The 57,671-nt window shown below is 35.0% G+C and carries 52 protein-coding genes, 1 pseudogene, 1 CRISPR repeat array and 1 riboswitch (2 of these 55 running past the window's edge); of the genes and pseudogenes, 38 read left to right on the top strand and 15 right to left on the bottom strand.

All coding sequences use genetic code 11. The annotated features are described in order from the left end of the window. The 18 genes from dnaX to csn2-St all read left to right on the top strand — a co-directional run. Positions 1 to 450, top strand: partial view of a DNA polymerase III subunit gamma/tau gene (gene dnaX, locus G6534_RS07825; RefSeq protein ID WP_059073762.1) — the 3' portion only. It extends 1,257 nt beyond the left edge of the window; only the last 450 of its 1,707 coding nucleotides appear in the window; its start codon lies beyond the left edge, outside the window; the stop codon is at positions 448 to 450. Between the two features lie 11 nt (positions 451 to 461). Beyond that, positions 462 to 791: a YbaB/EbfC family nucleoid-associated protein gene (locus G6534_RS07820; protein WP_010018682.1), complete on the top strand. Its 330-nt coding sequence runs from the start codon at positions 462 to 464 to the stop codon at positions 789 to 791. Beyond that, entirely contained in the window at positions 791 to 1,390 is a 600-nt protein-coding gene (gene recR, locus G6534_RS07815) for a recombination mediator RecR (RefSeq protein WP_010018683.1), read from the top strand. Before G6534_RS07820 ends, recR begins: the two co-directional genes overlap by 1 nt. Before the next feature lies 1 nt (position 1,391). Further along, complete coding sequence (locus G6534_RS07810) at positions 1,392 to 1,679, top strand: YaaL family protein (RefSeq protein WP_059073763.1); 288 nt, start codon at positions 1,392 to 1,394, stop codon at positions 1,677 to 1,679. Positions 1,680 to 2,065: 386 nt separating this feature from the next. Next, positions 2,066 to 2,716 carry a dTMP kinase gene (tmk, locus tag G6534_RS07805; RefSeq protein ID WP_059075148.1) on the top strand — a complete coding sequence of 217 codons (651 nt, stop codon included), beginning with the start codon at positions 2,066 to 2,068 and terminating at the stop codon, positions 2,714 to 2,716. A gap of 3 nt (positions 2,717 to 2,719) precedes the next feature. Continuing rightward, positions 2,720 to 3,046: a cyclic-di-AMP receptor gene (locus G6534_RS07800; protein WP_059075147.1), complete on the top strand. Its 327-nt coding sequence runs from the start codon at positions 2,720 to 2,722 to the stop codon at positions 3,044 to 3,046. 2 nt (positions 3,047 to 3,048) lie between these two features. Continuing rightward, positions 3,049 to 4,002 (top strand): DNA polymerase III subunit delta', encoded by a 954-nt coding sequence (locus G6534_RS07795; RefSeq protein ID WP_059075146.1) that lies wholly within the window; start codon positions 3,049 to 3,051, stop codon positions 4,000 to 4,002. An 11-nt stretch (positions 4,003 to 4,013) separates the two neighbouring features. Then, entirely contained in the window at positions 4,014 to 4,379 is a 366-nt protein-coding gene (locus G6534_RS07790; RefSeq protein ID WP_059075145.1) for an initiation control protein YabA, read from the top strand. Between the two features lie 14 nt (positions 4,380 to 4,393). Next, entirely contained in the window at positions 4,394 to 5,263 is an 870-nt protein-coding gene (gene rsmI / locus G6534_RS07785; protein ID WP_059075144.1) for a 16S rRNA (cytidine(1402)-2'-O)-methyltransferase, read from the top strand. A 2-nt stretch (positions 5,264 to 5,265) separates the two neighbouring features. Further along, positions 5,266 to 6,009 carry an acyl-[acyl-carrier-protein] thioesterase gene (locus G6534_RS07780; RefSeq protein WP_059075143.1) on the top strand — a complete coding sequence of 248 codons (744 nt, stop codon included), beginning with the start codon at positions 5,266 to 5,268 and terminating at the stop codon, positions 6,007 to 6,009. A gap of 61 nt (positions 6,010 to 6,070) precedes the next feature. Beyond that, positions 6,071 to 6,165: riboswitch (THF riboswitch) on the top strand. A gap of 55 nt (positions 6,166 to 6,220) precedes the next feature. Further along, the gene (locus G6534_RS07775; protein ID WP_059075142.1) at positions 6,221 to 6,745 is read left to right on the top strand and encodes a folate family ECF transporter S component; all 525 of its coding nucleotides are present in this window, start codon (positions 6,221 to 6,223) and stop codon (positions 6,743 to 6,745) included. 66 nt (positions 6,746 to 6,811) lie between these two features. After that, a complete protein-coding gene (gene tsaB / locus G6534_RS07770) occupies positions 6,812 to 7,534 on the top strand; it encodes a tRNA (adenosine(37)-N6)-threonylcarbamoyltransferase complex dimerization subunit type 1 TsaB (protein WP_059075141.1) in 723 nt (240 codons plus the stop codon). Beyond that, the gene (gene rimI / locus G6534_RS07765; protein WP_059075140.1) at positions 7,509 to 8,051 is read left to right on the top strand and encodes a ribosomal protein S18-alanine N-acetyltransferase; all 543 of its coding nucleotides are present in this window, start codon (positions 7,509 to 7,511) and stop codon (positions 8,049 to 8,051) included. The genes tsaB and rimI overlap by 26 nt, the downstream gene beginning before the upstream one ends. 32 nt (positions 8,052 to 8,083) lie before the next feature. Beyond that, positions 8,084 to 9,085 (top strand): tRNA (adenosine(37)-N6)-threonylcarbamoyltransferase complex transferase subunit TsaD, encoded by a 1,002-nt coding sequence (gene tsaD, locus G6534_RS07760; RefSeq protein WP_059075150.1) that lies wholly within the window; start codon positions 8,084 to 8,086, stop codon positions 9,083 to 9,085. Between the two features lie 125 nt (positions 9,086 to 9,210). Next, positions 9,211 to 12,588 carry a type II CRISPR RNA-guided endonuclease Cas9 gene (cas9, locus tag G6534_RS07755; protein WP_182082571.1) on the top strand — a complete coding sequence of 1,126 codons (3,378 nt, stop codon included), beginning with the start codon at positions 9,211 to 9,213 and terminating at the stop codon, positions 12,586 to 12,588. 182 nt (positions 12,589 to 12,770) lie between these two features. Next, the gene (gene cas1 / locus G6534_RS07750; RefSeq protein WP_059075139.1) at positions 12,771 to 13,679 is read left to right on the top strand and encodes a type II CRISPR-associated endonuclease Cas1; all 909 of its coding nucleotides are present in this window, start codon (positions 12,771 to 12,773) and stop codon (positions 13,677 to 13,679) included. A gap of 26 nt (positions 13,680 to 13,705) precedes the next feature. Further along, positions 13,706 to 13,999, top strand: a complete 294-nt coding sequence (gene cas2, locus G6534_RS07745) for a CRISPR-associated endonuclease Cas2 (RefSeq protein WP_182083289.1) — start codon at positions 13,706 to 13,708, stop codon at positions 13,997 to 13,999. Next, the gene (gene csn2-St, locus G6534_RS07740) at positions 13,996 to 15,018 is read left to right on the top strand and encodes a CRISPR-associated protein Csn2-St (protein ID WP_182082570.1); all 1,023 of its coding nucleotides are present in this window, start codon (positions 13,996 to 13,998) and stop codon (positions 15,016 to 15,018) included. Before cas2 ends, csn2-St begins: the two co-directional genes overlap by 4 nt. Before the next feature lie 27 nt (positions 15,019 to 15,045). After that, a CRISPR array of direct repeats spans positions 15,046 to 15,763; the repeat unit is 36 nt; unit sequence GTTTTTGTACCTTAAAGAATTTAAAAACAGTAAAAC. A gap of 76 nt (positions 15,764 to 15,839) precedes the next feature. Here csn2-St and G6534_RS07735 read toward each other — a convergent pair. Further along, positions 15,840 to 17,093, bottom strand: a complete 1,254-nt coding sequence (locus tag G6534_RS07735) for an ISL3 family transposase (protein WP_182082569.1) — start codon at positions 17,091 to 17,093, stop codon at positions 15,840 to 15,842. Positions 17,094 to 17,401: 308 nt separating this feature from the next. Between G6534_RS07735 and G6534_RS07730 the strand changes: the two genes are divergently transcribed. The 3 genes from G6534_RS07730 (at position 17,402) to G6534_RS07720 (ending at position 19,874) form a co-directional block, all read left to right on the top strand. Next, complete coding sequence (locus tag G6534_RS07730) at positions 17,402 to 17,668, top strand: ACT domain-containing protein (RefSeq protein WP_059074249.1); 267 nt, start codon at positions 17,402 to 17,404, stop codon at positions 17,666 to 17,668. A gap of 10 nt (positions 17,669 to 17,678) precedes the next feature. After that, a complete protein-coding gene (locus G6534_RS07725; RefSeq protein WP_059074248.1) occupies positions 17,679 to 19,022 on the top strand; it encodes a PFL family protein in 1,344 nt (447 codons plus the stop codon). Between the two features lie 144 nt (positions 19,023 to 19,166). Then, on the top strand, positions 19,167 to 19,874 hold the full coding sequence (locus tag G6534_RS07720) for a hypothetical protein (RefSeq protein WP_059074247.1): 708 nt from the start codon (positions 19,167 to 19,169) through the stop codon (positions 19,872 to 19,874). Positions 19,875 to 19,904: 30 nt separating this feature from the next. Here the strand turns inward: G6534_RS07720 and G6534_RS07715 are convergent, their stop codons facing one another. From G6534_RS07715 to G6534_RS07705, 3 genes are all read right to left on the bottom strand, one after another. Next, positions 19,905 to 20,750, bottom strand: a complete 846-nt coding sequence (locus tag G6534_RS07715; protein ID WP_059074246.1) for a DUF368 domain-containing protein — start codon at positions 20,748 to 20,750, stop codon at positions 19,905 to 19,907. 49 nt (positions 20,751 to 20,799) lie between these two features. Next, the gene (locus tag G6534_RS07710; protein ID WP_182082568.1) at positions 20,800 to 20,973 is read right to left on the bottom strand and encodes a hypothetical protein; all 174 of its coding nucleotides are present in this window, start codon (positions 20,971 to 20,973) and stop codon (positions 20,800 to 20,802) included. Positions 20,974 to 21,225: 252 nt separating this feature from the next. Continuing rightward, positions 21,226 to 23,139, bottom strand: coding sequence for an ABC-F family ATP-binding cassette domain-containing protein (locus tag G6534_RS07705; RefSeq protein ID WP_182082567.1), 1,914 nt, complete (start codon positions 23,137 to 23,139; stop codon positions 21,226 to 21,228). Between the two features lie 138 nt (positions 23,140 to 23,277). Here G6534_RS07705 and G6534_RS07700 point away from each other — a divergent pair, with 138 nt between their 5' ends. The 3 genes from G6534_RS07700 (at position 23,278) to G6534_RS07690 (ending at position 26,944) form a co-directional block, all read left to right on the top strand. Then, positions 23,278 to 23,928 carry a redox-sensing transcriptional repressor Rex gene (locus G6534_RS07700; RefSeq protein WP_059074245.1) on the top strand — a complete coding sequence of 217 codons (651 nt, stop codon included), beginning with the start codon at positions 23,278 to 23,280 and terminating at the stop codon, positions 23,926 to 23,928. A gap of 20 nt (positions 23,929 to 23,948) precedes the next feature. Next, the gene (manA, locus tag G6534_RS07695; RefSeq protein ID WP_182082566.1) at positions 23,949 to 24,917 is read left to right on the top strand and encodes a mannose-6-phosphate isomerase, class I; all 969 of its coding nucleotides are present in this window, start codon (positions 23,949 to 23,951) and stop codon (positions 24,915 to 24,917) included. A gap of 746 nt (positions 24,918 to 25,663) precedes the next feature. Continuing rightward, on the top strand, positions 25,664 to 26,944 hold the full coding sequence (locus G6534_RS07690; RefSeq protein ID WP_059074243.1) for a cation:dicarboxylate symporter family transporter: 1,281 nt from the start codon (positions 25,664 to 25,666) through the stop codon (positions 26,942 to 26,944). Between the two features lie 85 nt (positions 26,945 to 27,029). Here G6534_RS07690 and G6534_RS07685 read toward each other — a convergent pair whose 3' ends face one another. Further along, a complete protein-coding gene (locus G6534_RS07685; protein WP_238788885.1) occupies positions 27,030 to 27,656 on the bottom strand; it encodes a CPBP family intramembrane glutamic endopeptidase in 627 nt (208 codons plus the stop codon). Positions 27,657 to 27,797: 141 nt separating this feature from the next. On the opposite strand from G6534_RS07685, the gene groES reads away from it, so the two are divergent. Beyond that, positions 27,798 to 28,082 carry a co-chaperone GroES gene (gene groES, locus G6534_RS07680; protein WP_010018718.1) on the top strand — a complete coding sequence of 95 codons (285 nt, stop codon included), beginning with the start codon at positions 27,798 to 27,800 and terminating at the stop codon, positions 28,080 to 28,082. 49 nt (positions 28,083 to 28,131) lie between these two features. After that, positions 28,132 to 29,769 (top strand): chaperonin GroEL, encoded by a 1,638-nt coding sequence (gene groL / locus G6534_RS07675; protein ID WP_059074241.1) that lies wholly within the window; start codon positions 28,132 to 28,134, stop codon positions 29,767 to 29,769. A 69-nt stretch (positions 29,770 to 29,838) separates the two neighbouring features. Here groL and G6534_RS07670 read toward each other — a convergent pair whose 3' ends face one another. Next, complete coding sequence (locus G6534_RS07670; protein ID WP_059074240.1) at positions 29,839 to 32,358, bottom strand: isopeptide-forming domain-containing fimbrial protein; 2,520 nt, start codon at positions 32,356 to 32,358, stop codon at positions 29,839 to 29,841. 184 nt (positions 32,359 to 32,542) lie between these two features. Then, positions 32,543 to 35,020, bottom strand: a complete 2,478-nt coding sequence (locus G6534_RS07665) for a DUF11 domain-containing protein (RefSeq protein ID WP_059074239.1) — start codon at positions 35,018 to 35,020, stop codon at positions 32,543 to 32,545. 166 nt (positions 35,021 to 35,186) lie between these two features. Between G6534_RS07665 and G6534_RS07660 the strand changes: the two genes are divergently transcribed. The 7 genes from G6534_RS07660 to G6534_RS07635 all read left to right on the top strand — a co-directional run bounded on the left by G6534_RS07660 (position 35,187) and on the right by G6534_RS07635 (position 43,827). Then, positions 35,187 to 36,002, top strand: coding sequence for a MerR family transcriptional regulator (locus G6534_RS07660; RefSeq protein WP_059074238.1), 816 nt, complete (start codon positions 35,187 to 35,189; stop codon positions 36,000 to 36,002). A 58-nt stretch (positions 36,003 to 36,060) separates the two neighbouring features. Next, positions 36,061 to 36,756, top strand: coding sequence for a DUF554 domain-containing protein (locus G6534_RS07655; protein WP_059074237.1), 696 nt, complete (start codon positions 36,061 to 36,063; stop codon positions 36,754 to 36,756). 99 nt (positions 36,757 to 36,855) lie between these two features. Continuing rightward, the gene (locus G6534_RS07650; protein ID WP_238788884.1) at positions 36,856 to 37,500 is read left to right on the top strand and encodes a restriction endonuclease; all 645 of its coding nucleotides are present in this window, start codon (positions 36,856 to 36,858) and stop codon (positions 37,498 to 37,500) included. Continuing rightward, the gene (locus G6534_RS12205) at positions 37,490 to 37,816 is read left to right on the top strand and encodes a restriction endonuclease (RefSeq protein WP_238788883.1); all 327 of its coding nucleotides are present in this window, start codon (positions 37,490 to 37,492) and stop codon (positions 37,814 to 37,816) included. The genes G6534_RS07650 and G6534_RS12205 overlap by 11 nt, the downstream gene beginning before the upstream one ends. A gap of 163 nt (positions 37,817 to 37,979) precedes the next feature. Then, the gene (locus tag G6534_RS07645) at positions 37,980 to 40,955 is read left to right on the top strand and encodes a type I restriction endonuclease subunit R (RefSeq protein ID WP_182082565.1); all 2,976 of its coding nucleotides are present in this window, start codon (positions 37,980 to 37,982) and stop codon (positions 40,953 to 40,955) included. Positions 40,956 to 40,958: 3 nt separating this feature from the next. After that, positions 40,959 to 42,566: a type I restriction-modification system subunit M gene (locus G6534_RS07640; RefSeq protein WP_059074234.1), complete on the top strand. Its 1,608-nt coding sequence runs from the start codon at positions 40,959 to 40,961 to the stop codon at positions 42,564 to 42,566. Then, the gene (locus tag G6534_RS07635; protein ID WP_182082564.1) at positions 42,559 to 43,827 is read left to right on the top strand and encodes a restriction endonuclease subunit S; all 1,269 of its coding nucleotides are present in this window, start codon (positions 42,559 to 42,561) and stop codon (positions 43,825 to 43,827) included. Before G6534_RS07640 ends, G6534_RS07635 begins: the two co-directional genes overlap by 8 nt. A 45-nt stretch (positions 43,828 to 43,872) precedes the next feature. On the opposite strand, the gene G6534_RS07630 is transcribed toward G6534_RS07635, so the two are convergent. The 8 genes and pseudogenes from G6534_RS07630 to G6534_RS07600 all read right to left on the bottom strand — a co-directional run bounded on the left by G6534_RS07630 (position 43,873) and on the right by G6534_RS07600 (position 50,593). Beyond that, positions 43,873 to 44,799 (bottom strand): site-specific integrase, encoded by a 927-nt coding sequence (locus G6534_RS07630; RefSeq protein ID WP_059074232.1) that lies wholly within the window; start codon positions 44,797 to 44,799, stop codon positions 43,873 to 43,875. A gap of 89 nt (positions 44,800 to 44,888) precedes the next feature. Further along, the gene (locus G6534_RS07625; protein WP_082666935.1) at positions 44,889 to 46,052 is read right to left on the bottom strand and encodes a restriction endonuclease subunit S; all 1,164 of its coding nucleotides are present in this window, start codon (positions 46,050 to 46,052) and stop codon (positions 44,889 to 44,891) included. Positions 46,053 to 46,331: 279 nt separating this feature from the next. Further along, entirely contained in the window at positions 46,332 to 46,901 is a 570-nt protein-coding gene (locus G6534_RS07620; protein ID WP_059074231.1) for an SLAP domain-containing protein, read from the bottom strand. Between the two features lie 169 nt (positions 46,902 to 47,070). Next, positions 47,071 to 47,865 carry a 3'-5' exonuclease gene (locus G6534_RS07615; RefSeq protein ID WP_476695922.1) on the bottom strand — a complete coding sequence of 265 codons (795 nt, stop codon included), beginning with the start codon at positions 47,863 to 47,865 and terminating at the stop codon, positions 47,071 to 47,073. 91 nt (positions 47,866 to 47,956) lie between these two features. Further along, positions 47,957 to 48,616, bottom strand: a complete 660-nt coding sequence (locus G6534_RS07610; protein ID WP_182082562.1) for a UvrD-helicase domain-containing protein — start codon at positions 48,614 to 48,616, stop codon at positions 47,957 to 47,959. Beyond that, positions 48,609 to 49,454, bottom strand: a complete 846-nt coding sequence (locus G6534_RS07605) for an ATP-dependent endonuclease (protein WP_238788882.1) — start codon at positions 49,452 to 49,454, stop codon at positions 48,609 to 48,611. Before G6534_RS07605 ends, G6534_RS07610 begins: the two co-directional genes overlap by 8 nt. Before the next feature lie 75 nt (positions 49,455 to 49,529). Further along, a pseudogene (locus G6534_RS12370) lies at positions 49,530 to 49,610 on the bottom strand (hypothetical protein); the annotation flags it as partial. 2 nt (positions 49,611 to 49,612) lie between these two features. Continuing rightward, positions 49,613 to 50,593, bottom strand: coding sequence for an AAA family ATPase (locus tag G6534_RS07600; protein WP_182082561.1), 981 nt, complete (start codon positions 50,591 to 50,593; stop codon positions 49,613 to 49,615). 206 nt (positions 50,594 to 50,799) lie between these two features. Between G6534_RS07600 and G6534_RS07595 the strand changes: the two genes are divergently transcribed. The 5 genes in view from G6534_RS07595 to ruvB are tightly spaced (at most 24 nt apart) and all read left to right on the top strand, a layout consistent with a single transcriptional unit that may run on beyond the window. Further along, positions 50,800 to 51,603, top strand: coding sequence for a TIGR00282 family metallophosphoesterase (locus tag G6534_RS07595; protein ID WP_059074227.1), 804 nt, complete (start codon positions 50,800 to 50,802; stop codon positions 51,601 to 51,603). Between the two features lie 17 nt (positions 51,604 to 51,620). After that, a complete protein-coding gene (mutS, locus tag G6534_RS07590) occupies positions 51,621 to 54,257 on the top strand; it encodes a DNA mismatch repair protein MutS (RefSeq protein ID WP_059074226.1) in 2,637 nt (878 codons plus the stop codon). A gap of 24 nt (positions 54,258 to 54,281) precedes the next feature. After that, the gene (mutL, locus tag G6534_RS07585; protein WP_059074225.1) at positions 54,282 to 56,216 is read left to right on the top strand and encodes a DNA mismatch repair endonuclease MutL; all 1,935 of its coding nucleotides are present in this window, start codon (positions 54,282 to 54,284) and stop codon (positions 56,214 to 56,216) included. Positions 56,217 to 56,219: 3 nt separating this feature from the next. Next, positions 56,220 to 56,807 (top strand): Holliday junction branch migration protein RuvA, encoded by a 588-nt coding sequence (ruvA, locus tag G6534_RS07580; protein ID WP_059074224.1) that lies wholly within the window; start codon positions 56,220 to 56,222, stop codon positions 56,805 to 56,807. Positions 56,808 to 56,820: 13 nt separating this feature from the next. Then, a protein-coding gene (gene ruvB, locus G6534_RS07575) for a Holliday junction branch migration DNA helicase RuvB (RefSeq protein WP_059074253.1) crosses the window boundary here: on the top strand, positions 56,821 to 57,671 show its 5' portion. Its footprint extends 169 nt past the window's final position; 851 of the gene's 1,020 nt are visible here — the first part of the coding sequence; the start codon lies at positions 56,821 to 56,823; the stop codon falls past the right edge of the window.

The raw sequence follows: 57,671 nt of genomic DNA, 5'->3' as shown, positions 1-57,671 counted from the left end.
CGTTTGAACAAGACAGCAATTTATAAAGTTCTCGGCAGTGCTACTAAGAATGATTTGGCAGCGGCTAGAGATATGTGGCCCGAACTAATGAGTATGCTTTCAATTTCACAACGTGCTATGATGAGAGTCGCACAACCAGTTGCTGCATCTTCAGAAGGTATCGTAGTCGCTTTTGATTACGCTATGTGGTTCGAACAAGTTCAAGATGATAGTGACTTTTTGCAGTCTTTGACCGACAATGCTAGTAGGTTGTTGAAAAAAGATTGTCAAATAGTTCTCGTGCCTAAGGTCGACTGGCCTAAAATAAGAAAAGAATATATTGATAATAATATTGATTCAACCAAGAAAAACACGGTAAAATCTAATAAAGAAACTAAAAAAACTGATCCCACCGTTGATGAAGCATTAAAATTATTTGGTGACGATATAGTTGATGTAAAAAATGACTAGGAGGAATTATTATGAGTAAAGGAATGCCAAATATGGGTGGAATGGGTGGCAACATGGCCAATATCATGCGCCAAGCCCAAAAGATGCAAAAAGAAGTTCAAGCTACAACTGAAGAACTTAATAAGACAGAATACACTGGTAAATCAGTCGATGATTTTGTTGTAGTTAAAGTTACTGGTGACAAGAAGATTGCTGATATGACAATCAGCGACAAGATTATCGATCCAGATGATCCAGATACATTGCAAGATATGTTGATCGATGCTTTGAACAATGCTTTCAAGGCTGTTGATGATGACAAGCAAGCAAAATTAGGTAAATACACAAACGGGTTGATGTAATGAAATATCCAGAACCAATTTCGAAATTAATCGATAGCTATATGATGTTACCGGGTATTGGTCGCAAGACTGCTACTCGAATGGCATTTTTCACACTTGGTATGGACAAAGACCAAGTTAAAGAATTTGCTGATAATTTAATTTCCGCTAAAACAGATTTAAAGAAATGTAAGATTTGTGGAAATATTACCACTGAGGATATTTGTCCAATTTGTAGTGATAAGAGTCGTGATCAATCAACTATTTTAGTCGTCGAACAAGCTAAAGACATCATGTCCTTAGATGATATGAACGGCTATAACGGGTTGTATCACGTCCTAGGAGGGGTCTTATCGCCAGTTGATGGAGTTGGCCCAGAAGATTTGAATATTAAGATGTTGCTTAATCGTTTGAAGCAAAATCAAAGCGTTAAAGAATTGATTATTGCTACAAATGCAACCCCAGAAGGGGAAGCAACCGCTCAATATTTAGCCAAATTAGTTAAGCCAGCTGGAATAAAAGTAACTAGACTGGCACATGGTTTAGCAGTCGGATCAGACATTGAATATGCCGATGAAATGACGTTAAAGAGTGCTGTTCTAGGTCGCAGGGAGATTTAACATGTTTGGTAGAAAGAAAATGTCTGTCCAAAAAATGGAAGACGATCGCCTCTTAGATAATATTCACCAGATTCAAAGACGAATCGGGAATACCCAAAGAATGATTAATAATTCAGTGGATGTAGACGATACGACAAGAATTCATTTGAAATTAGATCAATTGAAGTATCAATTTTTGTATTTAGAAGCTAGAAGAAGAAAGGCCCAAGCTAAGGCTACGACCAATATTATTTTTGGTGAAGAAGATACTTTCTTGAAGCAACCTAGTCGAGCTGAAAAGCACTGGTAGTAGTGTTTTTAACTGCCGTCCTCCATAGCAAAGAAAATTTGGCTGGAACGTAGTGGGCACGATTTTGAACTTTTGCATAAATCAAGTGCGCAAAATCTCAAAACTCGGCCTTATTCTAAGCAACAAGTTGCTAAGAATAATTTCACTACTGAGCCAATTTTCTTTGCTATTCCGGACTAGATAGTAGCTTTATAATTTAATAGAAAAAATAAATAGCATTCATATTATTAGAATGTAGTTCTTCTGAATAGAACTACATTCTATATATGAATGCTATTTTTGACTTCGATTTATTTTTAATCAAAACCAAATAACAACTTGCCATGAGTTTCATTTATTTCGTTTTTCAAGTAAAATAGTAGTAATCATTTAAAAGGGGTTATATAATGTCAGGAATATTTATATCATTTGAAGGACCAGATGGAGCGGGCAAAACGACTGCACTTGAGAAGCTATTGCCACTTTTGAAGGAAAGAACTGATAAAGAAGTCGTTCTTTCTCGAGAACCCGGCGGCAGTATCATTGCTGAAAAAATCCGAAAAATTATTTTGGATATTCATGATGAAGAAATGGACCCTAGAACTGAAGCTCTATTGTACGCAGCGGCTAGACGTCAGCATTTAGTTGATGCTGTTTTGCCAGCTTTAGACGAAGGCAAGGTTATGTTGAGTGATCGTTTCGTTGATAGTTCAATTGCTTACCAAGGTGGCGGTCGTCAAATTGGTACCAAAGAAGTTACTGAGATCAATGATTTTGCTATCGATGGCCATTTGCCTGATTTGACAATTTACTTTGACGTGACGCCAGATGTTGGTCTTAGTCGAATTAGAAAAGACCACGAAGGTGCAATGGATCGTTTGGAGAAGGAAGCTTTGTCATTCCATCAACGTGTTTATGATTCATACATGGAGATCGTTAAGAATAATCCAGATCGAATCAAAACTATCGACGCTGCCCAACCTGTGGAAAAAGTCGTTGCTGATGCTTTAGATGTTATAATCAAGAGATTTCCCGATGTTTTTAATGGAGGAAAATAAATTATGAAATTAATTGTTGCAATTGTCCAAGATAAAGATAGCCAACACTTAGAAGCTAACTTAGTGAAAAACAATTTTCGTGCTACTAAATTGCCATCAACTGGTGGTTTTTTGAAAGCCGGAAACTGTACCTTCTTAATCGGTGTTGAAGAGGAAAAAGTTGACGATGTATTAGCTGTTATCAAGAAAACTAGTCATACTCGCTCACAATACGTTACACCAACATTCTTGATGCCAGAGGCTGCTTCAAGCATGGCTGATCCAGTTGAAGTTCAAGTCGGTGGTGCAACTTGCTTCATTTTACCGGTGGATAAATTCGTGAGATTTTAATAATGGAAAGTTTAGTAAAAGAACAACCGCGCGTAGTTCATGAGTTTCAAAAAATTATTTCTTCCAATATGTTGTCGCACGCGTATTTGATCGATAGTGCTTCATCAAAAGTCAGACAACAAATGGCAATTTGGTTAGCGCAAAGCCAATTTTGTGATAACTTAGTAGATGGAGCACCTGACCAAACGTGTCAAAAATGTCAGACGATTGCTTTAGGCGATAATCCTGACGTTTTAGAAATCAAGACTGATAAAAGAAGTATCGGTGTTGATGACGTTAAGTTTTTCAAAAAAGAAGCTAATATGGCCGCTACTCAAGGGAAACGTCGAATCCTGATTATTGATGAAGCAGAGAAGATGACCGTCCAGGCTGCTAATAACTTGTTGAAAACAATTGAAGAACCAGAAGGTAATTTGATGATTATTTTGTTGGCTGAATCTGCTAAACAGTTGTTGCCAACGATTCAATCACGTGTGCAAATTTTTCATCTTTCTAATCAAAGTAATGAAGATGAAATTGCAGCGTTAGTTAACTTAGGATTTAAAGAAGAACAAGCCAAACGTGCTTTAAGAGTCACTGATATTAAATACTTAGAGACTATTGACGGTGAAAAATTTCAAGCATATACCACAGTTATAACGAGTTGGTTGAAAGAAATTAATAAACAAAAAATAAATTCATTTGTGGATATACAGACTGACGTTATGCCGTTAGTAGAGAATAAGGATCAACAACATTTGTTTTTCGACATGTTGAATCAAATTTTTAGTGATATATTATCAATAAGGTACAATTTAGAAAAATCGACATTAACATCTGTGGATATCTTGTCAAATAAGAGTATTAAACGAGTTATCCAAATGTCAGATGATTTATTCACAGCACAACAAATGTGGAAAAGTAATGTTTCGTTTCAAGCTATTTTAGAAGATTTGTCATTAAAATTTGTGGATTAGTAGGTGAAATCATGGCAGAGAAAGATTTATATGATGAATTTGAGACAATCACAGATCAACTAAATGATATAAGTAAAAAAGTTTCTTTGCTTAAAGAAGAATTGTCAAAGACTCTAGAAGAAAAAGAAGAGTTAAAGATTGAAAACAAAAATCTTCGCAAGCATTTAGAAAAGATGGGTTATGAAGATAAGGATTTTAATGGTAATAAATTATCCTATTCACGATTAAATTTGGAAAGTTTATATCGCAAAGGATTTCATGTTTGCCAACAATTTTATGGAACTCATCGTAAGGACAAAGAAGAATGTATCTTCTGTACTAATGTCCTTTATGGAAGTAATAAGAAGAGTAAGAAAAAAGCAATTAAGAACAGATAAGGGGAGCTATTTGAATGAAGGAACAAAGAAGTTTTGTTGATAATTCGAAGGGCTGCCTTTTTTTAGTGCCAACACCAATTGGTAATTTAGAAGACATGACTTTTCGAGCTGTTAACACGTTAAAAGACGTCGATTTAGTTGCTGCTGAAGATACGCGTAATACCAAAAATTTATTAAATCATTTTGAAATACCAACAGAATTAATAAGTTTTCATGAACATAATACTGCTCAACGTATTCCAGAATTAATAGAAAAAATGAATCAAGGACTAAAAATAGCTCAAGTAAGTGATGCTGGGGCACCATCAATTAGTGATCCCGGTAAGGAATTAGTTAAAGCTGCTATCAAAGAAGAGATTCCTGTCGTACCATTGCCAGGAGCGACTGCTTCAGTTACAGCTTTAATTGCTTCAGGAATCAACCCACAACCATTTTATTTCTACGGATTCTTACCCCGAAAAGGTAAAGAAAGAACTCAAGCTTTAAATAATTTGGCTAATCGTGAAGAGACAACGATTGTTTACGAGTCACCTTATCGAGTAAAAAAAACCATTCAAGATTTGATTGACAATTTTGGTGGTGACAGACAAATCACTTTAGCTCGTGAATTAACGAAGATTCATGAAGCCTTTCTGCGTGGCAGTTTGGATCAAGTAGCTGCTTATTATGAGGAAAATGACCCTAAAGGCGAATACGTCTTGATTATTGCAGGTAAGCCTGAAGAGGTCGCTCAAGTTGAGTCTGACGACGATTTAGTAAGCTCAGTCGATAAATTGATAGCACAGGGATTAAAACCTAACAAAGCTATCAAAGAAGTGGCTTCACAAAATGGTTTAAAGAAACAAGAAGTTTATAATTTGTATCATGGAATTGGAGAAGAATAATCGTGACTGAAAAAAGAACCTTTTCAATCGAGATGGAAGTACCTTATTATTTCGTCAACTTTACCGGCGACATGCGTTTGTCAGCTCTAGTCGATGTGATGTTGTTGACGTCAGAAAAGCAGTTGCATCAAGCAGATATCGATAGTAGTGAAATGGTAAAGAATAACGGCTTAGGTTGGGTCGTGGTTCAATATCACATGGATATTGATAAGATGCCAAGACTTGGTCAAAAAATTAAAGTCACGACTCAAGCAACAAGTTTCAATAAGTATTTCTTCTATCGTGATTTTTGGATCGATGACGAAGAAGGCAACCGCATGGTCAGTGCAACGAGTGCCTTTGTCTTGATTGATATCAAACAACGTAAGATTGTCAGTGCAGCTGATAGATTGGATGATTTGTTTGGAGCAGTTGAAACTACCAAACTTAAACGTTTCAATCGGGTCAAAGTACCGGATGACTTTGATTTCCAACAAGCCCAACATATCGGTTACTACAATATCGATGTTAATAAACATGTTAATAATTCATATTATTTTGATTGGATGGTTGATACCTTAGATATCGATTTTATCGGTAGTCATCAATTGACTAGCATGGATATTAAGTACGACAAAGAACTCAATACGGAAAGCCAACCAGTCGCATATGCTAAACTAGATAATACGAACAATAAATCTATTCATTGGATAAAGAACGGTGACGTGCTGAACGTTATTGCTCAGTTTGAATGGAGAAATAAGTAAAATGCAAACAAAATACTTGTTTACAGAAAAAATAGTGCTATGATAGACGAGTACTAAAAAATTTGGAGTAGGATTCAAGGCGTTAAGTGCTGGTGGAACGGAATGTGAACACCGGACAAAGAGTTATCTCGCGATCTTGTTTCCGCATTCGCCACTTTATATACGTCTTAAGCCTATATCTGGTGGCAGCTCCGTCTAGGAGATGTCGATTATGAACAGTAGAAGTACAGTAATAAGCGTGCAAGAAGTCACTTGGATGGCATTGTTGATCGCAATGCAGATGGTGTTATCAAAGCTTTCCGTCGGGAGCAACACCTTGAAAGTCGGCTTTAGTTTCATTGCAATAGGATTATTAGGTTATTATTTTGGACCAGTGAAAGCTGCCATGGCAAACGTTTTAGCTGATGTTATCAGTAACGTTGTAATGCCATCGAGTGGTGGATTCTTCCTAGGATTCACTTTCTCAGCTTTAGTCGCTGGCGCAATTTATGGTTACATGCTTTACAACCATAAAGTAACAGTTTGGAGAAGTTTAGTAACAGTGCTTTTGATTACAGTAGTTGTCAATACTGGATTGAACACGATATGGATTCACATGATGACAAACGTTCCATATTCAGCATTGTTGATTACCAGACTACCAAAGGAAGCATTCAGTTTGGTTTACCAGACAGGGCTTTTGTATATCGTCCTTAAGTGGATTGATAATTCGAAATTTAATAAAATCGGCCAATAAGCGGTCGGTTTTTTTTTATCCCAAATTCTGTGTTAAAATAAATTCTATTAAGAATGAGGGATTAACATGAAAATATTAGCATTTGATACATCTAATAAACCACTTTCTGTCGCTGTAGTTAGTGATGGCAAGGTTTTAGCACAGATGGAATCCACTGAAAAAAAGACACACAGTGTAACACTTTTACCAGATATCCAAGCTTGTCTAAAAAAGGCTGGTTTGACTGCACAAGATTTAGATTTGATTGCAGTGGCTAAAGGTCCAGGCTCATATACAGGGGTAAGAATTGCCGTGACAGTAGCCAAAGTTTTGGCTGATACCTTGAATAAGAAATTAGTTGGAGTTTCCAGCTTGAAATTATTGGCAGCTAACGGGGATAAAGCACACATCCTAGTGCCATTGATGGATGCTAGAAATGACAATGCTTTTGCTGGAGTTTACCAAGTTAATCGGGATGATTTGAGAAATATTATTGAAGATCACCATACTTCAATGGCTAAGTTGTTTGAGTCATTACAAGATTACAATCAAGATCAACTTGAATTTATCAACGCAACGCCAAGATTACAGGAATTAATTCAAAATCAATTTCCCAAAGCAAAAATTATTATGAGTGAAAATTCATTGCCAGATGCATCCAAGTTAGCTCAGTTAGCTGAAAATACAAAACCTGTTGAAAATATCGACGATTTTGTACCAACTTACTTACGTTTAACTCAAGCTGAACACGATTGGTATGCTAAGGGACATAAGGACGACGGCAATGTTTCCTATGTTGAAGAAGTTTAAGAGTTTTTTTACTAGTAATAAAACTCCGAAATTTGATTTTGAAGAGAAGGTAGTGACGGTTGAAGATCAGAAGTTTGTTTTGAGAAAAGCAGTTCAAACTGACGATATTCAATATATGCAAATTCAAGAGACCATCTATCCCATTCCGGTTCCATGGCCTATCGATATTGTAAAAATGGAGATCGACAACAAAAATGCCTTATATTTGTCACTTGTTCATCGAGAAAAAGTTGTGGCATTTATTGGTATTTCTTTGAGTGACAAGAGTGAATCGCACATTACTAATTTGGCAGTTCACGTTGATTATCAAAATATGGGTATTGGACATTTGTTGTTGAATCAAGCCTTTAGTTATTGTCGCCAGCGTAATTTTGAAAAAATGTCATTAGAAGTTGACGTTACTAATAAGCCAGCTTTGGCATTATATGAAGCTTTTGGTTTCAAGACTAAGACCGTTCATAAAAAGTATTATTTTAGAAATCATCACGACGCTTTGGAAATGATGGTTGATTTGTAAGGGAGATTACTGTGAAAAAAGATACATTAATAATGTCATTTGAAAGTAGCTGTGATGAAACTAGTGTCGCTGTTATTAAAAATGGTAAGGAAATATTATCAAATATAATTGCGACCCAAATTAAGAGTCACCAACGTTTCGGAGGCGTGGTACCAGAAGTTGCCAGTCGTCATCACGTTGAAGAAATCACTAAGTGTATCAATTTGGCTTTAGATGAAGCAAAAGTTAGCTATGAAGATTTGGACGCTGTGGCTGTTACTTATGGACCAGGTTTAGTCGGAGCTTTGTTGATTGGTATCATGGCTGCTAAGACAGTTGCCTTTGCCCATAATTTGCCATTGATCAAAGTTAACCACTTGGCAGGACACATCTATTCAGCCAATTTCGTGACTGAGTTGCAATATCCATTCATGTCCTTGTTGGTTTCTGGTGGACACACTGAATTAGTATTAGTTACAGCTCCCGGAGTTTTCAAGACTCTTGGTGATACTCGTGACGATGCTGTTGGAGAAGCTTATGACAAAATTGGTCGAGTTCTAGGAATCAACTATCCAGCAGGTAAAAAGGTTGACCAAATGGCCGCTGTTGGTAAAGATACCTTTGATTTTCCACGTGCCATGGTGCAAGAAGATAATTTGGACTTCAGTTTCAGTGGTTTGAAGAGTGCCTTCATTAATACCGTTCACCACGCTGACCAAATTCATGAAGAATTGAACAAAGATGACCTAGCTGCAAGTTTTCAAGGTGCCGTTTTGGATATCTTGAGTAACAAGACTTTCCGTGCTCTAAAGCAACATCCAGTTAAGCAATTGATTGTTGGTGGAGGAGTTTCAGCTAACCAAGGTTTGAGAAAACGTTTGGCAAAAGATATCAAAGACAAGAATTTGGATATGGAATTAGTCTTTCCACCATTGAGACTTTGTGGTGATAACGCCGCAATGATTGGTGCTATGGCTCAGATTCAATTTGATAAAGGCGACTTTGCGGAATTGGATTTGAACGCTGATCCTAGTTTAGATTTTGATATGGAATAATTTATAGGGATGCTATCGAAGTTTTTATCGATGGCATCTTTTTTTGTTTACGCCAATTTTGAAGAAAATATTGTGATATATTCTAATCAGCAATTTTTTTAATTAAGACTCAGAAGGGTGTAAAAATGACAGACAGGATCAGTTTAGGATTAGATATTGGTGTTGCCTCAGTTGGATTTAGTGTATTAGATATTGATAAAGGAAAGGTGATTGAATTAGGAGCTAGGTTGTTTAATGCGACCGTTGCCGCTGGAAACCAAGATCGTCGTGATATGCGCGGTTCCAGAAGATTATTGAATCGGAATAAACAACGTCGAAAAGACGTAAGTAAATTATTCCAAGAATATGGTTTATTAGACAATTTTGATAGGGATAACTTCCATACAGCATTTAATAATAATTGGAATCCTTATGAATTGCGTGTTAAAGGGTTGACTAAACAATTAAACAAGGAAGAATTAGCCGATAGTTTGTATCAAATTATTAAACGTCGAGGAATCAGCTACGCTTTAAAAGATGCTGATGCAAATGAAGATGGAACTGATTATTCATCAAGTTTAAAAATCAATAGTCAAGAATTAATTGAAAAGACTCCAGCCCAGATTCAATTACAACGTTTGAATGATTACGGCAAGGTTAGGGGTAAAGTGATTGTTGGAGACGATATTGATGACCAAAAAGTATTGCTGAATGTTTTTCCAACGAATGCTTATGAAAAAGAAGCAAGACAAATCATTGCCACTCAGCAACAATTTTATCCAGAGATTTTGACTGGTGAGTTTGTAAAAGAGTACTGTCAGATTTTGACAAGAAAAAGAGATTACTTTGTTGGACCTGGTAATGAGAAGTCTCGAACTGACTATGGGATTTATAAAACCGACGGTCGTACCTTGGATAATTTATTTGAGGAATTAATTGGTCACGATAAAATTTATCCAGATGAGTTAAGAGCTTCGGCGGCATCTTATACTGCACAATTATTCAACGTTTTGAATGATTTGAATAATTTGAGAATTTTGAGTTATGAAGATGGCAAATTAACTCAAATTGATAAAGAAAAGATAATTGCGGAAATTAAAAATAATACGACAGTAGTAAACATGTTGAACGTTATTAAAAAGGTTACAGGTTGTCAAAAGGATGATATTAAAGGATTTCGTCTTAACGAAAAAGATAAGCCTGAAATAAGTTCGATGCCTATATATCGTAAAGCTCATAAAGATTTTCTTAAAGTTGGTATTGATATCACTGATTGGCCGATAGATTTTATTGATCGTTTGAGTTTTATTTTGACGTTGAATACTGAGAATGGAGAAATCAGAAAACAAATTAACAAACGATTAGTTCCTGATTTTGATTTCCTGAATGATGACTTGGTTCAGTTGATTATTGATAATAAAGATAGTTTCGATATCAAGACTAATAACAAGTGGCATCGTTTCTCATTGAAGACTATGAATAAATTAATACCAACAATGATTGAGCGTCCGGTCGAACAAATGACTTTGTTGACGGAAATGGGTTTAATTAAAAAGGATACTAAGCGTTTTGAAGGTAATAAGTATTTGCCTTATAAAGAAATTGCCAATGATATCTTTAATCCAGTTGCTTCTAAATCTGTACGTGAGGCTTTGAAGATTGTTAATGCAGTATTGAAAAAGTACGGCCATATTGAATACATAGTTATTGAAATGCCACGTGATAAGAATTTGGATGAAGAACGAAAGCAAATTGCAGATTTTCAAAAGAAAAATAAAAAGATTAAAGATGCAGCATTCAATGCTTTTGTTAAAGCGGTTGGCAGCAAAAAGAATGTAAAGATTGCTCTTAGTAAAAATCGTAAACTTCAGATGGGAATTCGTCTGTGGCATCAACAACAAGGCATTGACCCCTATAATGGTGAAGAAATTAATGCAAATGATTTAATCAGTAATCCCGATAAATTTGAAATTGATCACATTATTCCACAATCTATTTCTTTTGATGATGGTATCAATAATAAGACATTGTGTTTTGCCTCAATGAATCAAGTTAAAGGACAAAAAACACCATATGAATTTTTGAATGAAGGTCATGGCCAAGGTTATGCTAAATTTAAGGCCATTGTTAGTAAGAATAAGAACTTTAGTAAAGCCAAACGGGATAATTATCTTTTTGAAGAAAATGTTAGTAACATTGAAACTAGAAAAAGATTCTTATCACGTAACTTAGTCGATACAAGATATTCTTCTCGAGTGGTACTTAATAGTTTGCAAGAATTTTTCCATGAAAAATCTGACGATACTAAAGTGACAGTTATTCGGGGTAAGTTCACATCTAATATGCGTAAACATTGGCATATTGATAAAACTCGTGATACGTTCCATCATCATGCTATTGATGCTTCAATTATTGCTGCTACACCATTCTTGAGAATGTGGAAAAAGGGAAGTACGATTTTCCCAACTAAGATCAATGAAACCTCAATTGATATCGAAACTGGCGAGATTTTAGACGATAAGAATTTCGATAAAGTGATGTATGAGGAACCATATAGTGGATTCATTTCCGAAATCATGAATGCTGATGATAGAATTAAATTCTCACATCAAGTTGATAAGAAGATGAATCGAAAAGTTAGTGATGCAACAATCTATTCCACACGAATTGGTAAATTGTCTAAGGATAAAAAAGACGCCGAGTATGTTGTGGCAAAAGTGAAAGATATTTATAGCGTCGATGGATATGAAAATTTCAAAAAAGTCTACAAAAAAGATAAAACTAAATTTTTGTTGTACAAGTATGATCCTAGGACTTTTTCTGAATTAGAGAAGATTGTAATTGACTATCCGGACAAAATTGAAAAAGTACAGACAAATGGCAAAATTAAGGCTGTAGATATTAGTCCGTTTGAGCTGTACCGAAGAGATAATGGGATGGTTAGGAAGTATTCAAAGAAAACTGGGCCAGCTATTAAACAACTTAAGTATCTTGACAAGAAATTAGGCTCACATATTGATATCACACCGAAAAATGCTAATAATAAACATGTTGTTTTACAGTCATTAAAGCCTTGGAGAACAGATGTTTATTTGAATCATGAAACTGGTGAATATGAAATTATGGGAATCAAATACTCTGATCTAAAATTCAATAAGAATGAGGGATACGGGATTAAGAAAGATAAGTATTTAAAAATCAAGAATATTGAAGGCGTATCAGAAAATTCTGAATTTATGTTCAGTCTGTATCGAAAAGATAGAATTAAGGTTCAAGATATGGAAACAAATGAATCAGTGGAATTGTTATTCTGGTCAAGGAATTTCTCTAATAAAAAGTACGCCGAATTAAAACCGATATCTCAAATAGATAATGATAAAGTCTTACCAATCTATGGAAGGGGAAGATTAATAAAAAGATTAATACCAAAAAATTGTAAGATTTGGAAGGTAAATACAAGTATTTTAGGTGATACATATTATCTTGAAAAAGAGTCAAATTATCCACAAAAAATTCTTGATTAATCATGATGGTATGGTATTATTTTTACTTGTAAGGGACGCCTTATGCGTATGTGCGCACATACGGTTAAAGTTTTACTGTTTTTAAATTCTTTAAGATCTACAAAAATAAGGATTTATTCCGAATTTACCACCTATTTTAAGTAATAGGTGGTTTTTTTTATAAAAAATTTGGAGGAATGTCTATGGCTTGGAGAATTGTTCATATCAAGGAAGGGGATGTTCTAAGACTTCGTTTAGATAATTTAGAAGTTTTGAAGCGAGATAATAAAGTCTTTATTCCGCTATCCGATATCACGATGGTAGTTTTGGAAGGTAATCGAACCATGTTGACGACCAAATTAATGTCACGGATGAGTCAGAGTAATGTTGGCTTGGTAATTTGTGATGATAAGTATTTGCCAGTAGGAATCTATTTGCCTTATGGACAGTACCATCACTACTCTAAAAGAGTGATTAAGCAATCTTCTTGGAGTGATGAACAAAAAGGAATCATTTGGCAAGAAGTTATAGGACAAAAGATGCATAATCAATTAGCTTTTGCCCAATACAGTGGTGTCGAAAACGAACGTTTAGAATTGATGGAGGATTTGATTGATGATTTGCAAGTTGGTGATACGACTAATCGTGAAGGACATGTAGCTAAAGTTTATTTTGATTCATTATATGGCAAAAGCTTTACTAGAAATGACGATTGTTTGATTAATGCAGCGATGAATTTTGGTTATGCAATACTCCGTTCTTGTATGGCTCGAATTGTGGTTGGCAATGGTTTGGTCACGATGCTTGGTATCTTTCATCGAAATGAGTTTAATAGTTTTAACTTAGTTGATGACTTAATGGAACCTTATCGACCGTTGATGGATTATTGGGTCAATGAAAACGTGCTAGATGATAAAGAATACTTGAGTTACGAATCGAGGTTGAAAATTATTGAATTTATGAATCAAAAAATCAGAATCAATAATAAGAAGATGACGATTAATAATTCGATGCAGGAGTACGTTCAAAGTTTCATCAGTGCTATTGACGAAACTGATCCTAGTTTAGTTATAAAGATTGGACTAAATAATTTTGTGGGAGAGGAAAGTTGAAATATCAAAATATGAGAATGTTATGTATGTTTGATTTACCTGTTGATACTCCGCAAGAACGTCGTCAATATCGTATTTTCCGTAAAGAACTATTGAGAAATGGTTTCACAATGTTGCAATATTCTGTCTATTATCGTGCGGTTCAAAATCGTGCTGCTGGTAAAAGATATGAAACGGCCATTAAAAGCTTTCTACCCGTACATGGAGAAGTGAGATTAGTTTCGGTCAGTGAGAAGCAATTCAATGATATGCAGATCTTAGTCGGTTCTAGAAGTAATCAGGAAACCATAGTCGGCAGTAAAGAGTTGGTGATCATATGATTTTAAATATTGAATTAGAAAATCAGAAGTTCCTGGAATTGAATTTTGAAAATGAAATTTATATTACTGGAGAAAATCGTCAAAAAATTTGGCAAGTTTTTCGTAGTTTGTATTATTATTTCAACAAAAATCCAAAACTGACAACTAATGTTTATGGAGAGAATAAAATTGAGATTACTTGTGATGATGAAGCTGTTTCAATAAAGAATACTTTGCCGTTTTTTATTCATAATCGAGAAAGTATTTATCAACAAATGCTTTATAAGAAGGACACGCTACTCTTTGATTTCTTGAATAGTTTTGAAAATGATTTAGAGATTGATCGTTCAATTGAGCAACTAAATGATGAGTTATTGAAGATAGAAATTTTGTTACAACAACATCTAGATAATTATTCTAATAATCTTCAAAGTGAATTTTTGAATTTTTCTTATGCGGATTTACTTAAAGCCAAGTTATTTATGGGTTATAAAGAAAACGGATTAGATTATCCATTGGAATTCATGGATACAGAATTATTATTAGATGAGTTTTTGAACTTTTTGAAGTTTCGATTGGAGAATACGGGGCTGCCAGTTTGGTTGATACTTTATAATCTAGATAGTTTTATTAGTTCTAAAGACATTGAGTCACTTTTAATTGAAGTTAAAAAGTTAGTAAGAGAATACGATCTAAAGTTAATTTATTTGGGAAATGATTTGAATAATGTACCGCTTGATGCTAGTGAAATGGATAATGTTGTAATATCTACCAATGAATTTCATCAGTTGTTACCAATTGACGAACTAATAAAGTCGATTCAGTTATATTATCCAAATGATTTGCAGTTATCAAAAGATGAAATTGCACATTCTTTAAAGAGAATTTTTTCTTTGATTGGAAGTACTGAAAAAGTTTTTATATCTAATCAAGATTTGGTATTATTAAAGGTAATGAATGAGATTTTAGGATATGAGACGTCATATGATTTAAGAACTCAATCGTTAACAGATGCAGAAGCCAAATTTTTGGAAGATTAATTGACGGATTAAAATTTTGAATTTGAGGTTTTTGTACCTTAAAGAATTTAAAAACAGTAAAACGGCAATCCTATCATAGTAAAATATTTAATTGTTTTTGTACCTTAAAGAATTTAAAAACAGTAAAACTAAATAAACAAGCGAATTGCTATGAAATCAGTTTTTGTACCTTAAAGAATTTAAAAACAGTAAAACAGTTTCACACCAATAATTAAGAGGTATCGAGTTTTTGTACCTTAAAGAATTTAAAAACAGTAAAACAAAAAATTGCGTGAGTATGGCCTCATTGAAAGTTTTTGTACCTTAAAGAATTTAAAAACAGTAAAACCCTACGTTTAGTTTTAAGATACGCAAAATTGTTTTTGTACCTTAAAGAATTTAAAAACAGTAAAACGTGTATCAATTCCGAATACGATCAAGTATGGTTTTTGTACCTTAAAGAATTTAAAAACAGTAAAACCCATGTTTTTGATTTTACCGGACTCATACCGTTTTTGTACCTTAAAGAATTTAAAAACAGTAAAACCCATGTTTTTGATTTTACCGGACTCATACCGTTTTTGTACCTTAAAGAATTTAAAAACTGTAAAACCTTGCACCCCGTTCAAATTTTTGAGTCAGTGTTTTTGTACCTTAAAGAATTTAAAAACAATAAAACCAAGGAAACTGGCGAAGTGTTGGTAGATAAGTTTTTGTACCTTAAAGGATCGTTTTTGTACCTTAAAAAATTAAAAAACAGTAAAATCAAAAGGCTCTTTGTCAAATCGTATTGATGAATGATTTTGAGCTCATTGAGCATCCTCATCGAGGATGCTCTTTTTCTATGCACAAATCAGTCTTATTCTTTTAATAAAGTGTTCAAGATTTCTAAAGCCATAAGAATTTCTTTTTAGTTTCTTTATCTTTCCAATGGTGCCCTCTAGAGGACCATTGGAATATGGCAATAAGCAACTATTTTTCACATAATTTATGTTTTTTCGTAACGTTGTAATGGCTGTATCCATTGCAGTCCCATTTCTTTTATATCCAGAAGTAGTTTCTTGAAGTAGATTTATGTCATGATATCTTATTGATCTTTGAATACTCTGATAAGTACCATAAGCTTCCTTGAAAATTGGTATTTCATCAGTAGCTATATCGATGACATTTTGAATAGTCGTAAATTCATTTATGCCGACAATAAATTTTATATGAGTATCGTCTACATCTTCCTCTGGAAGATGATATAGACGCCAATCAGATTTCATCGCTTTATATATACGAGATTTTTTATCAGGCAATTTTTTTAAAGAATTGATACGTACTTGATCCAAGGCTCTACTACAAAGTTGAACTATATGAAATCTATCTACGACAATGCGAGCATTGGGGAATATACGATGAACGACTAATTGATAGTTGGCATTTAAGTCGATTGATACGGTTTTTACGGCTTGTCGTTCCGATAAGCTGTAATTATTTATAAAGTGTTCAGTTATTGTTTTAGACAGTCTGTCATGTATCAATTCGACCAACCGATGCGTATCCGCATCGATGGCGATAAATGTAAAAATATTTTTTACGGATCTAAACTCATCAAAACAAAGATTTTCTGGCAAATGCGCACATCTATTAGGAATTTTGGTATTACTATATAAAATCCTACTTACAGTATTGGCTGAAATACCGATGACTTTAGCTATTGATGACAGAGTAAATGATTCTTTAGCCATGGAAAAGATTCTATTCTTAATCTGTTTGGTCATAGTATGATTTTTTATCAATAGATCACTGTGGGCACCGCAGGTGCTTCCACAGTTCCTACACAGGAATCGTTGCTTTCTTAGTACTAGGTGGTACTCGATACCATTAAAGCTAGCTAATCTTGCATTAGTGGTTCTTTTACCATTTTTAACTAGTGTATTCATTCCACATTGAGGGCACCTATGTAAAGAATAAGATAGTTCAGCATTCACCACTTTGATGTGTTTTATAACACCATGTTTTTTTATTTTGGAATCTTTTACTGAAACATTTTTTATATTATTGTCTTTTATGTCTAGCGCACATAGTATAGAATTGTCTTGGGACACCATTGTTCACTCCTGTTTGATTTGGTTTGGTCGCTTAAATCTTAACACGAGAACAGTGATGTTCTTTTTTTATTTCAAAGAGTATAAAAAAAACTGGTATTGATTGTTCATCAATACCAGAAAGTTTAGAACCAATCAAAAAAGACTAGATCAGGTGGAATCTAGTCTTTTTATTTTGAAAAAAATATCATTAAATCTAATAATATTATATATTTTTTAATTAATCTTAACTTTAACCATAAATACCTATTGCCCAAATTAATATTCTCGTTTATGATTATCTCAAAACTTTCCAAGGAAGAGGGATCACTATGAAGGCAATTTTGACAGTAATTGGTCATGATCACGTTGGTATCGTGGCTAAAGTTTCAAATAAGTTGGCTGAATTGAACGTTAATATTATTGATATTTCGCAAACTTTGATGCACGAGAATTTTACAATGATGATGATGGTAACACTCGATAACTCAACTCAATTTGACACGGTTCAAAAAGAGTTAGCTAGTCTTGGTCAAGAAACTGGTTTGGATATTCGCATTCAACGTCAAGAAATTTTCGATGCGATTCAAAAACTTTAGGAGGTCAATGATGGAAACTAATTCGATTTTAGAAACTATCCAGATGGTCTCTGAAGAAAAGCTGGATATTAGAACGATTACCATGGGAATTTCTCTGTTTGACTGTATCGACAGCGATGGTAAAAAGGCTCGTCAAAAAATCTACAACAAATTGACTACTAAAGCTAAGAATTTAGTCAAAGTAGCTAACCAAATTGAAGCTGAATATGGTATTCCCATCGTCAACAAACGTATTTCTGTAACGCCAATTTCTTTGATTGCGGCGGCTTCTGATGATAAGGATTACGTTGAATTTGCCAAAACTATGGATAAGGCAGCGACAGACTTAGGTGTTGACTTGATTGGTGGTTTCTCAGCACTCGTTCAAAAGGGTTATCAATCTGGTGATATCAAGTTGATCAATTCACTACCACAAGCTTTAACTGAAACTAGTCGTGTCTGTGGTTCTGTCAATGTTGGTTCGACTCGTTCCGGAATCAACTTGGATGCCGTTCAAAAGATGGGTACAGTCATCAAAGACCTTGCCAAAGTTGATCCAGTAAATTGTATGAGTTTAGTTGTTTTTGCCAATGCGGTTGAAGATAATCCATTTATGGCAGGAGCTTTCCACGGTGTTGGTGAAGCTGACTGTGTAATCAATGTTGGTATCAGTGGTCCCGGCGTTGTGAAGAATGCTTTGGAAAAAGTTAAGGGTCAACCGATCGATGTTGTTTCTGAAACTATCAAGAAGACGACTTTCAAAGTAACTAGAATGGGTCAATTCGTCGGTAATGTAGCTTCTAAGGCTTTAGGAGTACCTTTCGGTATCGTAGACTTGTCTCTAGCTCCAACGCCTAATGAAGGAGATTCTGTAGCCGAGATTCTTGAAGAAATCGGTTTGGAAAGTGTCGGAGCTCCGGGAACAACTGCCGCTTTGGCTTTGTTAAATGATGCAGTTAAAAAGGGTGGCGTCATGGCTTGCGAACACGTTGGCGGTTTGTCTGGTGCCTTCATCCCTGTTTCTGAAGATGCTGAAATGATTCGTGCCGTAACGGGTGGTCATTTGAACATCGAAAAACTCGAAGCAATGACAGCTGTTTGTTCAGTTGGTTTGGACATGATTGCTATCCCAGGTGACACGACTGCGGAAACTATCAGTGGTATGATTGCCGACGAAGCTGCTATTGGTGTTATCAACAATAAGACAACAGCGGTAAGAATTATTCCAGCTACTGGCAAAAGAGTCGGTGACGAAGTTGAATTTGGCGGCTTGTTTGGAAAAGCTCCCGTCATGGCAGTTAATACCAATTCACCAGCTGATTTCATTCATCGTGGTGGTCGAATTCCTGCACCAATTCATTCATTTAAAAATTAAGTTGAGAAATATCGGTCTAGTCACCGGTATTTTTTTATTGCCATAGATATTTTTTTAGAACTATAATGCAATTGTAGAGAATTATTTAATCAAATCACTTAAAAAAAATCACTAAGTATGGTACAAAATAGGGGAGGTGTATTAATGAAAACTAAAACTAAAGTTTCATACGTGGTTTTAAAGTATGACGATCAAACTGATGGTATTTACATGAATTCCAGCAGTAAAATAACACCAGGCTTTGGGCTACCAGAGTACGAGTATCACAGCCCGAATGACTCTTTGGCAGATATTGCCGATGACTTAGCACAACGCTTAAATTTCCCTTACTTCAAAATTGAAGCAAGTCACGTTTTTGTGCCTTTTTTGACCGTTTACAATGAAAATGAAACTAAGATTTACCATTACGTTGCCGTAGTATTTGAATCAATGCGCGATGAATTTTCATCCCGTCGAGATGAATCGTGGCATCGTGTGAAATTAGATCAAAAGACTCAGAAATGGTCCTTGCCTTTTGGAAATGGTCTAATTGATTCAAATGACTACCAATTTAAAAATTATGCGAAGAACGGCTATGCGGCTAATCCCAAATTGAACCCCGAGATCACTTTTTCAAATGTCATGCATTATGTTGAACAAGAAACATTGGATTTTCCAATTCTTGGTTTAATGTCAGGCGATAAGTTCACAATGAGACAAGTCTTGCATTATCAAGATTTGTTAGGCATTGAAACTTTAAAAGCAGGCAATAACATGACTTTTGAACATCAATATTCACAATCGATTCAGACAATTAAAGATGACCGGATGACCACGTCTTATCGCATTAAAAAAGAGTATTTACAAAAATAACGCTGAGAAATTAATCTCAACGTTATTTTTTTACTTGTATTTTTCTTCCAAACTGCTCATCCACAAGGCTAATAGACAGCCTAAGATAAAGAATCCGATACTTAAGATCCAATCCAGACCTGTAGCGCCAACGTAAGAAATACTTTCTGTCGAGTAAGGACTAGGGATTAAAATCAAAACAGTACTAGCTAAAACGATACCGAGAATAAAATGATAAACTCGGGAATGATGATGTTTGATCAGACTTTCCATAGCTTTTGAGAAGGTCAAAATAGAGATGATTCCACCAATAGCAATCGGAATGAAGACTAGTGGGTCAAAACTCTTGAAACCTTGTAGCATTGGCGTGTATAAACCTAAGATTATCAATAAGTTTGAAGGGCTCAATCCTGGTACCAAAACACCCAGAGCAATCAAAGCCCCAGCGATAATGAAGCCAAAGAAGTTAGCCGGGATAGTTCCAAAAATTTCACTCATGAAGAACAAGAACAGTCCACCACCAATAAACATTGAAAAGAACCAAATAATATCGATTTTGTCACGGTTAGTTCGGGAAGTAGACTCCTTGATCAAAGTAGGTAACGTCCCGATAATAGTTCCAGCAAATCCCCAAAGTACGATCATTTGATAATGAGCTAGTAAGTATTCTAAGGGTTTAGAAAGAACACCAATTCCGACAATACCACCGATACCAATTGGCAAGAAGTATAAGAAGTCTCGCTTGAAGTTTTGTCTAACGTGAGCCATGAAACTAAGCAATCTTTCATAAATTCCCATGATAGCAGCCAGCACGCCACCAGAAACCCCCGGCAAGATGAATCCCAAAGCAATAATGACACCTTTGAAAAATCTAATTAAAAAATTATCTCGTTTTATTGTTAGATACCTCGTTTTTTAATTTCGTTTAATCAAAGTTATCAAATTTCTAGGTAATAGGCAATAGAAATCGTTGGATGAAACATGCCGTCGTCCGCAAGAATCCTGTGGCTGGCTGGAACATGGCTGACACGATTTTGAGCTTTTGCATGGCCCCAAAGACGCAAAATCTCAAAACTCGGTCTTTACCTAAGCGATAAATCGCTAAGGAAAATTTAGCCATTGAGCCGCCACAGGATTCTTGCTACCGCCTAAATTTCACGTTCTATTTAGATAGAATCAGACACATACTATTTTGAATAGCTATTCTATTTCTTTGTAGTACTACATAAATAAAAAAAGAAGATACTATTAGAACTACAGCAGTGTACTGCAATTCTAGTAATATCTTCTATTAATTTTCTGAAGTCGTTTATATAAAGATAGAAATCACTATCTAGCCAGTACCGAACGGACGACGGAAAGAAAAAACATACTAACTATTAAAATCTTCCAATTCAATTGACTTTTTGGTCCATTCTTCCTCGATTTCATCTTGTTTAGCTTTATTCTCATCGAGTTCTTTTTGTAAATCGGCCAACTTACTGTAAGAAGTTAAGTTTTCATCTTTAGTCATTTCTTTTTGAATGGCCGCATTCTTTTCTTCTAATTCAGCAATTTGATTTTCTAAATCTTCAACTTGACGACGTAATTTACGCTCTTGTTTTTGTTGTTCTTTAGATTGTTGATACTCCATCTTCTTTTCACTAACTGAAGGAGTTGCTTTAGTTTCTTCAACAACTGGCTTGTCGGAAGTTTTTTCAACATAGTAGTCGTAATCACCAAGATAAATCTTACTACCATGTTCACCAATATCGACGATACGGTTAGCTAATGTGTTCAAAAGGTAACGGTCGTGGGATACGAAGAGAACTGTTCCTGGGAATTCCTTCAAGGCGTCTTCAAGAACTTCTTTACTGTCGATGTCCAAGTGGTTAGTGGGCTCATCCATGATTAGGAAGTTGTCGTGTTCCATAGATAATTTGGTCAAAGTCAAACGGGCTTTTTCACCACCGGATAAACCAGCAATAGGCTTTAGAACGTCATCGCCACTGAACAAGAAAGCTCCTAATTTCTTACGGATAATTTGTTCATCAAGTCTTGGGTATAGGTCCCAGATTTCGTGCAAGACGTCTTTTTTAGGATCGAGTCCTTTTAGATTCTGGTCATAGTAGCCGACTTGAACATTGGCACCAAATTGGGATGTTCCTTTGATCATTGGAATTTTTCCGAGAATTGATTTCAAGAAAGTTGACTTACCGATACCGTTAGGTCCGATGATACCAACACGTTCACCTTTTTTGACGTCCAAATTGATTGGTTCAGACATAATGTGGTCATCGTAGCCAATAGCAGCATCTTTGACCAAAAGTACGTCATTACCACTTTCTTTGTCAATCTCAAAAGAGAAGTGAACTGAACCTTGATCACTACCAGGACGATCCAAAACATCCATGTGTTCGAGTTTTTTACGACGACTTTGAGCCATCTTAGTAGTTGAAGCACGGACAATATTTTTTTGGATATATTCTTCGGTCCGTTTAATCTCGGCTTGTTGTTCTTCGTAATGTTTCCAAGCAACTTCTTGATTTTTCTTCTTTTCTTGCAAGTAGAAAGTATAGTTACCAGAGTAGTGGGTTGAAGAGTGTTGATTGATTTCAACAATTTCATTAACTACTTTGTCCAAGAAGTACTGATCATGAGAAACGATTACTAAAGCGCCCTTATAGCCTTTTAGATAGTTTTCTAACCATTCGACAGTGTTGATATCCAAATGGTTAGTTGGTTCATCCAATAGTAAAATATCGTGGTGTTCCAAAAGCATTTTAGCCATTGCCAAACGAGATCTTTCCCCACCAGATAGGGTTGAAATCTCATCTTGCCAAACATCTTCATCAAAGCCGAATCCTTTGAGGACACTTCTGATTTCTGATTGATAGCTATAGCCATTTTCTTGACGGAAGGTATTTTGGAGTTGATCGTATTGTTTCAAAATATCGTCATAGTTGTCGACATTCGGATTGGCCAATTTTTCTTCCAAAGCGCGCATCTTTTTTTCCTGAGCTTTGAGGTAATCAAAGACGTGCTCCAATTCATCGAAAATTTTATTGTCGTTATTTAATCCTGAATCCTGAGCTAAGTAGCCAATATTGGTATCTTTTTTGAGTGCAATATTGCCACTGTTATAGCTCTCCTGATCAGAGATGATTTTTAATAGGGTAGATTTTCCTACACCATTGCGACCAACGAGGCCGATGCGACTATTGTCTTGAATTTCGAAACTGACATTTGAAAAAAGTTTTTTAGTTCCAAAATTTTTGGTAATGTTTTGTGCTTGTAATAAAATCAAGTTGATTGCTCCTTTATCATATTCACAATTTTATCATTAATTAATAATTTATGTCTTTATAGGTTTAACGTGTTGCGTTTTTTGTGATTTTTATTTAGTATAAATGTTAGTGAAATGACACACATATGGTGGTAAATTATGACAAAAACAACAGTTCCAAACGCAACAATAAAGCGTTTACCAATTTATTATCGTTACTTCCAATTTCTCAAAGATGAGGGTACAAAAAAAATCTCCTCTGGTGAATTATCAGAAGGGGTTAAGATTGATAGTGCTACAATTAGACGTGACTTCTCATATCTAGGTGCACTTGGCAAGCGTGGTTATGGCTACGATGTAAACGATTTAGTAACGTTCTTTAAGAAGTTATTGAATCAAGACAAACGTACCAACGTCGCTTTAGTTGGAGTCGGTAATTTAGGTAACGCCTTACTAAATTATAACTTTTCTCGGACAAATAATGTTCGAATTGCGGCAGCTTTTGATATTAATAAAGAAATTGTCGGTACAGTTAAGAGTGGTGTTCCAGTTTACGATATTAGTGAACTAAAAGAACAACTTCACTTACAACAGATCGATGTCTGCATTTTGACAGTTTCTTCAAACGCTGCGCAAACGACAGCCGACTTGTTAGCTGATGCTGGAGTTCGTGGAATCTTGAACTTTACACCGGTCATCATCAACGTGCCAAGCAGTATTCGTGTGCACTATGTTGATTTGGCAAACGAATTGCAAACGTTGATCTTCTTCTTAGACCGTGACAAGTCAGCGACTGAAGAAATAGAATAAATTTTTGGGGGAATTTTTTTATGAGTGAACCATTATTTTTAAAACCCGTCTTTCATGAGAAACTCTGGGGTGGAAGAAAATTAGAAACAGAATTTGGTTACAACATTCCTGATGGAACAATTGGTGAATGCTGGGCAATTTCTGGACATCCACATGGTAAAGAACAAGTCGTAAATGGTGAATTTGCTGGTCAAATCTTTGCTGATCTATGGAATGACCACAAGGAATTATTCGGTAATCCTAAGGGCAAAGTATTTCCACTTCTAACTAAAATTTTGGATGCAAATGCTAGCCTATCAGTTCAAGTTCATCCTGACAATGAATATGCTGAAAAGCACGAACACGAACTAGGTAAAACAGAATGCTGGTACATCATTGATGCTGAACCAGGTTCATACTTGATTTACGGTCACAATGCTAAGAACAAGGCAGAACTTGACCAAATGATCGAATCAGGCGACTGGGATCACTTATTAAGAAAAGTTCCTGTTAAGAAAGGTGAATTCTACTACGTACCAAGTGGTACAGTTCACGCTTTGAACAAAGGTATCATGGTCTTAGAAACACAACAAAGTAGTGATACAACTTACCGTTTGTATGACTATGACCGTGTTGACAAGACTACTGGCAAGAAACGTGATCTTCACATCAAACAATCAGAAGACACAATCACAGTACCTCACAAAGATCCAAAACTAGACATTCAATCAAAAGAAGTTGGCAAGAACAAGTTTACAACCTTCGTTCAACCACCAATTTCACCATTCTTCTCAGTTTATCACTGGGAAATCAAAGAACCGGTTCAATTGCACCACCAAATTGGTAAGTACACATTGATCTCAGTTCTAAACGGTGAAGGTAAGATCACTGCTGATGGTAAAGACTATGACTTGAAGAAAGGTACACACTTGATTGTTCCTGCAACAATTAAAGAATGGACCTTGTCTGGTGATTTGGATATCATCGCTTCAGAATCTGGTGAAGACTAAACTAACTATTTTGAGGGATGTTACGCTGCCGTCGTCCGTTCGGTCCTGGAAAACGCTGGAACGCTGCCGACACAACTTGAAGCCAATTCCAAAATCGGGAATTGTCTCCAAGATTGGTCTTGTCCTAAGCAATAAATCGCTAAGGACAATTTGGCGGCTGAGCATTTTCCAGGACCTCGCTCTCGACTAGATTATGGTTTCTATCTTTATATAAATTGCTTCAGAAAATTAATAGAGGATATTGTTAGAATTACTGTATATTGCCGTATTCTAATGATGTCCTTTTTTGTTTTATTTATGTAAAGAATAAAGAAATAGAGCTGTTCTTTAGGGAGTATGTGTCTAATTCTATCTAAATAGAAATTGAAATCTAGTCGGTAGCGAAAATCCTGTGGCGGCTCAATAGCCAAATTATTCTAAGCAACTTGTTGCTTAGAATAAGGCCGAGTTTTGAGATTTTGCGCACTTGGTTTATGCAAAAGCTCAAAATTGCGTCGGCTATGTTCCAGCCAGCCACAGGATTTTTGCGGACGACGGCATCCTTAACTAAAAAAATAAATCCGTATATTTTTCTTCAAAAAATCTAAAATTAAACTAAAACTAGAACATTAAACTACTATTAAAATAAAATAGTTCGTCCTTAAAATCAAAATGAAAAAACTTTTAATTTGGAATCGCTAACATTTTCCATTTTGATAAAAAGTCTTCTATAATTAAAAATAAGCTTACTTAAAGGGGACTTAAAATTGCAAAAGCAAAAGTTTTTCCGGATAAGCTTAGGTTGGCAAATCATCATTGGTTTGATCCTAGGTATTATCTTGGGGCAGTTATTCTATCAGAATAAGGCTGCCATTCAAGTCATGCAAAACATTGGTACGATGTTTATTTCCATGATTCAAATGATTGTTTTACCAATCGTTATATCCTGTTTGACCGTTGGTATCGCCAATATGGGTGATATTAAGAAACTTGGTCGAATCGGATTAAAAACTTTAATCTATTTCGAAATTATGACAACAATAGCGATTATTATTGGTATTATCGTCGCTAATGTTACTCATCCCGGTACCTTTATCGATATTCATAGTCTAAAAGGTTCGGATATTAGTCAATATACTGCGACGGCTAAAACAGCCAAACATTCGGGTATTTGGTCAATCTTGATGAGTATCATTCCAACCAATATCTTTGCCTCGCTTGGAAAAGGCGATATGTTGCCAATTATCTTCTTCTCCGTATTGTTCGGATTAGGAACAGCTTCAATTGGCAAACAAGGTAAAGTTATCGTTGATGTTTTAAACGCTGTAGCTAACGTTATGTTCAAAGTAACCAACTGGGTTATGCGTTTAGCTCCAATTGGTGTCTGTGCTTTGATCGGTGTCACAGTTGGTGAAATGGGCTTTAATTCCCTTAAACCACTACTATTATTCATTGTGATTGCTTATGCAACAATGGCATTTTTCGTCTTTGTTGTTATGGCAGCTGTGGGACATTTGTTCCACGTTAAATTTTATGAAATGTTCAGAATTATTGAAAATGAAGTTACTTTAGCTTTCACGACTGCTAGTTCGGAAGCTGCTCTACCTAAGATGATGGAAAAAATGCAAGATTATGGTTCTTCTAAAGGAATCGTTTCGTTCGTTATTCCAACTGGTTATACTTTTAACCTTGATGGTTCAGCCATTTATCAATCATTGGCCGCTTTATTCTTGGCTCAAGCTTACAACATCAATTTAACTCTTGGGCAACAAATTACCCTTGTAGTAGTATTGATGTTAACATCTAAGGGGATGGCCGGAGTACCAGGTGCATCATTTGTCGTGCTACTAGCCACAGTTTCGACAATCGGTGTCCCAATGCAAGGCTTGACCTTCATCGCTGGTATTGACCGTCTCGTAGATATGGGACGTACTGCTGTTAACGTTGTTGGTAATTCACTAGCAACTGTTATCATTGCTAAGAGCGAGCATGAGTTCGATGAGGACAAGAGAGAGAAGTATGTCGCATCCTACAAGCGTGGAGACTAGATTTTCCATGTAGTAAGAAACAAACGATTTAAACACACGTAAATAGCCTACCGATAATTTTTATAATTACCGATAGGCTATTTTTTTAGGCAATACTCATGGTCAAAACAATGGCATTCATAATGATATGACTACCAGCGCTGACGTAAATATTTTTTGACTTGTAATAAATAAAAGCAAACCACAATCCCATTGCGACATAAACTAAGAATCTCGTATCTTGATGCATAAAAGCAAAGATAATAGCGGAAATAATTGCAGCAATATAGACGTTAGTAGGTTTGATCAAGTTGGCAAAGAACACTCTTCTGAAGATGATTTCTTCCATGATTGGAGCAGCAATCATTACATAAAGGAAATAGTAAGGATATTCTTTGACCATCAATAACAAACCAATCGTATTTTGCGAATTAGTGCTGGCATGGAAAACTAGTTGGTCTAAAAAGCCGATACCGAATTGAACAACGATGGCACCGATTGTACCTAAAATGATCCACTGTAAATCGTGATTGAGGTCAGATTTTTTTTCAAAAGCTAATGGACCACCTAATTTAACTAAGTAGATCATCACACCAGTTGCAATAAGTGAACCTAGTGTAATAGTGAGAAAATACGCTGAGCCCGTGATAGAGAGCATCGATAGGACTGTCCCTAACGATAACAATAGAATGTAGGTCAACAGCGTGAAGAACTGATTTTTTTGGTAAGACATGATTCCCTCCGAATTTTTTAAAGGTAAATACTTGCAACTTCACAATATAATGTTAATATAAAACTTGTGATTAGCACAAGAGATGTTTGAGTGCTAAAAAAGTTAAACAAACGTAGAATTACTATATTGGAGGTATTTAAATTGTTAAAACCACTTGGAGATAGAGTCATTGTAACAGTCGATAAAGAAGAAGAAAAGACAGTCGGTGGTATTGTTTTAGCTAACAATGCTAAAGAAAAGCCACAAACTGCTGAAGTTGTTGCTGTCGGTGCTGGATTAGTTACTGATGATGGCAAGACAGTACCTATGAACGTTAAGAAGGGTGACAAAGTTCTTTTTGACAAGTATGCAGGCTCAACAGTTAAGTACGAAGACAATGAATATTTAATCCTTCATGAAAAAGATATCATGGCAATCGTTGACTAATAAAAGTACTTTTAGATAAATTTTTACAGAAAATGGAGTGTGGAATTTAATGGCAAAACAAATTAAGTTTTCAGAAGATGCACGTTCAAAGATGATGGACGGTGTTAACAAATTAGCTGACACAGTTAAGACAACAATTGGACCTAAGGGTAGAAACGTTGTTCTTGAAAAGAGCTACGGTTCACCAGAAATCACAAACGATGGTGTTACAATCGCTAAGAGCATTGAACTAGAAGACCACTTTGAAAACATGGGTGCAAAATTAGTTTCTGAAGTAGCCTCAAAGACAAATGATATTGCCGGTGACGGTACTACTACAGCTACTGTTTTGACACAAGCAATCGTTAAAGAAGGTATGAAGAACGTTACAGCCGGTGCTAACCCTGTTGGTATCAGAACTGGTATCGAAAAGGCTACAAACGCTGCTGTTGATGAACTTCACAAGATTTCACACAAGGTTTCAGGTAAGAGCGATATTGCTCAAGTAGCTTCAGTTTCATCAGCTAGTGAAGAAACAGGTAAGTTAATCGCTGACGCTATGGAAAAAGTTGGTAACGATGGTGTTATCACAATTGAAGAATCAAAGGGTATCGATACAACTCTAGACGTTGTTGAAGGTATGCAATTTGATCGTGGATACATTTCACAATACATGGTTACAGATAACGACAAGATGGAAGCTGACCTTGACAATCCTTACATCTTGATCACAGACAAGAAGATTTCAAACATCCAAGATATCTTGCCATTACTACAAAAGATCGTTCAACAAGGTAAGTCACTACTTATCATCGCTGATGATATTGAAGGTGAAGCATTACCAACACTTGTTTTGAACAAGATCCGTGGTACATTCAACGTTGTTGCTGTTAAGGCTCCTGGCTTTGGTGACCGTCGTAAGGCTCAACTAGAAGATATTGCTACATTAACTGGTGGTACAGTTATTACTTCTGACCTTGGTCTTGAACTAAAAGACACAACAATGGATCAATTAGGTCAAGCTGGTAAAGTTACAGTTACAAAGGACAACACAACAATTGTTGAAGGTTCAGGTAACAAGGACGCTATCAATGAACGTGTTGACTTGATCAAGAAGCAAATTGCTGAAACAACTTCAGACTTTGACAAGGAAAAGTTACAAGAACGTCTAGCTAAATTAGCTGGTGGTGTTGCTGTTGTTAAAGTTGGTGCTGCTACTGAAACAGAACTAAAAGAACGTAAATACAGAATTGAAGATGCTCTAAACGCTACACGTGCCGCTGTTGAAGAAGGCTACGTTGCTGGTGGTGGTACAGCTTTGATGAACGTATTAGACAAAGTTACTGCTTTGAAGGCTGAAGGCGACATTCAAACAGGTATTAACATTGTTGCCCGTGCTTTGGAGGAACCATTACGTCAAATCGCTGAAAATGCTGGTTTTGAAGGTTCAGTTATCGTTGAACACATCAAGGATCAAGAAAACGAAATTGGTTTCAACGCTGCTACTGACAAGTGGGAAAACATGGTTGATGCCGGAATTATCGACCCAACTAAGGTAACACGTTCAGCACTACAAAACGCTGCCAGTGTTGCATCACTATTGTTGACAACAGAAGCAGTTGTTGCTGACAAGCCAGAACCAAAGGATAACAATGCTGCACCTGCTGCTGGTAACCCTGCTGCCGGTGGTATGGGCGGTATGATGTAATTTATCCCCTTAATAAATAATAATTATAAAAGCGCTAGTAGATTTCTCTACTAACGCTTTTTTTGTACCTTATTCAATTGGTGTATCAGCAATCGTCCAGGTTACTTGACCAGTATACTTACCAGATTTTGCTGTGCTAGGAACTCTTAATTTCCATTTATCTAAACCGACATATTTAGTCAGATCCAGTGGTTCATCTGAGCCGACGAATTCTTGATTATTGATGGGAATTCCGGTTGGGGATAGTGGTTCCCAATCATCAGGCTCTTCAATCGAATTGTTATCGAGCAATAATGATAAACCATCGTCTTGAATCAATTTGTCGTCTCCATTGGCTAAAGCTTGATCACTATTGTTATCGTAGCTAACCAAAACTTGATATGGGGTTTCAGCACTGTGACTGACGATGAGGTTTCCTTTAGTTTGCTTATTTGTCAGCATCTTTTCAGTGCCGGTGGAGTTGATGCTGCCGAAATCAATCAATTCAGGGACCTCGATAAAGGAGGTTGTTGGAACAGGGGGATGAACATGAATGGAGATGGTGTCTGAAGGACCAATGCTTAAAGTTTTATTATTGACATCTTTTACATCTTCCATAGTACTGCTGTTAAGGATTGTTTCTTCTGTTGAACTGTTTACTTGGATTCTATAAACAAATGTATTCGGTTGGCCAGCAGGTGTATTTGCTGTGTACAGACCACTTTGAATAGCATCTTGAGCGAGTACGCCATTCATGTAAACACTACTAGAGATTAATGATAGTTTATCTTCTTCATTGTTTAAAAAATCACCATTGTCATCGAGAGCTTTATTTTTATATTTAGCATTTTGGGCTGTCCATACACTAGCTGTGAAAACAGACTTGATTTCAAGCTGATCTCCAGTAGTAGCATCTACACTATCGGAGAAATCACTGTTAGGATCAGCAGTAACGTTACGTACTTGGTGAGTAAAATCGTAGGCGTAGTCTGGTGTTTCAATCGGGATGTCAACACTATCTTCATAGGTTCTGGTGTCACTAAAACCTTTATTGTAACCAGTGAATTGAACCGTATTAGTGATTTTTCCATTAGTTGCATAAACAGGGGCTTTGTTATTAATAGTTGCGTCAAATTCATAAGTTGCGGTTGCACCATCAGTAACACCAGCATTGGGATTATAATCAATCCCAGTTCCACTTTCATTTACTAGAGCGCTATTAGGATCGATAGTTAATCCAGTTGGCAAGTCATCTTTAATTTTAGAAATTATCCAATTAGAACCGTAACCGTCATTTCTTACTGATAGAGTAAAGTGTAATTTATCGCCTACATTGTTAGTTCCATCTTTAGAAGTTAAGTTCTTGTAGGTTTTTTTAACAGTTGGAATGGCATAAGGTTTAACAGTCGCACCGATATTTGAGACGAATTTCGCTACGCTTCCTGGTGCAAGAGTTGTATAAGGCCATCTTAAAATGTATGAAGTATCCTGTTTTCCACTACCATCAATAATTTTGTATTCTTGACCAGAAGTGCTTTTTCCTATCAATAAATTTTGATCAGCTTTAGCATTAGTATCACCGTCTAAGCTGGAAGAATGATTATCATCTGTTACTACGGGGAGTTTTGGAGAAGAAATATCATATTTATTGGGATCTTTCCCTTTAATGCTCCAGTTATCTGGATTTGCTAGAACTCTACCCATGAAATCTTTAAATCCACCATCTATGTTGTTAGTGATGAATAGTTTTGATTCAGAATTTGTTAAACCACTTTCAATGTATAAACCTAAACCACCACCGATGGCAAACATAGGAACGTTGTCAACTGAGCTATTGTCATCGTTATCGGGATTCAAACCAGTATCTTCACCATAAAATGTTTGAAACTTAGCTACTGAATTTTCAGCGTTGTAAACATATAATTCACGTTGGACGACGGGAGAACCGCTTGGAGATGGTCTCAATACAATTTCAAAGTAGACATTTTTTTTGTTAAAATATCCAACTAGTTTAAATACTTTTCTTTCGTTTTTATCATTAGCTGTATAAAATAATTTGTACGTCTTATAAGAAGAGTCTATCTGGCTTGCATTAGTTAGAAGATTCATACTGTCGTAAAAGGGATTTGAGGTATTACTATTTTCAAGTAACGCAAAATCAATTGATGATATGGAGGCATTCTCTGGGCTACCATTAACATAAGATTTATCACCTTGATGTAAAATGCCATAATACTTTCCATTATCTATTAGAAAGATATTTATTTTTGAGTTTGTAATGTGTGGAATACCGGTACTAAAATCGTATTTACTTTGCAAAGTAATAGTTTTATCACCAGCTTTAACATTTCCGTTTGCATCACGGGCGGCACCAAAAGCGTAACCTAATGAGACGTTACCACCAATGGGAATAAATCCATATTGATTAGTGGCTACGTTATCTACAAGTTTCCAATCATTAATTCCGTCATAATTGCGCATGACTTTTTCTGCTTCTAGTACTTGAGTTTTTGTAATAGCTTCAGCATTAGTAGTATTAAAAGTCAAAATCATCAACAAAACTGTGAAAACTAATAAAAATATCTTGGGAATCGATTGATAACCTTTCATTTTATTTCCCCCGTAGAAATATATTTATATAAAATCTCTCATTCTTGAATATATCTTTATAACATATATTATATAGTGAATTTATTAACAAAATGATTCAGTTATTCAGTCTTTTTCTTTCATGAAATGAAAAAAGCTATTATTCCAAAAATTTTCTTTGAAATAATAGCTTTATTTTTTTGAATTAATTAATTGTATCGGCAATCGTCCAAGTTACTTGACCCGTATATTTACCAGATTTACTGTTGGCAGGAACTCTTAACTTCCATTTCTTCGCGCCAATGTAATCATTCAATGATTGATTCAACATTTGACCAGAAAATCCTTCTGATTTGATTGGAACGGGGGATGTCGAAACGGTTCTCCAGTTGTTGGATTCATTGCTAGCTTGGTGGAAGAACATGGCATCGTCATTGTCGTTGATCAATTTATCACTGCCATTAGTTAAAGGAGCGTTGTTGTTGTCGTAACTGACACTGACTTGGAACGGTGTATCGGCGGTGTGATTGATGATTAAATTACCAGTAGTTTTGACATTTGGTAAAATCCGTTCTGAATCAGTCATATTGACGCTACCGAAGTCGATGCTAGTAGGAACCTCCACGAATGAAGTTGTCTGTGGTGCAGCTTCAATGTTGACGATTGCCGGTTCTTCAGTTTGAATGCTGTCGTATTGCTGGCCGGTATTAGTCGTTATATTAGTCATATAGGCTGTATTAGAAGCTGTAGTTTGATCGATAGCCGTGACTTTGGCTTGGAAAGTTATTTTGTTAGTTATAGTGTTGGATAAAGTTCCGAGTGAGAAATTCAAATCATTTTGTTTAACGCCATTTAAAGCCACACTACCAGGAACCAATTCTAGTCCAGCGGGTAAGTCATCTTTGAAGTTACCACCAGTTACATTAGAAGTACCATTACTGATAAATTGGAGTTCGTAGTCGATGATGTCGCCTTGTTTGGCAGTCGTTTCACTAGAAAAGGCACCGTTTGGATCATTGGTGTTATTTCTAACTTGTTTAGTGAAACGATATTTGAAGGTTGGTGTTTCAACAGGGATGTCGACACTAGCTTCATAAGTTCTTGAATCATTAAAACCGTTGTTATAACCAGTGAAACTAGCCGTATTTGTAAGTTTTCCGTTGGTCAAATTATAAGGAGCCTGATTATTAATTGTAGCATCAAAAGTATAGGTTGCTTGCTCACCATCGGTAATACCGGTGTTTGGATTATAATCAATTCCATTACCACTTGCAAAAATACTATTTGGATCGATTGTTAAACCAATTGGCATAATATCTTTAATGTTGGAGATTATCCAATTGGATCCTAATCCATCATTTCTAACTGTTAATGTAAAGCGTAACTTGTCACCTACATTATTGGTTCCGTCCTTTGAAGTTAGATTCGTGTAAGTCTTTTTTACAGTTGGAATAGCGTAAGGTTTAACGGTAGCCCCAATAGTCGAAACGTACTTTTCAACAGTTCCTCCGTTAAGATTTGTTTCCGGCCATCTTAAAACGTATGCCGTATCTTGTTTACCATTAGAATCGAGTACATCGTACGTTATATTGTTTCTTGTATATTTTAGTAAATTAACATCCTTACCAGTATTTGTATCACCATTTTCAGATGCAGTTGGATTAGATGTCCAAGGTAGTTTAGGATCTGTAATTTCAATATTATTAGCTTTTCCTTTTGTATCCCAATTAACGGGATTTGTTAAAACTCTTCCCATGAAGTCTTTGAATCCACCATCAACCTTATTTGTAACAAATAATTTTGAATCTGAAGTATTGTTTGTAAGCCCACTTTTTATATATAATCCAGAGCCATCGCCAATGGAATATATTGGAACATTATCTACTTCTTCTTGTTCATCATTACTTGAACTTAACCCAGTATCTTCGCCATAAAATACTTGAAATTGAGTCTTCCCTGAAGAATCTGGATTATAAACATATAGTTCACGTTGTACTATTGGAGAACCAGTAATTGAGGGTCTTAGTACAATTTCAATATAAACTCTACTGGGACTGTAATATCCAACTAATTTATAAACTGGTTTATTGTGAATATCCGTACCTGTATAAAAGAGTTTGCTAGCACCATTTGAGGTATCGAATTTGTATAATTTATTCAATAAATTCATGCCACTAGTTGCGTTGTTGGCTGCAGAACCGGTAAGAAGGGCATAATCAATTGATGTATCAGAAGCTTTTTCTGGATGAACTGTATTATCATTTTTGTCAATGTATGATTTATCGCCTTGATGTAAAATACCGTAGTATTTGCCATTATTATCGATAAAGACATTAATTTTAGAATTGGTTATTGTGGGTACTCCATTTGCAGATGAAGCGGAACTAGCCAATGTAATAGTGTTGTCTCCTGCTGTGACATTCCCATTTTTATCACGTGCAGCACCAAAAGTGTAACCAAGAGAAACATTACCACCAATTGGAATCTTCCCAATTTTGTTTGAAGGTTTTGAAGATTGTAATTGCCAATTATCAATACCATCGTATTTACGCATGACTTTTTCGGCGTTTTCAATATCTGTTTGATTGATTGCTTTGACGGTCGTGGTATTAAAGGTTAGAACCATCAATAAAGCTGTAAAAAAGAGCAAGAATAGTTTGGGAATCGTCTTATAATCTCTCATATTGTTTTTCCCCCATGGTAGAAATACTTTTATATAAAGTTTCTTAGTTTAGAATATATCTATACATTAAGTATTATAAAATGAAACAAATATCCTTTTGATTCAGTTATTAATGTTTTTTCTTTCATAAATTGAATCAACTTAATTAACTCAAAGGAGACTAAACGTGGATCAACTTTTTACTATTGGGCAACTCTCAAAACTCTTTAATATCAAGGTTCCAACGCTTCGATATTATGATGAAGTCGGTTTATTGAAACCAGCAAAAATCAACAATAAAACTCATTATCGTTATTATTCTACTCAACAATTTGAGCGTTTAAATGTCATCACTTATTTGCGAGCTTTGGACTTGTCGATTGATGCCATTAAACAATTTTTTGATGCGCGAGATACTAATAAATTGGAAGCTATGTTGAAGGAGCAGAAGCTACAAGTTAGAAAACAAATTACAGCGTTGGAAAATATTGACCGTCGAATCGATGCTCGAATCAATCAAGTTGAAGATGCGGTCAATAGTACTTTAGACAAGATTGAAATAGTTGATTTACCAGCGATATCAGTCGTTTATTTGGATGAAGATTACCAACCTAGCGATGATATTGAATTCCCAATAGTAACTTTGCGGAAGCGTTTTGGGTTGGATAAAAATATCTTCTTGGGAAAAATTGCTCTAACCGTGTCAGAAGAAAATTTATTGCGAGAACATTTTGATAGTTATAACGGCTTGTTGTTGATTTTAGAACCAGGGGACTCAGGGGATGCGACTGGGATTTTAAAAGCTGGTAAATACGTTCGCTTGAGATTTCATGGAACTCACGATACAGCAGTAATTCAGTACCAAAAATTGTTGCAATATTGTCAAAAACATAATTTTGAAATTAGTGGTCCAGCGATTGAGACAGCTTTGATCGATTATGGTATTACGGATGATTTTGACAAATATGTGACAGAGATCAAAATTCCTATCAAAGACAATTGACCCTCTAGTGACTAGAGAGTTTATAATTTTTGTTAATAAATTTACGAGGGGGGATCTCATGATAGGGACGTTTTTTAATGTTGCCATGATTTTGGTGGGTAGCTTTGCTGGTAGTTATTTCAAAAAAGGAATCAAACCTGCGTATAATGAGATTCTGACACAAGCTTTGGGACTCGTTGCAATGGCAGTCGGTATCAATGCAGTTGTGCAACACATGCCAAAAAGCCACTATCCCGTATTGTTCATCGTCAGTCTGGCAGTTGGCGGTGTCATTGGACAGTGGCTCGATTTAGAGAAGCATTTTGATAATTTAGTTGGGAAATTTTCCAAACCTAGTGCTGATGGAAAAAGTAATTTAGCAGAAGGCTTGGCAACCGGAATCTTATTGTATTGTATCGGTTCATTGTCGATTTTAGGACCAATTCAGGCAGCTTTGAACAAGGACTACACATTCTTGTTCACCAATGGGATGTTAGATGGAATCACTTCGATAGTTTTAGCGTCAACGTTTGGCTTCGGAATGGCCTTCGCAGCAGTGGCAGTATTTTGTTGGCAAGGCAGTATTTACTTGATTGCCATGTTGTTGCAAAATTCAATCAATGCCGACATGATCACAGAATTAACTGTGGTTGGTGGAATCTTGATTTTGGCTTCTGGATTAGGTTTGTTGAATATTAAGAAAATTAAGGTGTTGAACCTCTTACCATCTTTGATTGTGCCGATTGTGGTGGTTGGGGTTTTGCAGATGTTTTAAATATAATGGAGGCTTTCCTGTGAAGGGAGAGTCTTTTTGTTTTTTAAAGATATAATATAATTAATATGTAAATTCAAAAAGATACGTTGGTGAGTATATATGAATTATAGGGATTTGAAATTAAGTGAGAAGAACGGATTGCCAACATGGGATTCATTGATGCCAGTTGTTTTGAAATATTTGAGTGATAAAGATGAAGTTTTGAAAAAGAAAATAGATTTTGATGTAGCAAATCTATTAGAATTACCAGATGAATTGAGAAATAAAGCTTCTGATAAATATCCTGACGATATCCTAATTGAAGGCAGAGTGGGATGGGCTGTGAGTGATTTGTTCATTGGTGGAGCATTGGAACGTCCTGCTAGAGGTGTTTATAGAATATCTGATTTAGGTAAAGAATTATTAGATTTGGATGATAGTGAAATAACTATTGAAAAAATCCATTCTTTACCAGCTTATAAAGCTCATAGAAAAGAATTGGCTGAACGAGAAAAACGAGCTAATTTAGAAACTAAAGGGGATTACTCAAAAGAGAAAAATGGTGTTATTGATGAATTGTCGGAAAAAACAACTAGTTATAACAATGAAATAGCCACCAATCTTTTGAGAATATTGCAAGAATCTAAACCTACATTCTTCGAACATCTAGTAGTTAAGCTTTTGATAAAGATGGGATATAAGGGTCCAAATGGTTCTTCACAAATAACTCAAAGAACTAATGACGGTGGAATTGATGGGAATTGATGGCATAATCAACCAAGATCCATTGGGAACAAGTACAGTTTATATTCAAGCCAAAAGATACAAAGATGACAATGTCGTTCAAAGACCAGCAATCGATGGCTTTTTTGGAGCCTTGTCACGTGTTCACGCTGATCGTGGTGTGTTCATTACTACTTCTCATTTTTCTAGTAGTGCTATTTCTACCGCTAAGAATTTCTCAATTGTTTTGATTGATGGGATTCAGTTGACTAATTTGATGTTGCAATATCAAGTTGGTGTTCAAGTTAAGAAACATTTGGATTTGTTTGAAATTGATGAGGATTTTTTTGAAGATTAATTTTAATGAATGATTAGACAAATTGTCTAGTCATTTTTTATTTTGTAATAAAGGAAAAGCGAACACTCAAACACTAAAACTCTTTAACAACGTAAGTTATACAGTTAAACTAAGTATAATAGTAATTTTATATGGTTTTTAACTGATAAAGTGGGGGAGAAAAATGGCATTGTACAAAACGAAAGGGGAGCTTACTTTTGAGAAGGAGTTTGTAGAAACCTTGACTCAAAATGGGTGGACGTATAATAAAGCCCTAGATAATGCGACGCCTAAGGATTTGGAAAATCATTTCCGTGAGATTCTCAATCAAAATAATCATAGTGTTCTGAACGGAGTAAAAATCACTGATACTGAAATGAGTGAAATTATGCGTAATATCGGTGGAAAAACTCCAACTGAAATGAACGAATTTTTAACTGGTAATTATGAATCAATTTTGAATATTACAAGAGATAATCCAGAATTAGGGACTATGGATTTGAAGTTGTTCTGGCGTGATGCAATTGCTGGTGGACAAATGCGTTATGAGGTTATTCGTCAAGCTATTCGTCCAGGCAAAGAAGATTCACCTGATAATGTTAACCGTCGTTTTGATGTAACGTTGCTGTTCAATGGATTACCTTTGATTCAAATTGAAGAGAAAAAAGTTGATGTCAGTATCAAAGAAGCATCAAATCAAATCGTAAAATACAAATCAGAAAATAAGTATGATGGTTTATTTTCAGCTGTCCAAATTTTTGTGGCCTTAAAAGAAGATACAGCCCGTTATTTTGCTAATGAGAAAAGTGCGGACTTGTTCAATAATAAATTCTTCTTTGAATGGTTAGATAAGAAAAATCAACCAGTCCATAATTGGAAACAATTTACTGAAGACTTTTTAAAAATACCTATGGCACACAATCTTATTAGTAATTACACAGTTGCTGATGGAGATGCTTTAAAAGTTTTACGTCCTTATCAAATTCATGCCGTAAATGCTGTTCGTGAAGCTTTTTCTAAGCATGAAGATGGTTACGTTTGGCATGCTACAGGGTCTGGGAAAACGCTCACGGCCTACAAAATTGCAACTTTATTGCAGAGAAATCCGAATAATCAAGTGATTTTCTTGTCAGATAGAAAAGAGTTAGATAATCAATCAGGAAAGAATTTCAGCAAGTTCTCAACTAATAGTGACGATACTATTTTTGAAACTAATAATACTGGAGAATTAATTAAAAGACTTAGAAGTTCCAAACCGGGCGTCATTACAACAACTATTAACAAAATGAAAATAGCCGTTGAAAGAAATGAAGAAGCTATTAATACTGGTCATAGAGAACCTTTAGCTAGTGTAATGAAGAAACGCATGGTATTTATTGTTGATGAAGCTCACAGATCGCAATTTGGAGAAATGCAAAAAGTTATCCGCCAAGCTTTTCCTAAACAAAATTGGTATGGATTTACCGGAACTCCAATTTTTGACTTCAATAAAACGCCACAAGATCAAACTACCGAGAGCCAGTTTGGACCTGAGCTCCATCGGTACAACATTGGGAACGCACTAAGTGACGGGGCTATTTTGCCATTTAATTCTGAGTATGTCAGCTTGATGCAAGTAACTGATGAGCGTAATGGTGATGAAGTTGAAGAAGAGCAAATACCTGACGAAGCATATAACAGTGATGAGGAAGTTGCCCAAAATTATCGTTTAAAAGTTGTGAAATGGATTATTAAAAACTGGCGTAGAAAATCTGAAAAGGGTAAATTCAATGCTATTTTTGCAACTGTGGATATTAATCAAGCCTTGAAATATTATCGATTATTCAAAAAATTGGAACAAGAAGGAAAGCATAATCTTAAAGTTGCATTGACTTATTCCATTAATGAAAATGGCGATACTAATAAAGACCAACGCTCAGGTTTAGCAGAAGCTATGAAGGATTACTCGATTCGTTATGCTGGATCAGAAACAGCATTTTCTCTCGATAATGTGAATGTCTATATCGATGACGTTGCAAAAAGAACGGCCCGTACCGAAGCACAATACAAGAACTTACCACCGGATAAAGAAATTGATTTAACAATCGTAGTTGCACGTTTATTGACGGGCTTTGATGCACCAAGATTGAATACTTTGTATTTAGATAAATTGATGCAGTATCAAGGATTGATTCAAGCTTTCGCTAGAACTAATCGTGTTTATGACAAAAATAAAACGCAAGGAAATGTTGTTATGTTCAGACGCCCTAAACTGATGAGAGCGAGAACTGAAAATGCGTTTGAAAAGTATGCTGGAGAAGGTTCGTTCAAGAAAGTCTTTCGACCTGAATTTCATGAAATGGAAGATACATTCAAAGAAGCTGTTAAGGAACTAAAAGAATTTACTCCAACTCCTGAAGTGGCGAACAATTTAACTAAATCTACTGAAAAAGAACAAGTAGATTTCTTAAAGAAATTTAGGAATTTATCTAAAGAATTACAATACATCTCTTCATATTCTGATTTTGATTGGGAAGAACATGCTGACGAGTATGGAATAACTAAAGAAGAATTTGGTTATTTCCAAGGTGCTTTTCAAAATATTAGGGATTATTTAAAGGATCATAAATCTGACAGAGATGATTCAGATCCCATTTCATTGAAATATGACTTTGATGATGTGGTAATTACAGAACTTGTTATAGATAAAGAATATGTCTTAGGATTAGCAACTAAATATTTGTTAGATACAGAAAACTTATTTGCAGCTGATGAATTTAACCAAGCTGCCGATAAATTCGCAAAATCCGGAAATCAACGTGAAGCTGATAATATCCGAGAATTCGTGACAGAAGAAAGAAAACGTGGAGATATACCTGCTAATTATGATGCCAGAGCTAGTTATGCACTCCATCAAAGTAGAAAAAAACAACAAAAGATAACTAAATTCATTAATGAATATGGACTCGATGAAGAGTTATTTAACCGATTAGTAACTGAATATGAAGCGACCGGTGAATTTGGACATGAACAAGCTTTGAAACAAACGGCTGATATTAAAGTTGCCGAAAGTAACAGTCATGAATATCGTAATATCTTGAGTTTTAAGGGTTCAGTTCAACGTGCTTGGAGAAAATTTATCAAGGACGACTTAGCACCATACATTGCAGGGGAGAAATAAAAAATGAGTGAAGATACATCAAAAACATTAGAGCAAGCATTGTGGAATTCCGCTAACGCCTTGAGAGGAACGATGGATGCTAGTGAATATAAAAATTATTTGTTAGGGTTGATTTTTTATCGATTCCTAAGTGATATGACTTTGAAAACAGTTATGGAAGCTACCGGCGAAGATGGTAATCCAATTGAAGTTTATAAGAAGTATTGGGACGAGCAACAAGAAGATATTAAGAGTGAATTGTATGGAGCCAACGGATATATCATTGAACCTAATGATTTATTTGACTCGATGGTTGTTAGAATTCAACATCATCAATTCCAAATTAGTGATTTGAAGCAAGCATTATTCAATGTTGAACAATCAGTAAAAGGACACAGTTCGGAAGAAGATTTTGAGGGACTATTTTCTGATATTGATTTAGATTCAAATAAATTAGGTAAAAATCCTAGTCAAACCATGAACGACGTTATTACTTCTTTAAAAGATATTAATTTTGATAACGGTCGTGATGTTTTAGGGGATGCCTATGAATATTTAATTAGTGAGTTCGCCTTGAGTGCTGGTAAAAAGGCTGGAGAGTTCTATACTCCTAGATCTGTTAGTGAAATTATTGCTCGAATCGTTTCGATTGGTCATAAAGAAGGAGATACTCAAATTCGTAGTGTCTATGATCCAGCTATGGGTTCAGGTTCTTTGTTGTTAACGATTGCTGATCAAGTGACTGGAGATCAACCAATCAGTTATCACGGACAAGAATTGAACAATACAACTTTCAACTTAGCTCGTATGAATTTGATGTTGCACGGTGTAAGTTATGAAGATATTTATGCTCGTAATGGTGACACTTTGGACGTTGATTGGCCATCAGATGAACCTTATCAATTCGATGCTGTAGCAATGAATCCTCCTTATTCAGCCCATTGGGATAATAATGCAGGTCGTTTGAGTGACCCACGTTTTCGTGATTATGGAAAATTAGCACCTAAAACTAAAGCTGACTATGCCTTTTTATTGCATGGCTTATATCATTTGAAACCAACTGGTACGATGGGAATTGTCTTGCCACATGGTGTCTTATTCCGAGGTGCGGCTGAAGGGACGATTCGTAAAGAATTGATTAATAAAAATCAAATTGATGCTGTTATTGGACTTCCGGCTAACATCTTCTATTCAACAAGTATTCCAACCTTAATTATGATTCTCAAAAAGAATAAGACTAATGATGATATCTTATTTATTGATGCAAGTAATGAATTTGAAAAAGGTAAAAATCAGAATAAATTAACTGAAGAAAATATCGATAAAATTGTTCAAACTTATGCAGACCGTAAGAACGTTGATAAGTACGCTCATGTAGCGACAATCGATGAGATTAAAGAGAATGAATACAATTTAAATATTCCACGTTATGTTGATACTTTTGAACCTGAACCAGAAATTGATTTAGGTGAAGTTACTAAAGAAATTCGAGAAAATAACAAAAAAATTATGGAAAATAAAAATGAGTTGCTTTCAATGATGAAAGAACTCACTTCTTCAGATGAGAAGACTCAAAATGATCTTGATGACTTTATCTCTATGTTGAATGATGAGGTGAATAATCATGAATAAAAAAATGGTACCTGAGGTTCGATTTAAGGGGTTTATTGACGATTGGGAACAGCATGAAATGAAAAATGTTCTAAAAAAGCAATACAATGGCCAAACTCCTAGTAGATCAAAATCATCATTTTGGAATGGAACTATTGATTGGCTTACTAGTGGAGAACTAAATAGAAGTATTGTTACACGAACCAATGAGAAAATAACTAGCAATGGGCAAAAAAATGCTAATCTAAAAATTATTCCAAAAGGGACCTTTGTTATTGCAATAACCGGACTTGAGGCTGTTGGAACTAGAGGAAACTGTGCACTGTTAGGAATAGATACTACGTTAAATCAATCTTGTATGGCCCTATTCACAGACGAAAAAAAATTGTCACCAAAATTTCTTTTTCAGTGGTATAGAAAATATGGAAATGAATATGGTATTCGTTATACACAAGGCACTAAACAACAAAGTTATAATGCTGAAATAATAAATAAATTACCAATTAACTTACCTACATTAAAAGAACAGAAAGTCATTAATCTTCTTTTATCAAAAGTTGATATAGCAATTACCCTACAACAACGGCAGTTAGACCTTTATATCAAGCTTAAAAAAGGATTATTGCAAAAACTATTCCCTAAAGATGGAGAAAAAGTACCTGAAGTAAGATTTACTGATTTTCATGGAGATTGGGAACAGCATAAGTTTCAAGAAATTTTAGATAAAAATAATGGTATACGTAGGGGCCCATTCGGTAGTTCATTAAAAAAAGATTTATTTGTTAAAAACAGTGATTATGTCGTATATGAACAACAAAATGCAATATACAATAATTTTCATACAAGGTATTTTATTACAAAAGAAAAATTTCAAGAGCTAATAAAATTTGAACTAAACCCTGGCGATTTCATAATGAGTGGCGCTGGTACCATTGGTAAAATAGCTAAAGTTCCTAACGATATAAAAAAAGGGGTTTTCAATCAAGCATTAATAAGATTTAGAATTAATAATTCTATTATGGATGGCAGATTCTTCTTACAATGGATGAGAAGTGAGTTTATGCAAAGAAGATTGACATCATCTAATCCCGGATCGGCTATCGTCAATCTTATTCCCATGTCAGAATTAAAAAAATGGACAGTAATTGTTCCAAAAAGAGATGAGCAAAAAGTCTTGGGAAAGATTCTTAATAAATTAGACTCAACTATCGCTCTACAACATGAACAACTAGATGAATTAAAATCTTTAAAGAAATATCTCTTGCAAAAACTATTCATTTAACAAAAAGACAAACACAACAATTTAAATATTGTCATGTTTGTCTTTTTACATTAATTGAGCCATTTGTTGCATTATTTTTTCGCCATCTTGCGTTTCTAATTCCTGAATAATATGAAGATAAGTTTCCTGAGTGGTGGTCATATTAGAGTGTCCCAGTCTTCTAGCAACACTGGCTATTGAAACCCCAGCAAATAAGAGAATTGATGCATGAGTATGTCTAAGTCCATGAACAGTAATGATGGGAACTTCAGCACGTTTGCATAAAACAGTCAGACGATTGTTTACAGTTGAATTAAAAACACGCTGTTTAACAAAAATCGGCTCATTTTTAGGTAAATCTTTTACCATCTGAGAAAACTGCATAGCAATCTGCCAATCAAGTTGAACTTTTCTGATTGATGAGAAGTTTTTAGTAGGTTGAAAGCCGCCTTTCGTTGCTCGATAATTCCAAGTTTTATTGACACTCAATAATTGCTTAGCAAAATCAAAATCATTTGGAGTAATTGCCAAAGCCTCTGCAAATCTCAATCCAGTTTTAGCAACTAGTAAAATATACCAATCCCAATTTAATTCTGTTCCTAAATCAAGTTGTCTGATTAATTGTTGTAACTCATATTGATTCAAAAACTTAGGCTTCTTATTGCCTGGCTTTTTCCCTTTAATAATAATCTTTCGAGTAGGGTTTTGTTTGATCAATCCCTCATCTACAGCATCCATAATGGCACTTTTTACTTGATGATGAAAATCTTGAGTAGTTTGTTTCTCATGTTCTAAAGCATAATCATTAATCAATTTCTGATAAGTTCGTCGATTTAAATCATTTAACTTTAATTCTGGAGCCAACTTAGTAATCCATTTTAGACTCATATAATATTTGTCCAAAGTGACTGATCTAATGGCGTTAACCTTGTACAATTCAATCCATTCTTCATAATACTTATAAAATAATTGTGATGATTTAGTTCTGGGCATAGAAAAAACCTCCGAATAATTTATATGGTATTAAATTTAGATACCAGTATTTATTATCCAGAAGTTGAAAATTCTAGCATTCGATTTTGTTAAATAAATAATTTTTGTAGTAGAAATTTTTTTAACTGCTTTAATTTTTTTAAATTATTTTCTTGTAATATTATTTGGAAATCTAACAATTGAAATATATGACCAATATTCTTTTGTTCATGTATGGTAGGTATTGTAATCGGCATTTCCTTCATTTGTTTGCCTGATACTTCTGTAAAGGTTGAACCTCCACCAACTCTTTCTCCATATCTTTTCAATTTATCAGAATTTGAATATAAATAATATATATCCAGTTTATCTTTAATGGGTACTATTGATTGAAAACCTTGATTAGTTGTTCCTTCTTTTTTTAATATTGCAGTATTTCCAATACCCGCCCGAGATGTGAATAGTAAAGTATTAATTGGTAATATTTTTGCTGAACTTTTATTAAGTCCTAGTTTGGTTATTCTTTTTTGACTATGATTTACAAAAATACTTTTACCTATTTCAACAGGAGAATACCAATCTATATCTCCATTCCAATACTCACCTATTTTTGTAGATGGAGTTCCGCCTCCAATAACATTGGCTAAATCTTTTAGTTTTCGCTGTTCCCAATCTTCATGAAAATCAGCAAATCTTACTCTAGGAATCTTTTCCCCATCTTTAGGGAATAATTTCTGCAATAATCCCTTTTTAAGTTTGGTATATAAGTCTAACTGCTGTTGTTGTAGAGCAATTAGATTATCAATTTGTTTTAAGATACCCTCAATTTTTTTCTGTTCCTCAATTGATGGTAAGTCGATTGAAATAGATTTTATATTCTCCGCATTAATATTTAAGTTAGCAGATTGCTGACTAATTCTTCGTAACTGTTGTTTAAATAAATCTGACTCATAAAAATATCCAAAAAACTCATTCAACATTTGAGTTTGGTCAAAACGAAAATCAATTAAGTATGAACCAAAAATACCTTGAACTTCATCATAAACGATACCATATGTTCCAACTCCGCCACTACGAACTAATAAAACATCTCCTACTTCAACTTTGAAGTCATTGAATTCTTTTTCCGAAGCATTAATTTTAGGAGTATCATCATGTATTGTTAGTTTATTACCAGTTAAGTCCGTCCCACGTAACAAATAATACTTCTTTGACTCATCGTATGATTCAGTGGTATAAAACCCTTGCTTATGGAATTCCGTCAAATCTGACAACTTAACTTGTTCCCAAATTTCAGTGCGAAAAATGGTTATAAAAATTGATTAATTTGATTATTTCTATCATATAAAATCCCTAATAATAATGAATATGATTATGTTTAAAATAATAAAATCCATTTTGAATTATTTTGCAAATAAGGAATGATACTGTTGAATAACAGTAACTTTAGATTTACTTAATACTTCAAGGAATCAAAAGAAGAAAAGTAAAAGAATCTCCAAAATAAAAAAGACCGGGCATCAAAGCCTAGCCTTAAAATTCAAAACAAACCATCAATGCAAATTAATAACTCTCTCCCCAGCAACAAACTCATCTTTCCCAATCTGATAATAAGCATTACCTCCAAAATAAACGGGCTTCTCAAAAGCAATCCACTCACTACCAACAGCCAAAGTCTTCCCAGTATCATTGAAATTCCCATCGAAAACAGGGGCAGGCAAGACTGGTCTAACTCTCAAAGTAACTGTCTTTTTCTCAAAGTGTTTGCGATTGTGATGGCCGCTGAAACCTTCAATTTCATCATATTTAATCCATTCATTAGTCGCAACTCGATAATAGATCTCACCATTTCTTGAAACAGTCTGATCATAAAACCAAGCAGTCTTAGGAGCCAGAGCTCGATTACGAATCAAGCTGAATCGATTGTCATTAAAAGCATACAGTGTTAAAAATGGTCTATCGCCAACAGTAGTGACGGTCCCCGAATAACTAGTATCGATTGGTCCATTATCAGTCGGGAAAAAATTATACGTGGTAGTTTTCGCTGATACGTCGACCAAATTAGTGCAAGGTACTAAAAGAAAAGGAACAGAAAATAAACTCAAAATGTGGTATTTTTTCATAAAAACTCCTTCTAATTGTATTTGCACCGCCAGTATAGCAAAAAATAAAATTTCTTACTGGTTTTAAAAGCAAGTTTGTATAGGGGTTTGATTTGTTATTTTGAATTAACAATGAATGAATATTAACTTTGTTATTCAATTATACGGTTGATTTAGATAAACAAATATTTTATATGTATTGAATTTCAATATCAGGAAATTTGACAGTAAATTTATTTAAAAATTCTTTGTTTTGTTTACTATTTATGTATATATTTAAATTGTTTTTAGCACGTGTTATGCCAACATAGAAGAGATAGTACATAATATCTTGATCAGTATCTCTGTTATCATTTTCTTTATGATTAAAATTAATATTGTTCCAATTGCGTTTCCTGTAGAACCCGTAGTCAATATTTAGTAATACATTTTCAAACTCAAGACCCTTTGACTTAAAAATGGTAATGTTCTTCGTAGTGGTGCTGTCAAAAACTTTGTAAAATTCTACTATTTCATTTAGATCCGTAAGATTAAATAAATTGATTGTCTCTTTAAATGAATCTAAACCGGCATTCATTTCTAAATTTAAGTCTAGAAACTCTTTTATACTTGGATCATTTTTTTTCTTTTTTTTCGTAATTAAATTTTTAACAGAATCTAGACCAACTTTTTCTAAAGAGTCTTTTGTAAATATCTTCAGAAGTGACTTGATTGCTAAGTAATTATTATCTTGAAATATACATGCATAACTGTTCATGATATTGGTATATTCATTAGAATTAGGATTCATTATTTTTTCCCACGCAACTTTATTCTTTTTGGGAAAGTCTTTCTTTAATTTTTTTGCTATTCTCTCTAATCCGACGATCTTAGTACGCAAGATATTTGTTAATGATAAAATTGTTTCATTGTGTACATTGGTTTTATTCTCAATACTTGTTACAGTTTCGTCGTTTAAAGAGCCGTTACGAGCAAAAACGTGTATCTTTGTTGTTTCAGTCCTTTGGGGAACTTGATCAAGTTTGTCAAAAGTATTTCGAAATTCATTGAAGAATTCTACTAGTGTTGATCTTGATCTAATAGTTGTTCTTTAGTGACTCAGAGGTAATATCATATCTACTACTAATGTTAATAGTATCTTCATTCAAATAAATTGACTGACATGGATCACCATATAATCCGATAGTACAGTTCGGTGATAAATATTCAAAAATAGATTGTAAAAATTTTCCATTTGTATCTTGATATTCATCAATTAATAAATAATCAATGGTATTTGAAATAGACATTCGTAATTCTGGTATCTCTTTAATAGAATATATGAATAAATTTATTATGTCATTGTGCGATAAAAATAATTCTCCTGTTTCATTGTTGAAGAATGGGATTCCTTCTTCATAAGTGACCTTTTTTATAATTTGTGGATTGAATTTTATATCTTTGAATGCATCAGGGGAAAAATTATTATCTTTATTGTATTTTATGATTTTTAAAGATAAATTTGAAAGAATTTTCCAACAAAAGGAATGAATAGTTGAAATACTTAAAACTGGATTATTTAGACGTGATTTTAATTCATCTACTGCCGCATTAGAGTAACTTATTATGAAAATAGAATTACTTGATAAAGATAATTTTCTTATATCTTTTGTTAATTGATATGTTTTACCTGATCCGGCCGCACCTCTAACTTCATAGATACCATTCTTTTTAGTTAAATAAGTGTCATCAATCATTATTACCAAACCATTCTAATCCTTTCTTTAAGTATTGAGGTATTCTAAAAGTTTTATTGTTGATAAAATCTAGGGTATTTAGCGCAAAGTCAGCTTTTTTTACTGTACTTCTGAGTAATTTTCCCTCTATATCGTTTAGTAAGTATGGGTTCTTATCCAATGAAACTTTAACATCGTTTCTTAGTAATTCATTTTTTTTATATAAATCAAAATTTTGGTGACTTGCTGTTACCATGGCACTTTCAAGTGTTCTAGGCCAAAATTTAAATTCATTACTGTATCCTTCAGTCACAATTTTAAAATTTGAAGAGATACTATCATTATCTGAATTAGTTAAATTTCCATTGGGCATTAGATTCCATTCTTTGGTTAGAAAAGATTTTTCTTGCTTCAAAGTTTTGTTCAAAGGATGGTCCTTTATAGTAGTATCCAAATTGGAAGAAAATAGTAACTGTATATTTTTGTTAGTAGAATAGATGTTATTGTCTTCTGTATCTTTTTCAGAAAAATCAATATCAGTAATTAATAAAATCTTATCGAATAATAAATCAGCTAAAGAATCTTTAAATCCTTTAAAGTTTGTACCAACTGGGATAATTGCAATTTTTTCAGATAATAAAGTCGGATTAATTTTTCTCATAATGGAATTTAAGAGGATCCGTTCAGAATCACCTTCAATTGCAATAAGTTTATCTGCAAAAAGTAATTCAGCATTATAATTTAAAATTAATTTTTTCAATTTTTGTTTAGATAATGGGTTATTACTTCCCAAATTATCCCAAGTGATAAATCTAGTAATTCCACCGTGACTTCTTCCTATTATAATTTGAAAATTCATTTCGAAAGCCGAAACTGCAACTTCTGGGGAATGTGAAATAATCAAAAGTTGATAATTTATGTTTATTTTTTCAGCTAAGGTTTTAATATAATCTTTAATTTGTTGAATGAATATATGTTGTAATTGGGGATGCGTAAATGCTTCAGGTTCTTCTATTATTAAAAATACTGGATTTTTAAGTTGTTTTTGGCCATCTTTGAAAATAAGTTGTTTATTCTTGCAATAATGTTATATATGTTTTGATATCCCAATCCTTGAGCATTCAATGGAAGTTCGAATCCTTGTAGTTTATCGAATACTTGAGCTATTCGTACCGTTGGACTTTCAATCCATTTATCAATTGTTAATATAGCTTTTAAAGGATTTTTTTGATTTTTAGGATAAGAAAATCTTTTTAATTCGTTTTGAAGGCTTCCTAATGTTGGTTGAACATCTTCATCTATTTTTTTTTGAATATCATTTAGGGCATTTTTACCAGATTCATTAGATAGTATTAAGTTTGTAACCTCATCTGAAAATTGATTAGCAGTTGTTTCTTGATTGCTTTCCTTTCCGCTGTCCACATATCGAAAAGCTTTAATCGGATACAGTAAAATATTACCAGGCTGTATTGTATCCAAGTTATATAAATTGGGTATTAATTTGTGAATTAGACTATTTGAAGCTGTCACATATTGTTGCCTCTCGTTTTTAAAATCATCCTCAGATCCAATATAGATATCTCTAGTAAATAAATTGAGTAAATCATTTACGTCTGATATGTTTTGTATTAATTGGTAATTTTCCTTTGGAATTGAAAATTTAACCAAAACTGTTGTTTTGCCATTATTGGAGATATTACTTAAAAGTTCCCAATAATCGATTGACAAGTTTTTCCATTCATAAGTGATTTCAAACTCCAATGAATCATCTGTCGTGAGTTTGTCTGGGGAATTTTTGTTTTCTATGATTCTTTCAAGTAATTTAATATTAAAATCTGTTATTTTTATATTATTGATAGAAGAAAAGATATCGATAATACTAGTTTTTCCTATATTATTTTTACCCACTAATATCGATTCTTTTTTTAAATTTATTGTACTATCTTGAATCGATCTGAAATTTTTAATATGAATTTTAGAAATGGTTAAGTTGTCCATGATGCACATCCTTAATATTAAATATTTAATATATTTTAAGTATAGATTGAATATTCTCAACAAACAATACACTGTGATTTGTTTTGAGAGTATAAATTATAAGAACAATGATAATTGGAAAATATACGACCAAGTGTTCGCTTGGTCTTTTTTATTTCCACTAAAATTGATACAATATCATAGGTAAAGATTGGGGATAAAATAACATGAAAATACTCTTTGTAGGAGATGTCGTAGGTTCTGTCGGCATTAAGGCAATTGAAACGTATCTACCTGAAATCAAAAAGAAGGTTAAGCCACAACTAACCATCGTTAACGGTGAAAATGCTGCTGGTGGTAAAGGAACCAAAGAACCTGACTATCAAAAGATCACTCGTGCTGGAGCTGACGTGGTCACAGGAGGAAATCATACTTGGGATAAACGTGAAATTTTAGACTTCATCGATGATCCTAAGAAAAATATTTTACGTCCATACAATTTCCCTGGTAAAAATGTTCCTGGTCGTGGCTTCATCGAAATCAATGTCAATTCTAAAAAAGTCTACGTCATCAACATGATGGGAACAGCTATGATGCGTGCACTTGATAATCCATTTTTAGCCGCTGATGATTTGTTGAAGACTTTGGACGATGATGCTATCAAATTCGTTGACTTCCATGCTGAAACAACTAGTGAAAAGATTGCTTTTGCCAATTATATGGTTGGTCGTGTCTCAGCAGTTGTCGGAACTCACACTCACGTTCAAACTAACGATGCACAAGTTATCAACAAGCAAACGGCACTCTTGACTGATGTTGGGATGACCGGTTCATATGACGGTATCCTAGGTGACAAAAAAGAACCAATCATCAATAATTTCTTAACCCAAAGACCTAACCGCTTCGATGTTGATGAAGATGGTCGCATGCAGATTAATTTCTGTGTTGTTGAAGTCAATGACAAAACGAACAATGCACGTAGTATCAAAAATTATGTAATCACACCAAATAATCAAACTTTCTTGAATTAATTAAACGGAGGGAATTCATGCCTCAAAAAACTAAAGAAACACCAATGATGGAGCAATATCTGGAGTATAAGAAACAATACCCAGATGCTTTTTTGTTATATCGAGTTGGTGACTTTTATGAAATGTTTTACGACGATGCTGTCAAAGGTTCACAGATTCTCGAACTAACTTTGACATCTCGCAACAAAAAAGCTGATGAGGGTATTCCAATGTGTGGAGTGCCACATCACGCAATCGAAGGATATATCGACACCCTTGTGGATAAAGGTTACAAAGTTGCTGTTTGTGATCAACTAGAAAATCCTGCTGATGCCCAAGGTAAAATGGTCAAACGTGGTGTAACTCGAGTAGTTACTCCTGGAACTATTATGGACAAAGCTAACCAAGCTAAGGAAAATAACTACATCACAGCTATCACAGCTCATAAAGATGTCTTTGGATTGGCGTATGCCGACTTATCCACTGGTGAAGTCAAAGTTACTTCAGTCAAAAGTCAGTTAGATTTAACTAATGAATTGCAAAATCTCGATACTAAAGAAACAGTTGTCTCAGGTAGTTTCCCACAAAAATACCTCGACCAATTGCGCAAATACGGTATCTTAATTTCTAAATTAGATGAGTTAGATGACAATTACAGTTTTGATTTCTCACAGATTTCAAGTGACCAAGAAGTCGATACTGTTAAGCTATTGATCAGTTATTTGATTAAAACTCAAATGCGTTCACTCGACCATTTGAAGCCAGCTCAATCATATGAAACTTCCGCTTATTTATTGATGGACCATTCCGCTCAAAGCAATTTGGAACTGTTCAAAAATATTCGAACTAATAAAAAATCTGGAACACTCTTGTGGCTATTAGATGAAACTAAAACTGCCATGGGAAGTCGACTACTCAAACAATGGTTAGCCAGACCTTTGATCTCAGTCGATAAGTTAAAAGAGCGTCAACATTTTGTCCAAGTATTCTTAGATAATTATTTCCAAAGATCATCATTCCAAGATTATTTAACAAAAGTTTATGACCTTGAACGTTTGGCTGGTCGAGTAGCTTATGGGACTGTCAACGGTCGTGATTTGATTCAACTGAAGACGTCTTTGCAACAAGTACCGGAAATTAAGTCAATCTTATTAGACATCGGTGATGACGAATTGACAGCCTTTGTGGAAAAAATCGACGAAGTAGCCGATATCCGTGATTTAATCGACCAAGCTATCGTTGAAGAAGCACCAATTTCTGTTACCGGCGGGGGCTTGATCAAGGAAGGTTACAACGACCAACTTGACCAATATCTCGATGCTTCAAAGAATGGTAAGAAGTGGTTGGCTACATTAAAAGCTAAGGAACAAGACGAGACTGGTATCAACAATTTGAAGATTGGCTACAACAAAGTCTTTGGTTACTATATCGAAGTCAGTCGGGCCAATATCGACAAAGTTCCAGAAGACCGCTATACCAGAAAACAAACTTTGGTCAACGCTGAACGCTACATCACACCGGAACTAAAAGAAAAAGAGAGCATGATCCTAGAAGCTGAAGAGAAGTCGAAAGGTTTGGAATATCACTTATTTGACCACATTCGTCAAAAAATCAAAGACCAAATCAGACGTATTCAAGCGCTAGCTAATATTTTGTCACAACTCGATGTCCTCCAAAGTTTTGCGGTCGTCAGTGAAGATTACCACTACATCGCTCCAGAATTTGTGGATAAACATGAGCTAAAAATTACTAACGGACGTCATCCAGTTGTGGAAAAAGTCTTGAGTAATAACAGCTACATTCCAAATGATGTCAATTTTGACAAAGACACTGATATTTTGTTGATAACTGGGCCCAATATGTCCGGTAAGAGTACTTACATGCGGCAATTAGCTTTGACCGTCATCATGGCTCAAATCGGATGTTTCGTTCCTGCTGAGAGTGCTAAGTTGCCGATTTTTGACCACATCTTCACGAGAATTGGTGCTGCCGATGATTTGATTTCTGGTGACAGTACTTTCATGGTCGAAATGCGTGAAGCTAATGATGCTTTGAAGAACGCTACGGAAAACAGTTTGATCATTTTTGATGAAATTGGTCGTGGAACGGCTACTTATGATGGAATGGCACTAGCTCAAGCAATCATCGAATACATCGACAAAAACGTTCATGCGATGACGATGTTCTCAACTCACTATCACGAATTGACTGAACTAGAAAGTCAATTGCCAGGATTGAAAAATGTTCACGTTGATGCTTCCGAAGAAAATGGTGACTTAGTCTTCTTGCACAAAGTTTTGCCTGGACCTGCAGATAAGTCTTACGGAATCCACGTTGCTAAATTAGCTGGATTGCCGGAAGAAGTTTTGAACAGTGCCAGCAAGATTTTGAGTAGTTTAGAAGAAACTTCGGTTCATACGACAACTTCTGAAAGTATCCATGAACCAGCTGCTCCTAAACCAGTCGAAAAAGTCAAAGAACAACCAGAGGTAGTTGACACAGTAGATGACGACGAACAACAATTGTCGCTTTTCCCAGAACCAAAACCAACTACTAAGAAAATATCCACTAAAGAATCACAAGTGGTAAAAGAAATTTCTGAACAAGATTTAATGGGTATCACCCCAATTGAAGCCATTAACTTACTTTACAAATGGCAAAAGAAACTCAAATAAACTTAAATAAAAGAAGGTGGAAAAATGGGTATTATTCATGAACTACCAGTTGAATTAAGCAACCAGATCGCAGCTGGGGAAGTTATTGAACGCCCAGCATCAGTCGTCAAAGAGCTGGTGGAAAATTCCATCGATGCCAAAGCTACCCAAGTTTTAATTACTGTCGCTCAAGCTGGATTGAAATCGATCGAAGTTAACGACAATGGTAAAGGAATCGCCAGTGATGATGTTGAAGTGGCCTTTTTGCCCCACACGACTAGTAAGATCTCAACTGACCGTGACTTGTTCAATGTCAAAACATTAGGATTTCGTGGTGAAGCTTTGGCTAGTATCGCCTCTGTTTCCAAACTAACGGTTGTGACAAGTGTGGACGGCAAATCAGCTCAACGAGCTAAGTTTTCTGGTAATGAATTGATTAAAAAGGAAACCTTTGCCCGCTCAAAAGGAACGACCATGACAGTTGAAGACTTATTCTTCAATACGCCCGCTCGCTTGAAATACGTTAAATCATTGCACACTGAATTGAATAAAATCGTTGATATCGTTGACCGCTTAGCTATGGGTCATCCCGAGATCTCATTTCGCTTGATTCATGAAGGTAAGGACTTAGTTTGGACATCTGGCAACAACAATTTACAACAGACGATTGCCGGAATTTATGGTCGTACGATTGCTAGTCACATGCTCGATTTTGAAAATTCTGACCCTGATTATCAAATCAAAGGTTACTTCTCAAAACCAGATACGACTCGTTCCAATCGTTCGTATATTTCAATAATTTTGAACGGTCGCTACATTCGTAATTTCCAATTAACTAACGCTATTATCAGAGGCTACGGCTCGAAGTTGATGGTGGCAAGATTTCCAATTGCGGTAGTCAATATTACTATGGATCCAGCTCTAGTCGATATCAATGTCCATCCGACGAAACAAGAAGTTCGTTTGACTAATGAAGGTCACATCGGCGACTTGATAAGTAATGGAATTCGGGAACGTTTGTCAAATCAAAACTTAATTCCGGATGCAGTCAAAAATCTCGGTAAAAAAGAGATCACGCCTAAAGTCGATACGTATAAACCTGAACAAATCAGTTTAAACGACATTTCAACTATCGACAAAATCAACGAACCACTAATGACAGCTACAGCTGAACCCGGACCAGAATATCAACGTCCAATGTCACCAGAAACACCAGTAGAAACACCAATGGACGGGATGCCGATTTTCAAAGACCCAAAACATCTCAAAGCTTGGGATCAACGGCTCAAACAAGAAACTGATCAAAAGGTTCGAGTAGTAGATTCGCAACAAACAACTCAGCAAGAGCCAGTATCACAAGAAGAAACGATTGGTTTTCCAAATTTGCGCTACATCGGTCAAATCCATGGAACTTATTTAGTCGCTGAGAGTGAAGATGGCTTTTATTTGATTGATCAACATGCCGCTCAAGAACGAGTTAACTACGAATACTATCGCAAAGAAATTGGCAAGGTTTCTAACGACCAACAAAAATTATTAGTTCCAATCGTCTTGGATTATCCCAACGCTGAAAGTATCTTGATCAAGGAAAAGAAGCCCGTTTTGGAGAGTATCGGTTTATATTTAGATGACTTTGGTCAAAACAGTTTTGTCGTCAACACTCATCCAACGTGGTTTGTACCCGGACAAGAGGAATCGACTATCAAAGAAATGATTGACTATGTCCTAAATGATTCTAAAATTAGTGTGGCCAGCTTCCGTGAGAAGAACGCCATCATGATGAGTTGTAAGCGAGCTATCAAAGCTAATCACCACATAACTGACAATGAAGCACGAAAGTTATTGGAGAATTTGACTAAAGCTGAGAATCCTTACAATTGTCCCCATGGTCGTCCAGTTTTAGTACAATTCAGCAACAAGGATCTCGAGAAAATGTTCAAGAGAATCCAGGATCCACACGATACTAGAGAGAGTGAATAAATTATGTTTGAATATTTGAATGGTTTAATAACATCAGTGACTCCTTCATATATTGTGGTGGATGTCCAAGGTGTCGGCTACAAAGTCCAAGTGGCTAATCCTTATCGTTACGAAGAAAATCAAGAAGCCAGAGTTTATGTTGAACAAATCGTCCGTGATAATGAACAGTCCTTGTATGGTTTTTATGATTTGAATGAGAAAAATATTTTCCTACATTTAATCAGCGTTTCAGGAATTGGGCCAAAGAGTGCTTTAGCCATTTTAGCTGGGCAAGACTTACAAGGTTTGATCCATGCGATTGAAAATGACGATGTCAAATTCTTAACTAAGTTTCCTAAGATTGGTAAGAAGACTGCTCAACAAATCATCTTGGATCTATCTGGTAAATTTACCGCTGAAGGTCAGATGACTCTAGGTGAAACTCCAGCCGTCTTAAGTAGCGGCAATCAAGAACTAGAAGATGGACTAGCAGCCTTAGATTCACTAGGTTATTCAGCTAAAGAAATCAGTAAAGTAAAGTCACAATTAGAAAAAGAAAATCTCAAATCTGCCGACGAATACTTACGTGCCGGTTTAAAATTATTGAGTTAGGGAGGTGTCAATTATCGAAAATGATGATGAACGTTTAACGGATGCCGATTCATTAGATAATATTGAAAATATCGTTGAACAAACGCTCCGTCCCCAAAGTTTTGACCAATATTTAGGTCAAGAAAAAGCTAAAAAAGAATTAGATGTTTATATCAAAGCTGCCAAACAACGCCAACAAACTCTAGACCACGTTTTGCTATACGGACCTCCAGGGTTAGGTAAAACAACTTTGGCTATGATCATCGCTAACGAAATGGGCGTCAACATCCATACGACAACTGGTCCTTCGATTGAAAAATCTGGCGACTTAGTAGCTGTCTTGGATGAACTAGAACCAGGTGACGTCTTGTTTATTGATGAAATCCATCGTATGCCTAGAGCGGTTGAAGAAGTTTTGTATTCAGCAATGGAAGATTTCTACATTGATATCATCGTTGGTCAAGGTAGTGAATCACGATCATTGCATCACCAACTAGTGCCTTACACTTTAATTGGTGCGACAACGGCTGCTGGAAAACTTTCTGCACCACTAAGAGATCGGTTTGGAATTGTCGAAAGAATGGAGTACTATACCATAGATGAATTGTCTAAAATTGTTTTCCGTTCTGCACGAGTTTTAAATATCAATGTCGATGAAGAAGGAGCTCATGAGATTGCTAGAAGATCCCGTGGGACACCTAGAATTGCCAACCGATTGCTCAAGCGTGTCCGTGATTTTGCTCAAGTAGCAAATCAAGATACGATTGATTACAAGATGGCAAAATCTGCTTTGAACCAATTACAAGTTGACGATGCTGGATTAGATCATTTGGACCGTCGAATTTTAGAGATGATCATTGAATTGTACAATGGTGGTCCCGTTGG

The organism is Companilactobacillus pabuli (assembly GCF_014058425.1).
Taxonomy (GTDB): Bacteria; Bacillota; Bacilli; order Lactobacillales; family Lactobacillaceae; genus Companilactobacillus; species Companilactobacillus pabuli.
The sequence above is the reverse complement of the archived record's forward strand: the minus strand, read 5'-3'. Positions and strand labels throughout refer to the sequence as shown.

What these genes read in the sequence shown, in the direction of transcription:
- G6534_RS07820 (WP_010018682.1), top strand. Translation starts at nt 462, where the DNA reads ATGAGTAAAGGAATGCCAAATATGGGTGGAATGGGTGGCAACATGGCC.
- recR (WP_010018683.1), top strand. Translation starts at nt 791, where the DNA reads ATGAAATATCCAGAACCAATTTCGAAATTAATCGATAGCTATATGATG.
- G6534_RS07810 (WP_059073763.1), top strand. Translation starts at nt 1,392, where the DNA reads ATGTTTGGTAGAAAGAAAATGTCTGTCCAAAAAATGGAAGACGATCGC.
- tmk (WP_059075148.1), top strand. Translation starts at nt 2,066, where the DNA reads ATGTCAGGAATATTTATATCATTTGAAGGACCAGATGGAGCGGGCAAA.
- G6534_RS07800 (WP_059075147.1), top strand. Translation starts at nt 2,720, where the DNA reads ATGAAATTAATTGTTGCAATTGTCCAAGATAAAGATAGCCAACACTTA.
- G6534_RS07795 (WP_059075146.1), top strand. Translation starts at nt 3,049, where the DNA reads ATGGAAAGTTTAGTAAAAGAACAACCGCGCGTAGTTCATGAGTTTCAA.
- G6534_RS07790 (WP_059075145.1), top strand. Translation starts at nt 4,014, where the DNA reads ATGGCAGAGAAAGATTTATATGATGAATTTGAGACAATCACAGATCAA.
- rsmI (WP_059075144.1), top strand. Translation starts at nt 4,394, where the DNA reads ATGAAGGAACAAAGAAGTTTTGTTGATAATTCGAAGGGCTGCCTTTTT.
- G6534_RS07775 (WP_059075142.1), top strand. Translation starts at nt 6,221, where the DNA reads ATGAACAGTAGAAGTACAGTAATAAGCGTGCAAGAAGTCACTTGGATG.
- tsaB (WP_059075141.1), top strand. Translation starts at nt 6,812, where the DNA reads ATGAAAATATTAGCATTTGATACATCTAATAAACCACTTTCTGTCGCT.
- rimI (WP_059075140.1), top strand. Translation starts at nt 7,509, where the DNA reads ATGTTTCCTATGTTGAAGAAGTTTAAGAGTTTTTTTACTAGTAATAAA.
- tsaD (WP_059075150.1), top strand. Translation starts at nt 8,084, where the DNA reads ATGTCATTTGAAAGTAGCTGTGATGAAACTAGTGTCGCTGTTATTAAA.
- cas9 (WP_182082571.1), top strand. Translation starts at nt 9,211, where the DNA reads ATGACAGACAGGATCAGTTTAGGATTAGATATTGGTGTTGCCTCAGTT.
- cas1 (WP_059075139.1), top strand. Translation starts at nt 12,771, where the DNA reads ATGGCTTGGAGAATTGTTCATATCAAGGAAGGGGATGTTCTAAGACTT.
- cas2 (WP_182083289.1), top strand. Translation starts at nt 13,706, where the DNA reads ATGTTTGATTTACCTGTTGATACTCCGCAAGAACGTCGTCAATATCGT.
- csn2-St (WP_182082570.1), top strand. Translation starts at nt 13,996, where the DNA reads ATGATTTTAAATATTGAATTAGAAAATCAGAAGTTCCTGGAATTGAAT.
- G6534_RS07735 (WP_182082569.1), bottom strand. Translation starts at nt 17,093, where the DNA reads ATGGTGTCCCAAGACAATTCTATACTATGTGCGCTAGACATAAAAGAC.
- G6534_RS07730 (WP_059074249.1), top strand. Translation starts at nt 17,402, where the DNA reads ATGAAGGCAATTTTGACAGTAATTGGTCATGATCACGTTGGTATCGTG.
- G6534_RS07725 (WP_059074248.1), top strand. Translation starts at nt 17,679, where the DNA reads ATGGAAACTAATTCGATTTTAGAAACTATCCAGATGGTCTCTGAAGAA.
- G6534_RS07720 (WP_059074247.1), top strand. Translation starts at nt 19,167, where the DNA reads ATGAAAACTAAAACTAAAGTTTCATACGTGGTTTTAAAGTATGACGAT.
- G6534_RS07710 (WP_182082568.1), bottom strand. Translation starts at nt 20,973, where the DNA reads ATGGCTAAATTTTCCTTAGCGATTTATCGCTTAGGTAAAGACCGAGTT.
- G6534_RS07700 (WP_059074245.1), top strand. Translation starts at nt 23,278, where the DNA reads ATGACAAAAACAACAGTTCCAAACGCAACAATAAAGCGTTTACCAATT.
- manA (WP_182082566.1), top strand. Translation starts at nt 23,949, where the DNA reads ATGAGTGAACCATTATTTTTAAAACCCGTCTTTCATGAGAAACTCTGG.
- G6534_RS07685 (WP_238788885.1), bottom strand. Translation starts at nt 27,656, where the DNA reads ATGTCTTACCAAAAAAATCAGTTCTTCACGCTGTTGACCTACATTCTA.
- groL (WP_059074241.1), top strand. Translation starts at nt 28,132, where the DNA reads ATGGCAAAACAAATTAAGTTTTCAGAAGATGCACGTTCAAAGATGATG.
- G6534_RS07670 (WP_059074240.1), bottom strand. Translation starts at nt 32,358, where the DNA reads ATGAAAGGTTATCAATCGATTCCCAAGATATTTTTATTAGTTTTCACA.
- G6534_RS07665 (WP_059074239.1), bottom strand. Translation starts at nt 35,020, where the DNA reads ATGAGAGATTATAAGACGATTCCCAAACTATTCTTGCTCTTTTTTACA.
- G6534_RS07655 (WP_059074237.1), top strand. Translation starts at nt 36,061, where the DNA reads ATGATAGGGACGTTTTTTAATGTTGCCATGATTTTGGTGGGTAGCTTT.
- G6534_RS07650 (WP_238788884.1), top strand. Translation starts at nt 36,856, where the DNA reads ATGAATTATAGGGATTTGAAATTAAGTGAGAAGAACGGATTGCCAACA.
- G6534_RS12205 (WP_238788883.1), top strand. Translation starts at nt 37,490, where the DNA reads ATGGGAATTGATGGCATAATCAACCAAGATCCATTGGGAACAAGTACA.
- G6534_RS07645 (WP_182082565.1), top strand. Translation starts at nt 37,980, where the DNA reads ATGGCATTGTACAAAACGAAAGGGGAGCTTACTTTTGAGAAGGAGTTT.
- G6534_RS07640 (WP_059074234.1), top strand. Translation starts at nt 40,959, where the DNA reads ATGAGTGAAGATACATCAAAAACATTAGAGCAAGCATTGTGGAATTCC.
- G6534_RS07635 (WP_182082564.1), top strand. Translation starts at nt 42,559, where the DNA reads ATGAATAAAAAAATGGTACCTGAGGTTCGATTTAAGGGGTTTATTGAC.
- G6534_RS07630 (WP_059074232.1), bottom strand. Translation starts at nt 44,799, where the DNA reads ATGCCCAGAACTAAATCATCACAATTATTTTATAAGTATTATGAAGAA.
- G6534_RS07620 (WP_059074231.1), bottom strand. Translation starts at nt 46,901, where the DNA reads ATGAAAAAATACCACATTTTGAGTTTATTTTCTGTTCCTTTTCTTTTA.
- G6534_RS07610 (WP_182082562.1), bottom strand. Translation starts at nt 48,616, where the DNA reads ATGATTGATGACACTTATTTAACTAAAAAGAATGGTATCTATGAAGTT.
- G6534_RS07605 (WP_238788882.1), bottom strand. Translation starts at nt 49,454, where the DNA reads ATGAATTTTCAAATTATAATAGGAAGAAGTCACGGTGGAATTACTAGA.
- G6534_RS07600 (WP_182082561.1), bottom strand. Translation starts at nt 50,593, where the DNA reads ATGGACAACTTAACCATTTCTAAAATTCATATTAAAAATTTCAGATCG.
- G6534_RS07595 (WP_059074227.1), top strand. Translation starts at nt 50,800, where the DNA reads ATGAAAATACTCTTTGTAGGAGATGTCGTAGGTTCTGTCGGCATTAAG.
- mutS (WP_059074226.1), top strand. Translation starts at nt 51,621, where the DNA reads ATGCCTCAAAAAACTAAAGAAACACCAATGATGGAGCAATATCTGGAG.
- mutL (WP_059074225.1), top strand. Translation starts at nt 54,282, where the DNA reads ATGGGTATTATTCATGAACTACCAGTTGAATTAAGCAACCAGATCGCA.
- ruvA (WP_059074224.1), top strand. Translation starts at nt 56,220, where the DNA reads ATGTTTGAATATTTGAATGGTTTAATAACATCAGTGACTCCTTCATAT.